This window comes from Flavobacterium sinopsychrotolerans (assembly GCF_900110375.1).
Lineage (GTDB): Bacteria > Bacteroidota > Bacteroidia > Flavobacteriales > Flavobacteriaceae > Flavobacterium > Flavobacterium sinopsychrotolerans.
In genome coordinates, this window is sequence record NZ_FODN01000003.1 from 57,672 (window position 1) to 115,342 (window position 57,671).

The window sequence follows — 57,671 nt, forward strand, 5'->3', positions numbered from 1 at the left end:
CTCCCCAAGCAACAGCAATTTGGATGAAACCAGAATTGGTTTGCGAAGTAAGCTTTACTGAAATGACAACTGACGGGATTATGCGGCATCCGTCTTTTCAAGCCATGCGAATTGATAAAAAAGCAAAAGATGTTATTAGAGAGGAAGCAGTTGACACAAATGAAATAATTATGGAGGAAAAAGCAGAATTGAAAAAAATAGTAAAACCTGTTGGATCCAAAGGCCGCAAAACATTTTTAAATCCCACAGATGAAACCCAACTACGTGAAATTAATGGTCATGAAATAAAATTTACCAACCTCAATAAAATTTATTGGCCTGACGAAAAAATCACCAAGCGTGACCTGCTCAATTATTATTATCAGGTTGCACCTTACATTTTGCCGTATTTAAAAGACAGGCCGCAATCCATGAATAGACATCCGGATGGCATTACGGGAGAGAGTTTTTATTTTAAAGATGTGACGGGAACTGCTCCCGACTGGATTGAAACTTTTGAGTATAAAAGCGAGGCTGATGAAAGGCTAAGAAATTATTTGATAGCAAAGGATGATGCGAGTTTACTGTACATGGCAAATTTAGGCTGCATTGAAATGAATCCTTGGCACAGTAAAGTGAAAACAGAAGATTATCCCGATTGGTGCATTATCGATTTGGACCCTGCCGAAAATACATTTCAACAGGTTATAGAAGCAGCAAATGTCACCAAAGATATTTTAGAAAGCATGGGAGTTACTGCTTATCCAAAAACTAGCGGCTCAACGGGCATACATATTTACATTCCATTTGGGGCAAAATACACTTATGACCAATCAAAAGAGTTTGCACGAATCATAGCCACACTAGTGCAACGAGAAATTCCAAAATATACTAGCACAGAACGTATTGTAAAAGCAAGAAAAGGAAAAATGTACATTGATTTTTTACAAAACAGACCACAAGCCACAGTAGCGGCACCCTACTCTTTGAGACCAAAACCCGGCGCAACGGTTTCGATGCCTTTGCATTGGGATGAAGTGAAGAAAGGATTGAAAATGAGTGATTTTACAATTTATAATGCTCTAGAAAGAATAAAAAGCGCAGGAGATATTTTTAAGCCCGTGCTTGGCAAAGGAATTAATCTGGAAAAAGTTATTAAAACATACACTAAAGAATAATATGGCATACAAAAGCGACGCACAAACGAAATTCTTTCACGTTAAGAAGAAGATTGGAGCGACAAAATGTGGATACCAAAGAATTGAATGAAAAAAGTAAAGGTTTAAAGTTTCCCAAAAAAATTAAGAAGAAAATTAACTGTTTCAAGTATGGCTGACAAAACAAAATATTCGTTTCTATATAATAACAGTTTAAGCATTGCTTTTCTATTACTGGCTGTTATTACTATCATAGCGCAGATATTTACAGGTTTATGCCAATACAATGATTTTCTAAATGAATACAGTCAAGATTCTGTGGGCATTTTGCACTATTTGACAAGCGGTCATTTTATAGAAGCAACATTTGAAAATTGGGAAAGCGAATTTTTTCAAATGGCATTATTTGTTTGGTTCACCGTTTTCCTGCGTCAGAAAGGTTCTTCTGAATCAAAAGCATTGCACGGTAAGGAGGAAGTTGTCAGAGAACCACAAAAGCATCCCGACGCTCCATGGGCTGTTCGTAAAGGAGGGATTATTCTTTCGCTTTATAAACATTCGCTCACGTTTTCGTTGTGGTTATTATTCATCATCTCCTTCGTTCTGCATTTGTATGGCAGTAATAAGGATTTTAATCAAACGCAAATACTGGAAGGAAAAAGCACGGAAACCATGTACGTGTATTTAAGCAACAGCAGATTTTGGTTTGAATCATTTCAGAATTGGCAGAGTGAATTTTTGTCCATATTTGCAATAATTTTTCTTTCAATTTATTTAAGGGAAGAGGGGTCACCGCAATCAAAACCTGTGGATGCTCCGCATTCAGAAACAGGGGAGTAGCTATTAGAAATATCAATGGCAACACAATAATAATAATATAAGTGCCAATGATTCCGAGTCAGATTAATTAAATAAAACCAATAAAATGTATACCGCAAAAATAATTCGCCATCGTCACAAATATCATCACTATATCAATAAAGATTTAAAATCAGTTAAAGAAGAAACGCATTTTAAAATTGTTTTTTCCCATCCGGATGAACTGCTTGCTTTTGAAAAATGGTGTAAACAAAACAATGGAAAATATTTGTATGATAAAGAAAATAGTTGTCAGAAAGGAAAACTTCCCGAAATAAAAATATTTAAAGAAGAAATATGTTGGTGCGATATCATGACATATTATCTGCTCCACATCACAAACTATCAATATCATTCTTCCATTCATCCCTATAAAGGAGAAGTATACATTAGAGATATAGAATTAAAATTATAATCATTAAAAAATAAAATGATATGAGACCAATCTGGACAGGAACTATCAGCTTCGGGTTAATAAATATTCCCGTAAAATTATTTTCTGCAGTGCAGGAAAGTTCCATCGACCTTGACATGCTTGACAGTAAAGACCACGCTAATATAAAATTCAAGCGAGTTAATGAAAACACGGGTAAGGAAGTTGCTTACGCAGATATTGTAAAGGGATTTAAATTAGAGACTGGCTATGTGATTTTGGAAGAGGAAGATTTTGAGGCAGCCGATGCCGTTAAAACCAAAATGATTGAGATAATAAATTTCGTTGACGAGCGGGAAATTGACAGCCTGTATTATGAACAACCCTATTATCTTGAGCCTGAAAAAACAGCAATGAATGCGTATGCCTTACTGCGCGATGCTTTACAATCATCAGGCAAGGTCGGAGTTACAACATTTGTATTGCGAAATAAGGAAGGCCTAGCGATACTGAAGCCTTATAAAAATGTGATTGTGCTCAATCGCATACGTTATAGCCAGGAGATAAATGAACCTTCTGATTTAAAGTTACCGCCGCTGTCAAAAACTAAATCCAAAGAAATGGATATGGCAAATAAATTAGTTGAGCAGCTCACCGAAAAATTTGACATTAAAAAATATAAAGATACTTACACTGATAAACTCTTAAAGCGGATAGAGGAAAAATCGAAAGGTAAAAAAATCACCGCGCCAAAAATAGAGATAGCACATAAACAAAGTGATAATTTAATGGATATGCTAAAAGCAAGTTTAGCAGTTAAGAAAACTAAATCAGCTTAAGGCCGTGCCAGAAGGATCAGCCATACTATTAGTCAAAGAAATGCCTGCAAAATTTACCGGAAAAAAATATCGCCGTTAATGGTAACAGTAAAATTGACCAGAGTCTTTTACTTGAGAGAAAGGTAATTGAGTTTAAAAGTTGGGGTCAACATTTTCTCATATGCATTTATGGTCTAGAAAGAATGCAAAAGTCAAATTAAAAGCAATATCTGAAAAGCTAATCTGTGATGCACTTTTAGAACAGGACATTTTTGCAGGAGTAGGTAACATTATAAAGAATGAATACTTTATCGTGTTCGTGTGCATTCCTAATCCATTGTAAGGAAAATACCAATTGCAAAACTCAATAAACTCATTGATGAAACTTGTATTTACAGTGTTCAGTTTTTAGAATGGAAAAGAGAATACGAGTTAAAAAAGCATTGGCTTGCGGCACCTTTTGAGATTCAATAGTTCCTCGGAAATTTCAATCAGATGTTTACCCAAGATAGGATGCTGTAAATATGTAGCAGCCTCGTTCAAATCTTTAATTCCGTAATACTGTGCCGTTTCACTGGAATTCAGGCCCTTAATTTGAGGGAAAATATACCACATCCAGTGGGTGTTCTTTTTATTATTTTTTATTTCTGAGAGGGCCTTTAGGTATACTTGGTTTTGAGCGTCTAAAAATCGGATTAGTTCGTTGGTTATCAGTCATTTTTCTATTTATAGGTACTTCCGATAAATGGGATCACTAAATTAATACTTTTATTCAATATCAGTAATTTATCACAACTCACGGTTAATCTGTCTAAAAGTAAGATTGATGCGGGGGAGGATATCTTTTGCTGTTTTTGGCACCTGATGCTGCCAAAAGCTTTGCGTTGTTCCTGCCATTAATAAAAGCGAACCGTGATGCAAGGGTATTTCTACCTGAGGAATCTCTTTCCTGAATTTATGTCGCAATTGGAACATACGGGTTTCGCCGAAACTTACTGATGCAATTATTGCATCCTTACCAAAATTCTGTTCGCGATCACTGTGCCATGATACAGCATCTTTGCCGTTGCGGTATAGGTTTAGTAAAACACTATTGAATTTAACTTGTGTTTCCTTTTCTACTCTTTCCCGTATCGATCGTAAGTCGGGTGTCCAGTCCGGTTTGGTGAGAACGGCACCGGGATTGTCTCTGTCTTCGTACCACGAAATCATTCTTGGGACAGTAACTGTTTTATCGTATATTTCCATAGCATATTTCTGCCATGGCGTGTTGTTAAGTAAGGTAGTGTAATAATGGTCGGATTCTTCTTTCGTGAAAAAATTGTCGTACAGCATGAGTTCCGTATCCGGAAGGTCAAAAACCTTTTTTCCGCCAGTGCCAGATGTAAATATTTCTATGTCATTGAAGAGTGTCATAATTCTTTATGCTTTTGTTTAAAAAGTACCTTACCCGGATATTTCTCAGCATACGCAAGGATTAAATCTACAGTGTATTGGTTGCTTTTATAAGGAGTGACATAATCTTTTATCTCAGAGGGATCCGTAAATCCTATATCCGAAGCAATATATCCCATGCCATAAAAGTGACCGTTTTCAACCCAAATACAACTGCGTTCTTCTGCAGACCTGCCTTTGTCTATAATGGCAAAGCTGGGCCTGTTTTTTACTAAAAAATCAATAGCGTTTTCGACTTGTTCGTTGTGTATTTCCACTTCAGGTAAATCGTTCCGGTCTGGTTTTGGAATGAATTCTCCGTGGTCCTCCATGCCGTAATTACAGAATCGATTATCAATGCCAAATTGTTCGGATAGGCTGCGCAATACATTGATGCCTTTGTACAAACTATTGAAAGACTCTATGCTAGCCTGAAATTTGCCCAGTTTTCCAATTGCCAGATATCGGTAACCGCTGCGGGCTTCATACTCATACAGTCCATATTTAGGGTCAAAGCGTTTTAGTGCCCTGTTGTAGGTGGGCCACAGTTTCTTAATTTCAGTACATTCCAGCAACAGTGCCATTAATTCGGTAGCACAGACTTCAAAGGAAATACCGTGTATGTCCCTCAGAAAGTTTTGCCTTTGTGGCGTGATATTATGGCCACTGAAATGGGAAGCGACCCGTTTTTTTAAGTTGATCGCCTTTCCTACGTAAATGACTTTTCTTGTCTGATCGTAAAAATAATACACCCCTGCTTTATCCGGTAACTGCTCAAAATCAGCAGGTGGCAGGTTAGGAGGTAAACGCTGGTCTTGAGAAGTTTTTTTTATCATTTTTTCGATTACTCCTTCAACATCCCATTCCAGCAAACGAGAAAATAGGATGGCTGTGGCATCTGCATCACCACCAGCACGATGTTGGTTTGTCAAAGGAATATCTAAGGATTGGCAAAGCCTTCCCAAGCTATATGAAGCCAGTCCCGATTTAATCTTTCTAGCGGCGCGAACGGTACACAATTTTGGTGCAGTCCACTTGAATCCGCTTGCTTCGAGTTGGTGGCGAACAAACGAATAATCAAAGTTCACATTATGGGCAACGAAAATACGTCCGGTAAGCATTTCTAAAACTTTTTCAGAAATGGCATCAAAAATGGGTGCGTCCCGTACCATTTCATTGTTAATTCCGGTTAGCGAAAAAATGGCAAGCGGTATTTCCTTTTCTGGGTTGACGAGCGTTTCCCAACGGTCTATTATGTTAGTTCCGTTATGGATAATAATGGCAATTTCTGTAATGCGGCTGCCACTGGCATTCCCGCCTGTGGTTTCTATATCTACTATTGCGTATTCCTGATTTTTCATGTGATTTATATAATTTATCTTCTTTTGTCTTGACACAAAAGAAGCAAAAAGTCAAGGCTGGCAAATCAAAAGCTTGAAAACTACCTTGAAGCGTCGTTCCGCGCCCCAAGCCGTTCGCCTTGCAGGCTCAACTCGTGGAGCGCTGCCACTATGCTTCTTCGTTGTTTTCTAACACTTTTGATTTAAGGCCTGAAAACATTCTAATACCATTTTGTTAGTCATTGATCATCTTATTTCTTGGTAAATTAATTTCATGCTCCTGAGGATACGGTGCTCGATGTGTCATGCTGACATCTTCCCGAATTTGTTGGTGTACTTTATATTGCCGGTCGCTGGTGTTGGAATATCTTGGATCGGGGAGGAACGGCATTTTAGCCATTTTGGAAATGGTAATAGTAGGAAAGTGGTAGTCCACTTCTACAGTTCCTAATAGCAAATAACAGCCACCGCCTTGGAACGGATATTTCTCCAAACTTTTAGTAAAATGTGCGGTGTCGAAATATTCGCCTTCGATGTCGACCCAAGTTCCAAAATACATGGCACCCATTTTGGTGGGCACGTGCTTTCTGGAAATAAGATAGGCCAGCATCTTTACCGTTTTTTTATGGTGACTCAATAAATCTTTCGCCATTACGTCCCCCCGATATTTGGTCTGCAATAAATCGAATGGGGTACAGGAGACCGGAAAACTCAGCAGCTCGATTTCATCAAACGCATCTTCAAAAGGGGAGCGTTCGAGTATAGGGAGTTCATATTCTTTGATTGGTTCCTGTAGCAACATCAGGTTTCTGTTTTCGGGTTTGAAGTTGACCAAAATCAGTCTGGCGATCACCAGCAATTGGTTTTTTGTTTTACCGGTATAGCGGAACGCTCCGATAAAAATTAAAATCTGTATGCCTTCAATCCCTATGGGAATCCGATTGATGAAATCTTCTAAAGATTTGAATTCACCCTGTTGCTCACGCTCTTTAACTATACCATGCGCTACTTTACTTTCCAAACCTTCCAGATGCATAAAACCAAGGTAGACGTCGATGCCGTACACCGTAGTTTCATAGTCACTCTTGTTTACACAGGGATTCTGAATGGTAGCCCCCGACATTTTAGCTTCATGAACATATACTTCGGTACGGTAAAATCCACCCTGGTTGTTGATTACCGCTACCATGAATTCAATAGGGTAGTAGACCTTAAGATAAAGACTTTGGTAACTCTCGACAGCGTAAGAAGCAGAGTGCGCTTTACAAAAGGAATAGCCAGCAAAAGATTCAATCTGACGGTATATTTCTTCGCTCAACTTTACCGGATGTCCTTTTTGTGCACAGCAGGCAAAGTAATTGTCTTTTACTTTTTGCAAAGCCGCTTTAGAGCGTCCTTTCCCACTCATGGCACGTCGCAGAATATCACCATCGGCAGCCGGAAGTCCTGCATAATGCAAAGCAATCTTGATTACGTCTTCCTGATAGACCATCACCCCATATGTTTCTCCGAGTTGTTCCTTAAAAACGTCATGAAAATATTCAAAACGATCCGGATGGTTGTGCCGGAAAATGTATTCTTTCATCATACCCGATTGAGCCACACCCGGACGGATGATTGAGGAAGCTGCAACAAGTATCTTGTAGTTATCGCATTTCAGTCGGCGCAACAAGCCCCGCATGGCAGGGCTTTCGATGTAAAAGCATCCAATGGTTTTTCCGTGGCTTAGAAAATGATTGGCCTTCGCCTCATTTTTTGATATAGCAGTATCTCGGATGTCGACTTTAATCCCCTGATTTTTTTCAATCAACTTCACACTGTCATCGATATGACCAATCCCGCGCTGGCTCAGAATATCAAACTTTTCAAAACCGATATCCTCTGCAATGTGCATATCGAACAGCACGATTGGAAATCCTTTCGGAGGCATTTCCAGAGGCGTATAATTGGTAATGGGTTCTTCTGAGATTAAGATACCGCAGGAATGCATGCTGCGTTGGTTGGGGTATTTTTCGAGTAGCATACCGTATTCCTGCACTAGCTTTACGATTTGATTTTTATCATGTAACGCCATTGGGTTTTTAGCCAAAGCATCTAATTCCTCTTTTGGCAATCCAAAAACTTTACCCACTTCCCTGAAAATGGAGCGGTACTTAAATTCCACATTTGTTCCACAGAAAGCAACATGATCGGCACCATAAGTGTCAAAAATGTATCGGAGAATGGTATCGCGTTCTTTCCAGGACCAGTCAATGTCAAAATCGGGCGGACTCTTGCGGTTCACATTCAGGAAGCGTTCAAAATACAAATCGAGTTCAATAGGGCAGATGTCCGTTATTCCTAGACAGTAACTCACTATACTGTTGGCACCGCTACCCCGACCGATATGCAAAAAGCCCTGACTCATGCTGTATTGGATGATGTCCCACGTAATCAGGAAATAGCCGCTGAATTCCAATTGGTCAATCACCTTTAATTCTTTTTCTACTCGTGCTAACGCTTGCGGATTATAGGCACCGTACTTTTTTAATACTCCTTCGTAAGCTAATTTCGTCAAAAGCTGCCTATCACTTTCCTGACTCCCAGAATAGTATTTTTTGTTTTTTGGTGTTTTGAAATCAAAATCAAAATGACATTGATCCATCAGCTTCTGTGTGTTTTCGATGATCTGTGGATATTCCTCAAATTTTGAAAGCAGTTCCTCCAAAGGAATCATTACCTCAGACGTCTTGCAATGATCAGCATCAGTCAATTTGGACAAAATCACATTAGTATCAATAGCTCTTAGGATTTTATGAAGATTGAATTCTCTTTTAGTTCTAAAGGTAACAGTTTGTAAAATCACCATTTTGGTAAGCCAAAAATTCCATTCGGGAAGAAATAATTTGGGAAGCTGATCGGGAGCAATGCCTATATATTCATGGTTTTTTAATTCCGTTGGCCTATTTTCGAAAGGGTAAATAATGCATACGTCATTAAATGAAGGAGCAGCCAATGGCAAAGGACTATTTTCAAAATTATGTTTGGTCAGAAAGCGGTTCATTTCGGCGAGCCCATCAGCATTTTTAGCCAAACCGATGTACCGCAATTGATGGTTGCAGCGAAATTCTATTCCGACGATTGGTTTAATCCCAACTTCGTTACAGGCTTTTGTAAAATCATAGATACCAGTAACCGTGTTGATGTCCGTTAATGCCATTGTCTTAACCCCACAAACAACAGCCTGCTGGATAAGATCCAACAGCGGTATGGTGCCGTAGCGCAGGGAATGAAAAGAATGACAGTTGAGGTACATAATTTAATATCTATTTAATCCGTGTGTAATTAAGTTTTTATGATGTTTAGTTTATTTATTCACTCTAAGCTTGTTGTGCGCTACTTTTTAGATGGTCTTCGACAAGCTACCAATAAGGTTTTTATTAAAAGTGAAAATTAGACTTATTAATTTTCTTTTTTGCTTGATCAAAAAAGAAACAAAAAAATCAAGTCTTGCGCTTCCTCGTCGGTCAAATTAAGTTTTCGAATTAGCTTTGCTCTGTTCGCCTTCGGCTCGAGTCTAAAAGAGGCAGCACTCGCTACGCTCAAACAGCTTTTCTTTTTACGTATTCTTCAAACATTTGACTCTCGACTGCGAAAGCTAAGGACAGTTGAATCTCGTAAGCGATTTAAACTTGATTTATAATTTAACCTAAGTATAAAACATCATTATTTATAGTTTTTTTTAAATAAACCTCAGGCTGACATTTCAATTATAATTAGTATTTTCTTTTAAATTAATGCTTTTTATCCGGATTTAAATAATTACAAGCAAGGGGTATATCTTTAGGTTTTTCGTTTTAAAATTTCCGATTTGTTGTTGGGTTTAAACGTTGCTCCTGCACACCGCATTACAGCATCAAAGCCATAACGTGTTTTCATTTTGTCCATGGCTTGGTATAGCGACAGCATTTCTTCGGTATCTTCAAACAAGTTGATTTGATACGTGCCACGAACCAACCCACTGAAACGAATTCCGATTAAACGGAGCCGCATCCGACGTTGGTAAACTTTATCAAATAAGTCGGTAACGGTTTTGGTCAGCGTATGATCGGCTGAGGTATAGGCTACTTTGCATTGTTTGGTTTCGGTGTCAAAATTGGAGTATCTAATTTTGATCACCACAGTGGAAGTCAGCCATTCTTCAGAACGTAATTGGAAGGCTAATTTCTCTACCATTCCAATCAGTATTGATTTTAATTTTGGAATATCAATGGTATCCTGACTAAAAGTATGTTCCGTTGAAATGGATTTCCGTTCCGTGTAGGGTTCCACTGGATTGTTATCGATGCCATTGGCTTTCTTCCAAATGTCGATACCATTCTTGCCAATCATCCGTTGCAATACTTCGGCAGGCATTTCTGAAAGGGTCTGAATGGTACGGATTCCAATTCGGGATAACAGTTGAAATGTCACATCGCCCACCATGGGTATTTTTTGAATCGAAAGCGGATTTAAGAAAGACCGCACCTTATTTTCTGGTATTTCTAAGTTTCCTTTGGGTTTGGCTTCGCCGGTACCAATTTTGGAAACCGTTTTGTTAACCGATAAAGCAAAGCTTATTGGTAGACCAGTTTCTTTAGTAACGGAATGTGCCAGTTCGTTAGTCCATTTGTAGCCCCCATAGAATTTATCCATACCCGTGATATCGAGGTAAAATTCATCGATGCTGGCTTTTTCTACAATTGGTGCTTTTTCTTGGATCACTTCGGTTACGTCATGCGATAATTTGGAATACAATTCCATATCGCCTTTCATCACTTTTGCCTGAGGGCAGAGGCGGAGTGCCATTTTAATAGGCATGGCGGAACGCACTCCGAAAGTCCGGGCCTCATAAGAACAAGAAGCCACGACACCACGATCTCCGCCACCAATAATCAAAGGGATTCCCTCCAGTTTTGAATTCCCCAGTCTTTCACAGGACACAAAAAAAGTATCTAAATCCATGTGTACAATTGCTCTTTCCATCTTCTTTTCTTTTTTATACGTTACAAAATTAGTACAGATACTAACAAATTTGATTATATTTGTTGTTACAAATTATAACAAAATACCTATGTCTTTATTTTCCGACAACATCAGGAACCTTAGGGTGCAACATAAAATTTCACAGGAAAAGCTGTCGGAATCGTTAGGGATAACCAGGGGCAGATATGTTAAATATGAAGACGGAACCTCGGAAGCACCGTATGAAATATTGAAGAAAATTGCTCATTATTACCACATCAGTATAGACTTGTTGCTATCTGTGGATGTGCGTAAAATTCCTTTGGACGATTTGTTGCAACTGGAAAATAACCGATTGGTGCTTCCAATCACAGTAGATAATAGGGGCGAAAATTTTATTGAAGTCGTTACACAAAAAGTAAAAGCCGGCTATCTGAATGGGTATGCCGATCCGGAATACATTGAAAGTCTGCAACAGATTTCATTGCCGTTTTTGGGATCGGGGAAGCACAGGGGTTTTCCGGTGGAAGGAGATTCGATGCCACCACATGTAGATGGTTCCATCATTGTGGGACGTTATGTAGAAAGGCTTGGAGATGTCAAGGATGGCAAAACCTATATATTGATCACCAAAAGTGAAGGTATGGTATACAAGCGATTGAATAAAAACAAAAAGAATGTACTGTTTGTGGAATCAGACAATAGTTTTTACCCGGTTTATGAAGTCAAGGTTTCTGACATTCTTGAGATTTGGGAATTCGTTTGCAACATTGGACTCACAGATGAAAAACAGCAAGTAACGGAAACGGCAAGTGTAAAAGATCTGTTTTTAGAGCTGAAAAGGGATATTAACAATTTGAAATTTAAGCTTTAAATTTAGGTTATTGTTAGAAAGGAATACCGAAGTCAGGAGGCTAGGGAGAGCTTGGTTATTTTTTTGTCAAATTATATTAAACCATTCTAAAATGGTGTTTCCTATTTCTTTGTCTAGGGTTTTTTTATCCGAAACGAAAATAGAAATTTTACCAATTCCGCATTCGTGATGTGCTGTTTCTGTTATTTTATTAAAAGGAATAAAATCCTCTTTTGTAAATGTTGTAGTATTGGAAGGATACAATAACATTGCTTTAGTAGATTTCCAATAGTCATTGTACACATACATTTGGCGTAAATCATCCGTTGAAGGTTTACTGCCATTTATGTTTTTCCATTTAGTATCAATAATAAAAGTTTCGTCTTCTTTTTCAATAACGATATCTGGACGAATGGTAATCCCATTCCAAAAAGGTTGTGATTTTTGACCATGAACAGCGACATTTAAATCGTTGTTTTTTGCTGCTTTTTTTAAGCAGACTAATACATATTCTTCCCATAAAGAATTCATATCAAAAAGTAAGGCCAACATATTTTCCTTACCACTGGACACATTGGGTGCAAAGTTTAAAATAATTAATCTTGCAATCTCCAAAGCCGTTTTATAAGGAGCCGTTTTTCGGGATTTAGGTATCTTAGCAAAAGTCGCTTCATTCGCCTTAATCGGTTGCACTTCAGTAAAATCCAGTTGAACGGACTTACATTTACTATACAAATAATTTCCTTTCGAAAATTGTTCGATAATATTTAATGCTTGTCCCAAAACCTGATGTACTAAATGATCTTTTTCATAGACTTGATGTGTGGTGTAAAACCGCTCTTTATGAATTAAATTTTTTTGAATATGCCCTGCGAACTCTAATTTTCCTTTTAATGCTTTAACATTATTCGTCTCTTTATAATATTGTTTAATCAAACCTTGGTGAATAAGTAATTGTATTTCATTAAGATACCATTCAAAATAAATATCCAGTAAATGAATGTTTTGCTTGTTGACATTGGCATGACCCACATTATCCACTTTTAGTTTTTTAGTAGCTCGCAACATTTCTATTAAAACACCTTGCCAAACTTTCTTGTCCTCAGATGAATGATCCGCTTTCGGAAGAATTTCAATACACAAACCATCAATTTGGACTACGCCAACATATTGAGCGAACTTAATGCCTTTATGGACAATCGTAAAATACTTGTTATCATGAAGCACATTCAGTTTAGCCAATGCATTAAAATGCTTTTCTTTAAACGAAACAGCATTGTACTCTCTGCCATAAGAGAGCGTTTGATGTTCAAAAACCTGTATTTTATTTATGGGTTTAGACATTGCGGTTTAATAACAAATGAACTGCTCCTTCTATATCTTCTATTTTGTCAATTAATTCAAATTGAGTTCCAATATCTGGAGTATTAATGTCATTGAAATTAGCAAACTTTACCGTTTGATTCTCTTTTACACGGACAAAACCTTCTCCTAATATCAAAGCAATTTTTTCATAATCATGATAAAAATATTCCTGCAATAATGGAAAGATATTGTTTTTGAAAACCGATTTTAAACTTACAACGTCTCCGTTTCTAATTTTTAAAAAATAAGAATGGCCAATAGTATGATCCCGATCTAGTAAAACTTCAATTCTTTCATTAATGGTTTTTAATACCTCAGCTAAATTAAAATCGTTGAATTGTATTTCTTCTAATAATGCTGGATTAGGCATAATTTCTGAAAAGGAAAAACGTCTGCGTAAAGCGGTATCCAAAGCTTCTACACTTCGATCTGCCGTATTCATGGTACCAATGATATAAAGATTAGAAGGAACTCCTAATTCTCTTTTAGAATAAGGCAATTTTACTTTAAGTTCGTTAGTAGAACCCAATCTTTTATCGTCTTCAATCAAAGTGATTAATTCCCCAAAAACAGCTGAAACATTTCCCCGATTTATCTCGTCAATAAAAATTGCATACTTGTTTTTCGGATCCGCTTCTGCTTTAATACAGAGTTTTTTAAATATACCGTCTTTGATTTCAAAAGCGACTTCGGTTTCTCCTTCATCTAATCTCGGTTTTATACCTTCTACAAAATCCTCATAACTGAATGACTGATGAAAAGTAACGAAGTCATAATTCTTAATTAAGGTATCATTACTAGGTTTGTAATTTTCACTAATCGCTAGAATTTTTTTTCCTTCAGGGTAATAATCTTCTAATAATTTTTCATCTATTGTCCATAGCGAATCTTCACTTTTTGAGAAGTATAATGGTTCCGATCTGTTACTCACATTCACAAAAGGGCATTCCATTACAGTATGACTTTGCAATTGTCCCCAAATGGTTGGTCGAACTGTTTTGGAAGAAGATAATTTTTCTTTTATTTTTATTAATTCATGATTTACGATATCATTTACCTTTGTCTTACCAAGATCAAGAACAGCAATACTTATTACTTGCCACCACGTTAAATCAGCAACAACTGATTCTAAATACTGTTCTTTTGTTAAGGCAGTTTCTCTTATTGTAAAATTATCAAAATGGGTGTTTTGCAATTCAAAGGTTTTTCCTGTTCCAGGAGGACCGTAAAGGATTTGGTTTAGAGGTTGAATGATTCTATTATTTATTGTTCCCATGTCGATTCCACTTTTTATACTATTGAGATCTAATAATGTTTCATATTGTTCTCTTATTGTAGTAAAATTAGTTCCCTGACTACCACCTTTGAAATCTTTAAAAACATCATCATTTTTGATGGTTTCCCAAAGAACAGGGTTGTTAAAATAGTTGTGCTCTATCTCAATTGACACACGATTATTATCAACTTGTTCTGTTGATTTTAGGTAAAAATCCATTTCTGAATTTTCTTCTTTCCTATAAGTGACAGCAGAAGTTACACGAGCCAGAGCATAACAACCTGAATTTTGCCCTGTTAACCACAAAATTATTTTATCCCCAATTTTGATTTTGTCTTTATGTGCACTAACAGTCCATGTTTTTATAGCATTAGCTTCCAATGCAGCAATCATGTTATATATTTTGGGATTACCTTGAAAAACCCAATAATTAATTGTCTTCTGTTGAATAAATCTCTCTTGCAAAAATTTCAGGTAATTATTATTACCTAAAATTGCTCTCGGTTGATCATTGGAACGCTCCTAACTATAAATAGCAAAATCGCTATTTTTATCATAAATATTTTCTTATATGCTTTCAAATTGAGTTTTAAAATTTATGGTATCAATAACGAAAAGTTCAGTATTGAAATTTTCTTTATACTTTGTTTCATTTAATTCCAATTCATTTAAAAGCCGCTCTTTTTTTGCACCAAATTGCTTCGAAAAATAATTACTTTTTTTACCATCATTAGAAATAATCCAGTCTGCAAATTTTTCCTTTACATTTATTAAGTCTGCCGTTTCCACTATCTTATTGACTATTTCAAATCCTTCTTTTTTTAATAATTGAAAAGCAGGAGTATCAATGCCACCTGAAAAAGTATTAGAATCAAGTTCTTCCCCTGTTGCAAATCGATTAGCAATGCTAATAACTAATTTTGGAGGATAGGGTTTGTCTTCATGGATTACATCATAGGTACTGGAATGTCTTCCGGATCTAATTCCCTGTTTGTCAATTTCTTTAATTGCAGCTAGTATGTGCTCTTTTTTGATTTCGTTCATTTGATGTTATTTACTACTAAAAGCTTGAAAAATTAATTATACCTGTAACAATTATAGCATTCAGGTTTAGACATCGTTGTATTCTCTTCTTTACCACACTTGTGGCAAACATTCTCAATGTAATCATAGTTCTCCCAAAAATTCCAATTTGAAAAACAATCAGTACAATAAGGTTTTTCAGGGTTGCACTTTATTTCATCTTCACAACGAATACAATAACCCTTATGTTTATTTTGTTCTTTTGACTTTGGTTTTGAATAATTATTTACTTCTTTAACATAAGTTTTTTTTGCTTTTATTTCATCAGCTGAGCCAATTATAGACATGGTTTCTTTTACTGCACTTTCATACAATTCTTTGTCATTTCTTCTTTCAATAAATATACCCATTTCTCTATTGTTTTGTTCCGAGAATTCATACATATTCATTGAGGTAATAACCATTTCACTTTCATTAAAATAGCATTTTGCATGCAGATTTTCAAAAAAATACAACTGCATGTTTTTCAATGTTTGTAAGTTATTTAATTGATCCTCTTTTAAATTATTTTTACCATAAACAATTTTAATGTTTACGCCCCTTTGTGAAGCGTCCTTCAATCTTTCTAAAAATGTTTTAGAGATTTGTAAATAAGGAGAAACCAAAAATAATTCTTTTGTTGCCCCAATAATTATATCTTCTAAATGATGGGATGTACCTTTTGTTGTTAAAAATTTAGCCATTTAATTTCTACCCTGTAATTAATATATTTTTTTATTTTTCTTCTTATAAAATCTTTATGTAACAAATAAAATAATCCAATTCTGAACTTTTTAAACCTTTTCTAATGAAAAAGTAAAGTTTGCATTAGCTTTATGTTTGGTCATTTACCCATGTACGCTTGTTTTTCGTAGCCTTTTTAGTCTAGCATAGTTATTCTTTTGAGTTACATAAAACTCTGTTCTAATCCCATTTGTCTAATTCTATCCAACCACTCAAAAATCATAGTTGAATTATATTTTCTATTACCAAATGCATCTTTCTCTTTCTCCATTGCTATTGCCATTAGCGCATATTCATTTTCTAATGAAGTTGAAAATATCCCTTGGTCATCTGTATTTATTGAAACAGACAGTTGGGGACAATCTTTTATTAAATCGGGAGACGTTTCTAATCCAAGATTGAAAAATTTACTAATTGGATGTTTTGCATATCTTTTGAACGTACCAATCAAATAATTAGAAGTTGGATTGCATTCAATTGCAATATTTTTAATTTTTATGTCATGCATCATTTTTTCTTGGACAGCCTCAACTAATAACATATAATCATGTGTGACCTCAAATTGCTTTATCAATTTACCGTCTTCCTTTATTTTTGGATTAAAATGATATTGTTGATTTAAAAACTTTACATCAATATTTTTTCTTGTATTTTTTGATTTAGGATATTCTTCATTTATGCGACATCTTTCCCAATAGGTTAAATTTATTTTTTCATATACATCTGTATCTAAAGTGTCTATATATAAATATGGATCATCACCTCTTAATTTCCAAGCGTCATGATATATTGTTTGATGAAAATATTTATTTTTAAATTCATTTTTTTTATCAAAATTATCTTTATACAATTCTGAAAATAGATTTTCATATAATTTTTCCAATCTATTCACTTCATTTCTACAAATACCTATTCCAAATTTTCTAATTTTAGCAAGTAACCAAACCGTATTGTCTAAAACGATTTGTTTTGGAAGCATTAATTTATGTTTCTTAAACTGATAATACTCTTTTGCATCTATTCCTAAAGCTAAAGCATGTCCAATACGGTCACCCTGCGTAAGATTTAGAAAAATAACACATTCATCAATGGCTCTTAATCCATCAACTAAATCATAGAAGTCTTCTCCAGCGTGATACGTTGCATATATTTTATGTTCACTCACCACTTGTTTTAAATGATTTAAAGTGCCTTTTAATTTGTGATTTTTTAAATATCTAAAGCCCTGTGCAAATACTTCAGGTGATGCTGCAAATTCACTTGAAGCTGCATCAATACCTCTTATAGATTCAGAGTATTTTATGTTTTTTTCTCGTAATGTACTTATAGCAATGGATTGGTTTTTAATTTCTTTCCTCAATTTAGAATGCCTGCAAGTGACATAACTTGAAATACTTGAAACTTTTAATTTATCTTCTTTTTTAATATAATGTATAGTATAAAAATGCTTTGGTTTTTGATTCAATTCGGAAGTAACTAATTCGGGTCTAAATTCCTTTTCTGATTGAATAGCATTTTTTTTTAGTGTTTTATTATAAGAGGCAATACTTTCACTTAATTTACTATATTCCTCTTTTGGTGTTATACGTACTTCAAAAGAACTTATTTTACTATGATTCAAAGTGTCGTTAACTGCAAGGTTCACAAATGCAGTATGGTAAATGGAATGGTCTGGAAGAAATAATTCCTTTCTGTCTTGATATTTTGAAAAATTTCCAAAACCTATTTTGTCATTCACTTGAATTAACTCAGCTCTAAATTGTGCTTTTATCAATAAATAAGTATGAAATAGATGATGGAACTTTTTGAAATCTTTATCTTGATTATATATTTTTTTGAAACAATCATACATTAATTTGCGTTCACCATAAAATATATACGAATGCGATAAGTTTTGAATATGAATGTTTTTGGGTATAGCATAATCAATTACTTCTGTATTTTTAAAATGCTTGAACCTGTGTCCACAATCTTTTTTATTTAAACCTATTTCTTGATTTAATTCATTCAGTTTAATTATTAAATCGTTTGAATTTATATTATTTGAATCTTGAGTTAAATCAATATCTAGTATTGGATTTAAATTGTTAATATGATTGAATAATTTTGATCTAATATATGCAGCTTTGTAAACTAATACTTTTAATGTTTTTTTTGAAGAATTGGAAGAATTGGAAGTCTTAGTAAGTAAAGTCATTTCTTTTTCTAAAGCAGTAAATTCCTTTTCAAAATGATTAACATTATTCATTAAGTTTATCCAACTCAAATCAAAAACAGGTCCTGAACCTTTCAAATGAAAATGATTTTCTGCTAATCCTTTTTTTAATAAAATTCGCAATCTTTTATTGTTGGAGAATGCTGTTGGTCGCCATGAGAAGAAATCTCTACCTCTTTGTGAAACACTATCTGTATAGGCAAAATGAGAGCAAGTCAATAAATCCTCTCCAACATAATAGGATAAATCACGCCATTTTAATAAATGTTGGTATTCTATAAAAGGCTCAAGATTTTCTTCGACTACTACTTTGGAATTAAAATGGGTCAGAATATTAAAAACCGATTTTTTTTTGACTTTATCATTTACCAAAAACCAATCAGTTTCTAACTTGATAAATACATTTTGAATTTCATCCAAAGAATAATTAGAAAATGAATGAAGTCCATTTTCTAAAAAACTTTGCTGACCAATATAGTCTTCTTCGTATTTTGCCCTTAATACTTTATCAGGACAATAATCAGCAAATAATAAGCGTATTGATTTACGAAGATTATCCATTTGCGATTTTCAATAATAAGCTGTAAATATTGTTAAATCCACTATTAAATTGTCTATCCATTAGATTTCTGTATTTTTTTAAATCTTTATAAACTTCAATATCTTTTTCAAACACTTTAATCAAATTATTTATTGCTTGTTTTGTTCCTTGTTGACTATTTTTAGAGTTTTTGTCAAAATACTTAGCGTACTTTTCTAATACAAGGTTAGCATTTTCTATAGTGTTTCTATTATAAGGCTGATTTTTATTTATTCTATTAAAAACATTTTCAATTATATTATTGCAATCAGTCTCATTTTCAAGCCAGAATTTAAATATAGGATTATTGATCATTACATCATTTTCAATATGATCCAAAAATTTATATTTCAATTTTAATTGGTCAAAACAAAAAACAAAACCTTTGAATAAATAATCATTAATAGTTTTTGAATAACTTATATGTGGTTCTCTATAATTTGTCGTAAAATCATCAAGTTTATCAAGAAATTCTTTTACAAATTCAATATTTGTAAACAATATTTTCAATTCATAATTATTTATGCTCCAATCCTTACATTCATTGATGAATTGAATAACATTATTATTATTATTATTATTATTATTTAGAAAATCATAATTATTTGCTTCAAGTATAAAAATACTTACAAAAGGGTATAGTGGCGAAAACATTGCATTATCATAGATAGAAAATTTTCTTATCCTTTCAAAAATTCTTTCATCGGTTAACCTGTATTTTGAATCATATTTACCTAAATATGGTAAAAAATTAATTAGCCAAATTTTTTGCAAATCATTTAGTTCATTATGAAAAGGCTTCAAATTAAACTCAAAAAAATCTCTTCTTCTTCTTCTTGAATCAGATTGGATTACAGGGAAAACTTCAAAGTTATCATTAACTAGACCACCTTTAAATAAATTTTCTTGAATTGAAGAATTTGCTTTTAAAAATCTTAATGATGTATATATTTTTAAATAATTTATAAATTTTCTACTAATATGGTCGTTTATATCAAAGCTTTCCTCTAGATATTGAAAACTTAAACAAATATCAGATATTGAAATGTTATTTGGATTTTTAGCTTTAAGTATATCTGTTTCAATTTCCGAAATACTATCATCACTCAATTTTAATAAACTATTTAATAATACAACATTAAAAATAAGATCGTTGCAGTCTTCAAGTCTTTTAAAAATACTTGTTTTTTCATTATTAAATTCTGATGTGACTCTATTTCCAAGATACCTAATGAATTTATTCAAATTATCATCTTCACTTTTAAAAGGACTCATTAGTTCATGATATCCTCTTAAAGTATTCGGAATTAAATCGTTGTAAAAAAAATCTGGTTTACTTATGAACAGACCTATTTTCTTATAGATAAAATCAAAAGTTAAGTCTTGTATGTCCTTCCCTTCTGAGAGTATTAAATCATTAAATTTTAAAATCATATTTAAAACATTTTTAAGTTAGGTAATTCTAGTCTTTTCTCAAATGGCAATATTTTTTCAATATATTTTTCTGTTTTATTAATTAACTCAATTTCTGTTAACTCATTTGATTTGTATTTGATTAAATTATCAAATTCTTTGTAATAATTATTTAAAACAGATTCTCTCAATTGTTCAACTTTACAAGCTATTAAAATAATAATTTTACTTTGAATTAATAACTGACGAATATCTTCTAACATTTCATATGTTTTCGAAATATTCAAATCAAAATCATCAATTGCAATTACTAAAAATTCTTTATCTTCAAAAGATTTTAAATATTCCGTAACTAAATCTTTAAAACAATCTCTTAAATTACTACTCGTTGCTAGCTTACTTAGAGCTTCAATAGTTTCAAGTTTATATAATTCTTTTCTATCAGAATTTATTATTTGAAGGTTTTCAAATACTTTTTGAAAACGAGAAATTAAATTTCTTCTTACATCTTCTGAAATGTCTGAATCCTTTTCTTTTAATTTATCTTGAAACTTGGAAAACATTTTAGCTAAAATAATTTCAAATAAACTTTCATTTCCCTTGAATAAAGAGGGATCAATAATATCAATTTCAGCAAATTTATTATTTCGTAAAATTTCAAAGGTTGACTTTAATGATTTATCGTCAAGTTTTTTCGCGTCAAAAAAAACTTTATGTTTATTTTCATCTTTATTATTTATCAATGCATTTCTAAAAGAAATCATTGATGAACTTTTTCCTTTACCTCTTTCTCCAGTAAAAGCTATTATATTATTAAAATCGTCATATTTGTTTTTACTATTAGATTGATTAATTATTTCAACAACATTTTCTGCAGCATTGATGTAAACATCTTTAAAAATAGAATTATGAAAATCTTTTCCCTCTTCAATTTTTATTCTGTATTCTTCGTTTAAATTAATTGTTAATGTTGACATATATTATTTTTTATTTTTTAAATTCAATTACTCTCCCACACTTACCTGACTATTCATCAACAAAGGCAACAATCGATCTAGTAGTTTTTTTTAAGATAATTGGTGGTTTACAGCACACACTCAAACACCCCAATTACTTTCAAATTACTCAACTCATCTTCTGCAAGTATAATATCTTGATATTCTATATTATCTGAAAGAGGTTTTAAAATAATTGACTCATGAGTCCATACTTCATTCTCCATGTTTTTTTTACTTCTATATTCTTTTACAGTATATCCAGAACCAAAATCAAGGTCTTGTATATTTGTATGTTCCGCCAATACTATTTTTCCATCTCTAGATCCACCTGAATATTTTCTAAACATACAAATTGAACCGTTTGGAATTATTTTATTCATAGATTCACCAATAACTTTGCAAGCAAATAAATCTTGTGAAGGTTTAGAAGTGTTAGGTAATGCAATCCATTGACAATCATTTACAGTTTGTAATTCACTGAAGTTTCCTGCAGCAACCTTTAAGTCATATAGGGGAATGCTATTTACATAAGGAATAACATCATGATCTTTTAAAAATACTGTTTCTTTTTCAGTCCTATATTTTGGAATAAATTGAGAAAAATAGTCTCTTAGGTTTTTATCGCAAACGTATACGTAAGTGCCTCTAATGCCTCTAAGCATTATGGTCTTGTAAATATTTAAGATGAAATTTTTTAACTCTTCTGGATCAACGATAGATTGTTTTCCATTTACATCATAATAGTTTTCTTTTAGAATTTTAATTTGATCTGTTGCCTTATCATAAGTAATTTCATTTCCAAAAATTATTCCTGTATAGTTTAAATCATAGCCTTGGGTAGTATGAATACAACCCACTTCATCTCTTGATTTTTCAGAATTAACCCAATCAATATTTGTACTGTTCCATTTTAGCCTAGTATTTTCGATTTCAATATCATAGTCTTGCTTAGCGTCTTTTTTATTAGACACCCATGGCCAAGAATATCCCGCTACTACTCTAGACAAGCCGTTTTCTATATCTCTAGATTTTATTTCGCTTACAATGTCTTCAATAGAATCAAAAAGGATAAGTTCATAATCTTTGGAGTTAAAAATAACATCAGAATTAGTCAATTTACATTTTAAAAGATTATCAATATAATTGACATAATCATTGCCTCCTCTTGCTCTAAACTGAGATTTTAAATATTCTGTTTTGGTTAAACAATTTACTTTTAGTTTATCGAAATCTTCTTTCTTTACATCTGATGGTTTTATTGATTGATTTTCATCATAAAAATAAATTGTACTTTCAGATTGTTTCATTATCCAATCTAATTCACTGCAAGTATGTTTGTTTAAATTTAATTTTTCACAAACAACATCAAATGCTCTAAAATAAGCACCCAAATTAACACGTCTCCTTAATCGGTGCGACTCGTCTACAATAACAATATCAAAAGTATCTTTTACGATTTCTGCGGGACCAATTACCATATTGGCATTTAATCCTTTAATATTTTTAAAAACTTTTTTTAAAGTAGTTCTAAAAGATGACATTGGAACAACTAATGCCATTTTGGGGTTTGGAAATTTTCTTTTCAATTCAAAGACAATTTCCATGAATTCAAATTCATCATTTCCGAATTCCTCAAAATTAAAATCCTCATTTGTAGTATTAAGTAACTTAAATAAGAAAATAGCTAAAATTGTTTTTCCAGTTCCTGCACCACCTTCAATAATAATATTTTTATACGTATTATCCAGAAGGTTTTTCATAATAACAAGTAGACCGCTCTTTTGTTCTGAGGTTAAAGTTTTGTATGGTGAATATTTAAATAAATCAGAATTATCAATATAATTAATAGGGTGTTTAGCTATGCCAGCTGCTCTTAAGTTATCCCAAATGGATTTGAAAATATCCCAATATACTTCTTTCTTTTGGTAGTAATTATGATTCGCTAATCCAACATTTCCATTAATTAATTTATATTGTCCATCTCCAGAAATATATTTAATGAGATTAGATTCTATATCTAATGTTGCAGATTTATTAAACTTTTCACTTGAAATTAAATGTACTGCGGAGAGTTTATTTTTTATGTTATTCTTTAAATGGCTGCTCATTCTAGCATATGCATCTGTAGTTTCACCAACATAAGCTTCATTTACATTTCCATCACTTATAATATAAACAACAGGCCACAAATCTTTGACATAATGTATATTATTAAAATCATTTATGAGGTTGAAATCAAAATTAAATTTTTTAATAGAGAAAGGGTTTTGACTCATAGTTCATTATATTTTGTCGAAGTGCCTTTTGCTTTATCAACTGGATATTTTAGAGCATTTTTTTTAATTTTTTCTGAAATGATATCAAAAATATCCAAGTCGTGCTTTTCTGCTAATAAAAAAGCAAAAGAGAGTACATCAGCAAGTTCTTCTTTTAACTTTTCGTGATTTACATTTTCAACTTCACTATCCTTTTTCCATAAAAAAAGTTCATTTAATTCCGAAGCTTCAAGTGAAATGGCAAGTGCTAAATTTTTTGAATCATGAAATTGTTCCCAATCTCTTTCGTTCCTAAATTGAATTAATTCATTTATTACTTTTTTGTACTTATCCATAACATTCAAATTGTTTTTATTAGATGTCCAAACTTAAGAATAATAAAAGTCTTACACAATTTCTATTAGACGAATACTATACTGAATTTGCTATATAATAAAAAAAATATTATCCATATTTCACAACATATTAGATACCGGTTGACTAATTCTTAATTCATTTATACAAATAAATGATGTTTTATGAGATTTTACTATACCTGTTTTTGATAACTTTACAAGAAAGCCGTAGATTACCGATTCAATTTTGTTTTAGAATGATTGATTATCGAAATAAGTAATCCTATTCCAACAATTAAATCCACGATATTCCAAATTGTTCTGCCCAAAGCTATTTTGATAAATTGCTGAAATAAAATGGATAAAGCAATATAGATTAGCATCTCATTTTTGTGGCCAGTTAGTCATATTATCTAAATGTTCTTGAAATGTAATAGCTTGAGGAATAATTACCACTTAGGTCTTCTGTAGATGAATAACTTTCACCACAAGCAGTTGCAGTGACCCTATAATCTCCACTTTTTATTGAGATACTTCTTAGTTGGTTTTGTGGAATTGATATCATTCTAGAATCGATTCCGCTATATCTAACAATCAATTCGCAAGAAGTATCATTTTTTATTGATACTTCAGAAATACCAGAATTTGATTCACCAACTTTGTCAGAATTTGGCATTTCCTGTATTCTCATCGCTAAAAATTTGATCTACTTCTAAGTCAATTACTCTTGCTTTTAATTTTTCAATATTTTCATGATCTGGGTTTTTTTCAATAAAATTTTCTAAGTCATGTATAGATGTGGTTTGTATAACTTCTTCAAAAGTCAATTCTTTAATTGGTTCTTCAATTATTTCTGACGACATTGTGACTGAATCAGCAACAAATTGATCCACAGCTGTAGCAGCAGAATCAACCGCAATTTCGTTATCATATTCATATTTGGTTTCTTTGCAAGAATAGCAACAAATAACTAAAAGTAGAATTATTATTTTCATTATGTTTAAAATTAAGATTAATATTTTTTGCTTTTTATGTTTTAATGGTAAAAAGGGGTTTCAACAGCAGGGGCAAACCATCTTAAAAAATGCTCGAAAATGGTTATTAATGAAAATACCAATGTTAATAAAACTAGTCCTTTAATTAAAAAATAACCCACATTGTCTTTTTCAATTTCGATACTATCATTACGATTACCAATTGAAAATTTTATGATAACATGAACAATGTAATAGGCTAAGAATGTAAATAAGAAGCTAAAACCAGTGAAGATCGCTATTTGCTCCATTACTGCTACAAATGTGTTATTAATTGATTTATCAGCAATTATTAATTCAATTGAATTTTCGACAAGTTCTAACGCTACTTTTAAAAACAGGATAAAAGATAGGAGTAATGACCCAAACCAAATGGAATAGGATGTATTAATTTTTTGTTCTGTGTTTGTTTGTATTTTTAATCTTTTTGCTAAAAATTGAATTGCTATCAGCATTAGTGCAATTGCAACAATTCCTACTATACTTGTAAAAAATAAACTTTGTTTGTCCATGTTATTTTGATTTTAAGGAGATTCTCCAGTTATTTAAATTTGAAATTTTATTTGATATTATTCCGGGTTTACAATTGGGTGTTGTTGTTTCCCACATCACATACCTATTCTCGTTATAATTGTAAGCAGTACCGTTTATGGGTAAATTTATTCCTAAAATGGAATGCCCATAAAATTCACTGCTTAAAACTGCCACATCATAATTGTAATGAGCGAATATAGTATATAATAATAGTGTTCTAGAATCACAATCTCCTTTTAGGCTTGCTAAAAATTCGACAGGTGTATTTATTCCAAATCTTTGATTGCCGTCGCAAGATGCGTTTGGGTCTAAAAGATATTGTCGAGTGAAAGTATCATTGTACAAACTGGCGTCACATCCTTTATCTAATATTAAAGCATATGGAATGTCCTGAATAAAGGAGACAACCATTTCTGCAAATTTAACTTTAGAAAGCTTGTTTGATTTATTGATACTATCAAATAATTTGTAAACGCCATTTAATTTATTTTTATCATTTTCTTTTAGGCTGTATATGATTTTATCATAGCTGTCGATATTATTTTGCGAAAGCGGTAAGTTGTTTTTATGGTATTCAGCATTTTTTAAATCACTTAATCGGAGTTGGTATTTGCCTTCATATTTTTTGCCTTCATAATCTTGCCAAATTCTATATCGTGTTATAAGAGTGTCATTTTTATTTAATTGATTACTTGTCGTATCGGTTATTGTAGATCTTTCCTCAACTACTTCTCTCGGTTTATCTACAACGACTGGAGTGGGGATATATCTCTGAGAGCCTTGATTGAATGTATTTATTAATGAACTGATAAATCCAATTAAAAGAAGCACACCAATAACTCTCAGAATCCATTTTAAATAAGGACCTAAAATACTAATTAGGAACATAATGATAAAGAAACCAATAAAATAAAGTATTCCAGGAAGTATTGTAATTAAAAACAGGAGCCCTAAAATCAAACCTATTATTCCAATAATAGATGAAAAGCAGCCTTGGTTAGTACCAACGTCATTATTTTTATATTCCCAATTCCCCCATGTTTTATCATTGTGATTTTTGCAATAATATTCACTTCTGGTATAGTTTCCTTTGGTTTGGGTTGCTCCTGTTTTAATATTTGATGCTCGGCAGGATGATGGCTTTTGAGATGGGATCTCTTCTGGAACTTCTAATGGATCTGTTTCAACTATTGGTCCGACAATTTCTTCTACAATTTTCTTTTCATAATCAAAAACGTAACCCGTAATGAAAGCATTAAAAGTACCAAATACATCATCGCCGTCCGTTTGATGAAATTTACGAACGATATCAAATTCAAACAACTGCGGTTCTAATACATTTACCCCAAATGATTTTTCATTTGCTATAATTGCGACTGGTAAAGTTGTTGGTAATTTCTCTTTTGGGAAAACAGTTCCTTTTATTTTCTCTTGATTACCTATGTTTTTAAAATCATTAGGAAAAACAAAAGCTTTATTCTCACTAAAATCAGCTTTTGAATTACATAATACTTCTGCTTCATAGATTTCAAAATCAAATAAATTAGATTCATTGTCTATTCTGTCCCCTCTATATTTACCAGTAATAGTTCCTTTTAAATATGTTTTTCGTGGAGTGGAAATTTCTTTCGTGACTTTGTTATAATCCAAACCATCCTCTCCGATGAAAGGTTCCACTTTTATTATTTTTTCAAGAATATCATGCATAGTAAAAAGTAGATTATAATTCTTGGTTATAAATAAAATCTAATAAACTTTCTTCGTTATTAGAAATAGATGTAGGTGTGTTTTTTCTTTTTGTTCTGAATGGGGAATCAAGCCAATACTCATACTTAATCATTAACTCATTTTTGTATTCATCTGAAATTCGTTGAGAGATAGTATTATATTTTAGCAGATTAATATTTTTAAGTTTTTCTTGTAAATGAAATAATCTATCGGATGATGTTTTATTATATTTTTTAATATTTGATGTCAATATTTCTGAAAATTTACTTTTTGTCTCATCATATTCCTCCAGAATTATTTTATGCTCTATAAGCATTCTCTGAAAATAATAATCGGAGGTATTTATACTACTAATATTGATTGATTTTATTTTATTTTCTAACCATTTATAATCTTTTGTATTAATTAGTTCTTCTCTTAATTGTTTAATATCAGATTGATTATTTGGATTTTTATAAAATAAGCTAGTAGATAAATCCCGAACTTTATATTTAAAATAAATGGGTAATAAAAAAGTTAAACAAACCAAGATAGTGATGAACCATGAAACAGGGTTTTCAATCAGTACTAACTGAATTGTTTTGATATAAAAATTACTTTTATTTAGTAAATCGTTTAATGCATTGTAGTTGTCTGTCTTCTCCGTAATTAGATTTATTAAATTGTTCTTATAAGTAATGTAGTCCTCTTTTAAACTACCGTCAATTGATGTTGAGTTGATAGTAGCAATAAAATCAGCATCTGAAGCTAATTCATCATTTAATAAATTATCAAGCTGGTTTAGAAGCTTCTTTTTTTCTAATTCAGCTTTATCGGTTAAAAATAAATCCGAATCAATTGTATTGAGATGCTTTAATTTCTTTGAAGTGATTATTATGAATTGATTGTCTCTTTCAATTTTATTATCAATAATAGCTATTTGAGCTTTTGTAGTATTTGCCAAATCTTCATTCAGCCGGTCTACTATTTTTTGGTTGAACTCCTTTTGATTGAGAAGTTCGTTTTTAATTAACTCTTTATTTGTTAATGCATATAGCTTAACTCTTTCAACTATTTTGTGTTTTTCAATACTACTTTCTACTGTTGTAGAAATCATAAAAACGTTTAATGGCTGTGCAATTATTATAGCTAACAGTGCCATAAAACCCAATCTTAAAAACATAGAAAAAGATGGGATATTAATTATTTTTTCACTTTTTTGAAAACTGTTTTTATTTTTGGTAGATAGCGGGATTATAGCAGGAGAAATAGTATGTAGTAATAGTAAATACATATTCACAACAACAGCTCCCCAGATTATTCCTATAGGAAGACTTACCCATTTTGCCCCTTCAAACAAAGAATAGGCAAAACAAGTAGCACTGAAAAGACATCCGGAAAAAATTAATAACACAAAAAAGCCAATGAGAGCAAATCTTGTTTGGATTTTAGCGCTACATTTTTTCAATATATAATTATCTTCTCCTGAACATGTAAAAAGAAAAAGCCGTATTTCATTAACTGCTTTGTTCATCTGTGTTGATAGTTTTTATGTATTCATCCAGGTTTTCATCAATTTTTTTCATCTCTCTTTCTTTGTATTTTTGAACTGCATACTCGGTAAGCTCCTTCTGAATTTTTGTGACTTCAATTTTTTCAAAAATTAATCTTTCTGCTTCATGGTTTACAGTGAGGTGCTTTTCTACTCCTTGTTTGTCCTTGTAATAATCATATTTTACTTCAATTCCATATTCTGCTTTAATGAGTTCGTCTCTGTTTTCTGCTAAATAGTCATAAGTAGTCTTTGTTAACATCAGTTTGAAAAAGATTGGTGTTAACTCAATTGCCATAAAAAGTAATGTGATAAACAAGGATATCCAAAAACCAGCAACTTCGTGTGCTATTTTTATTCGTTCTAATAAACCATCAAGACCGTTGGCAACTTTTTCAGTATCAGCCAATGCTTTCTCTCTTCGATCCTCAATTATTTTTTTTTCTTTTTTTATTCTACTGTATTCAGGATTATTTTTAATATCAGATATTTCTTTCCCTACAGCATCCATTTGTTCCTTAACTGCTAATGCTCTAGGGCCTACAGTAATAATTCGTGCTTCTTCAATATATTGCTTTTCCAATTCTGCATGACGTCCAATTTTCAAGCCTAAATCTTTATCGAATTTGATGAGTTCTTTATCTTTATTTTTAATTTCCTCATTAAAATTTGCATTTACTTTATCAATGTAGATTGTCTGCTGTTCAATTTGCTTTTCACGTAGTTTAATATCAATTTCAGTTTTAAACATCCTAATTTCAACCGGTTTTGATATGGTCATTGCTATAATCATTCCCATTAGGATACGTGGCAAAGCACTTTTTAATTCTCCCATCGTTATAGCTTCAGTGCCATCACCCTTCCCAGTACTGGTAACAATAAATCGGTCAATATTTAATATCATTAATCCCCAGATAATTCCAAAAAAGATTGCTGTAAAAACAGTTTGCGTATCAATTGGGTTTTCAATAGCAGAACCTCTTGGCTCGAAAATAGTATAGAAAGCATATCCACCTGCAATTCCTGCCAAAGCTCCGGTTGCAAATACTATTCCGCCTAAACACATATATTTAATCTGATCAGAATATGTTGCTCTTTCTAAAAGATAACGGTCTCCACCTGCACATTTCCATAGAAATCGCATCACTGAACTTGATTTTGGTAATTGATAGTAATCTCGTGTCATATAAATTCGTTTTGGTTATAGTTATTATTGTTAATCATAATTGGTTTGTTTGTTACTTTAATTTTTGAAGCTAATAGAGATGGTTTTCGTATGTTACTGTATAGATGTGGTTGTATTAGAGCAGGAATAGTTTTTTCTACTATTTCTAATGAAAGATTTGACAAACTAGTTTTGAAACTTTGTGTATTTATGGTCAGTTGCGGTTCAAATTTCAATTTGAAGGCTTTCCTTTGAAAAAAGCCATACACAACAAGATCAAATTCAGTATCAAAATTTTTGAGATTAAAAATCTTGATTTCCTTTTCTAATGTTTTGTGTTTTCCAAATCGATACCATAATCCATTTCTAAATCTATAGTTGATTATGATTAGGCTATTGTCAAAAATATATTCTGTGGAGTAGTTAAGGTATAGTAATTCTATTTCTTTTCTTTTACGAAAAAGAATTTTAAAAAAACGTCCTACAATTATTAAAATAAATTGCAGTCTTTTGAATACCAGTGTGAAATAGTGAGAAACCAAATCTTTAGCTTTATTAATTAATAATTTTATCTGGAAACTATATAAAACTGCCAAGAATATCCTTGATTACTATTTAGATTTTCCGTTCCTATGTATGGTATAACACCTGGGGCAGAAGCTCTAAAATCGTATTCGCCCGGATTTAATGTAATGTTCTTTGTTTCGTTAGGTTTGAAGTAATACAACATCATATTCATTTTCAATGTTAGTGTTTTACTAGTGCTATTGAATATTTTTACTTCGGGTTCATAATTTGATGTATCGCCATTAGGTGTAAAAACACTTTCGTTACTTTTATTAACTACTGTACCAACTTTTACATATGATTTATGTACATACCCTTCTCTGTCAGATGCTATATCTATGATATTATAGTAATCATTTTCTGTTTCAAGAGAAATAATAAAGATTTGTGTTTGGGGGTTTAATAAGCTAATTATATTATCAGCACTACTGGATCCTTCTCTGAAGTTTAACTGTTTTGTGATTTTTCCAAGGTAGGACTGGCTATAAATCACATTTGAAATTAAAATAAGAATTAGTAACAGTAATTTTTTTTTCATAATCAAATTTTAATATTCTAGTTAGATCTTAAACTTGCGTAAACTTATAATTATCAAAAGTTTTTCTATTACGGTTTTCCACAATTGAAGAAAATAAATATCTTATTTAAAGTTTCGTTACATTTATTTTAAATCAAAATAGAGTGCTTTGATTATTAAATGTAAATAAATGTTGTTCAGAATAATTTTACAATACCCACTTTTAGTGATATTTACCTTTTATCTTTTTAAGTTAAATTTTAATAATGTTAAATAGTGATAGTTATAGTTTTTGATTTTGTTTTAGACTGTATCCATGTAAGTAAACTTGAAGCTCGTACAAGTGTATTATCAGGATTTCTTGCTCAATACTTTCGGTCAGTTGAACAAAATGTATAGTTTCGTATAAAAAAATACCTCCTAAAATTTCTTCCAAAATGAAAAATATCGTCTGCTGGAGTGTTTTGTTGGAGCAATGGATCGTATAGTTTTTTAGATGAATGTGAATCGTTTGTTTTATAGCGTAGCTCTCCGGATTGATTGGAATGTGTTTTGATAAATCGTCTTTCATCTTGATGTCATGAATAATATAATGCTGATCGAGTATGTTCAGTCTTTTCTCAATGGTTTCATTTGTTGTGATAAAAGCGGTGAATTTCCATGTTTTTAATATTGGGGCGCTGTCCACTAGAGCTATTACCTGTTTGAAGTATTCCGGATTACCATTAGCTGTAATTATGAATTTGGAACTACTATTATTATTATTATTATTATTATTATTATTATTTGGGAAGACTAGAATGAAATCAATATCATTACAATAATAGCTTAGGTTCTGCTTTATCCAGTAAAGGATTGATTCTTGGTTTTTAAGGGATTCGTTTAGGATGTTTTTGATGGTAAGTTGGTTGTCTTGGAACCAGGTCCAGAAATTGTTGATTTTTTTCATGGTGGGAAAAGTTTAAGGTTTGAAAAGTTTAAAGTTGCTGCACGAAGTAATTATTAGTCAAAATGAAGGGGTCTTTTTGCCGCATACGTTGTTTCTTCTCGCAATGACATTATCGTTTATCGAGTATGGTTTTTTCGAAATCAATCAAATTCAAAAAATTACTCACACTTTGTTATTTTTTTTTGGTTTTCGTGATTGTTCAATTTATTTTCGCTTGTCTGTTGCATGTCTGTCATACGCTATCAAATTGCATAATTCTCTCAATCTGCTTCGAACCCGGTTTCCGTAGTGGGTTTCGATTTCACTTGCTGAGAGGTTTGTAGTGATGTGGGTTTGGATTTTTTTTGTTGTGAAAATGTCATACCGGCTTAATAGAATTTCTGCCATTACGTTGCATTCGTTTCCGAAATATTTTAGATTTTGCTCCACACCAAGATCATCGAAACAATACTTGAGAGCCGCGGGTTGTCCTCCTTTTAATCTCAAATCCTCGCTGTATTTGTGGATAACTTCGTAACCGTCCTGAATAAATTCAAAGCTGATGTCTCGGCACGGTTTTACGGAAAATTTATGCTCAGTTTTAGTGAGATGTTTCATAATAGTCATTAGTGATGTTTTGCCACAACCAACTGGGCCAGAAAGCAAAATTCCTTTCTTGAGGTTGATGCCATATTGAAAACACGTTTGTTCATCTTTTAGAAAATAGGCGATGAGTTTGTAGATTATTGGATAATCAGTTTCAAGGATTTTGAAGTGGTCGCCGTATAATTCCACTCCTTTTTTTTCGAGCCAAACAATTACCTCTGAATAATTGTAATGGGTTTTTATTTCTGTTTGCATAAGTTTTAAGATTTAACTGTAAAGAGTGTAAATGTTTGACCTGAGTTTAGCAAAGTGAGATTGCTTCGTTCCTCGCAATGACAGAGAACCTGAAATGAATTCAGGTTAAAGTGGTTCCGAGTAGTCTTTGTCTGTTCCTGTGTTGAGGTGTCTTGAACGGTTTACTGGAGCTGTTTCAGAATTGTATTTGAAATTAGGTGCGTTTAATATCCAGTTTTGTGCTGCAGCTTGCCAATCGATCATGGGTGTTTTTCCACCAACGAGCCAGCCGTTGCTGGAGAAATAATTGAAAAATTTATTGGCTTCTATTTCCGGAAAATTGTTTTCAAGGAAATAGCATTTTACTTTTTCAATTGTAGGCTTATCGACGTTCGTCTCTCGACTACGCTCGGGATGACACGCTCGGGATGACATGCTTGAAGTTACAAACTTTTCTTTTTTGGCGGAACTTTTTTCTTTTTGTCCTGTAGCAACATTTTTTAAAATATTATCTTCAATTTCAAAATTTTGTGCTTGCTCGTCTTTGTTTACACTCTTTAAATCGTTTGAAATGTTTGGTATGTTTGTATTGTTTATATAAGATACCAGTGCTTGTTCACCGCTTGTCTCATTAGTAGTGCAGGACTTGTTTAGAGCTTGTTCATTGACCAGTTCAAAAGCAGGTTCGTTTTTTGGTACTGTTATTTTTTCACTTTTTGGAATTGGTTTTAAATCGTCGGAAAAATTGAAGAGGTAGACGTGGCTTCCTTTGAATGGATTGTATGATGGTTCGTAGTTTATGTAGCCCAATGAATGCAAATTTTTAAGGCATTTATGATAGGTAGCTTTAGAACTGATTTTGCTAATTCGCATTAACTCGTCCCGAGAAATACTGATTGGATTTTTGAATCGGTTGCAATTCCAGAATTGAAACAACGACATATACAAACTTACGTGTGTTGGATTGAGCGCTTTGTCGATCGCTACCTTTTCAAAAAATCCTGTTAGGTGTTTTATGTAATTCATTTTGTTGGTGAATAGTGTCTCTCGACTGCGCTCGTGATGACGGTGAAAAGTGAAAAGGAATTAGATTAATTCGCTTCTCTTAATGGTTTTACTTGAAAAGGGTAGGGAGGGCGTTCACTTTATTTCCATTCAGAAGTTTATCGATGTCACTTTGGTCATAATACATAATACCGCCAATCTTGGTATATGTCAATGTTCCATTAATTCGGAGGTTTTGTAATGTACCCGGTGAAATGTTTAGCAGCTTTCGGACTTCATTGGATTTCAGCCATTGCTTTTGCTTGAGTGGTTTGGATTGAATGATTGTAAGTAAATCATTGAGAAGTAGACTTCGGAATTCATTTAAGTCTTCCATCGTAATTAATTGTTCGCGATACATTCTGTTTTTGTTGGAGGGCGAGGTGCTGGTGTTTTCAAGTGCCATAACGTATGTTTTAGTTTGTTATGGCACAAAAGTGTTGGTTTTGATTTGTTTTATATCACAAGTGGTTCACAAGTTGTGAGAGAAAAAATTGTTTTTTATTTTGAAGTGGTCGGGGTTATTGACTTCTTTTTAATAAAATAACTATTGAGGTCTTATTAAGTTTTTTCTTTTGCCTTGATGCAAAAGAAACAAAAGATCAAGCCTGAAAATTAAAAGCTTGAAAACTACCTCAAAGTTCCATTCCGCAGCCCGAGCCGTTCGTCCTTCGTCCTCAACTCGCGGACTGCTGCCATTTCACTTCTTCGTTGTTTTCTATACTTTTTATTTAAGGGCGGGGTGAGGAGGGATTATAAGAGCGTTTGCTGTTACCGATACTGCTAGGTGTCTTGAAGATTATCTTTTCTTTTAGCTCACTAAAATTTTATTTTAAGTGGTGTTTGCTGAATCTTCGATTTGCCTTGATGCAAAAGAAACAAAAGATCAAGCCTGAATATTTTTATCCCAAAAGCATCGGACAAATTTCCCTATCGCGACCCCAGCCGCTCGTGTTTCATACTCGACTCGGGGGTCACTCCCTGTGGCCAGCGCTGAAATCCTTACCGTGATTTTGCGGCATAAAAATATAAGGGCGATCCGAAGAGGGTTTATAAGAGTGTTTACTGTTGCCGGTACTATTTTATATTTTGAAAATGATTTTTTACTTTTTTCATCAAGGAAAAAAGTAAAAAAAATATTCATCGGTTATCGATGGGTAATTATTATGGATGATTATATTGATTTGTTTTAGTTCATAAGCGTTTCACAAGTTGTGATAGGGAAATGTTTGAGATATTTATCTTATTGAATTGGTTTTTGGAGTTGTTGAATGAAATAGGTTGGAGAAATTTTAGTTTGCTTTTTGAATGCTCTTGTGAAATTTTGAGTTGAGCTAAAACCGGCTTCTTCTCCTAATGCCTCATTGGTATATAAACGGTATTTATTCTCGTTTTTAAGTAAGGTTATGATGTGTTGTAATTTTAGATTGCTGATGTAATCTATGGTTTTTTGACCTCTGTATTTAGAAATAACTTTGCCAGCATATTTCGAATTGGTATTAAGTAATGCTGAAAGACGAGATAAATTCATGTCTTTCTCCAGGTATTTTTTATTTTTTTCAAACTTTTCCAGATTCTTTAGTATCATTGTAATCACTTCCGGATTGATGTCTAAATCATTATTCTCATTATTAATATTGAGTGTTGATGTCTTTTGCGAATCCGTATTCGATTCCATTAATTCTTCAAATTTTTGTCTGTAATACTTTTTGTTTTTATAATGGCGGAAAGACAAGAAAGCAATGGTGATGGTAAAAAATACAACTAGTATGTAGATTATTTGATTTTTAGATCCGGTAGATTTTTCCAGTTCCAGATTATCTGATTGTAGTTTTTTAGTGTCGTACACCTTGAATATTTTTCTTGAAAGGTATTTGTAATTTTTAGTGAGAATGCGATCCACTTCAAGTAATCTTCTTGCGTATACTAACTGTAAAGCAATATTGTTTTGATTTTTATAAAATTCAATCAATAACTCAAAGTTTTCTCGTAAATCGGGTCTGGTGTATTTTTCATCCACAAATATCTTGTCCACTTTCAAAAGGAATGGTAAAGCTAAATTTTGCTGTTTTAAAGCCCAATAGCTTTTACCGATGTAGAAATTTGCTACTGTCTCATTAGCAAAATCCTTTTTATTTTTGAGTTCCGGTATCACCCTTTTTAGATTAGCAATTGCTTCTGAATATTCTTTTTTATAATAGTGATTTATGCCCGCTGAATGATTAAAATAGACAAGCATTTCGGTGTTGTCTAGTTTTTTACTTTCTTCCAGTCCTAATTTATTGTAGTAGGAAGATAATTTATAGTTGCCGACCTTATTGTAACATAGTCCGAGGAAGTGGATGGAATTCAGGTACCCTCTATCATTTTCTGATTCGAAATATGCTGTGCATTCTTTGAGCAGTGCAATGGCTTCGTGATAAAATCCTAAGTAATATTTAGTTTGAGCAATCGCATATTTTACTTTATGGATGGCATAACTGTCGTCCGTCTGAGAAATGTATCGATCTGCAATTAAGTAGTTGTCTAACGCTTTGGTGAGTTCTTTTTTATTGTAATTAATAATCCCTTTTGTTAAATATGCTGCTCCGATCAAGGCTTTATCTTTTGATTTTTTTGCTGCGGTAAGTAAACTATCAGAATAAGGGGGTAACTGTGCTTTATCTGCATTGTACATTATTGCTTTGTATGCCAATGCCATTTGATTCCAATTTTGTTCCGACTTTGATTTTGACAGCCAGGACTTGGCGTATAGCGTTGCATTGAAGCTTTGTGCCTTGTTTTTTTGAACCTCATTACTAAAATACGCGTAGTCTTTGTTGTTGAGGCTGTCAGGAATTTTGAAGCCGTTCTGTTGAGCAACATTTATTTGGAACAGCATTACTAAAATGAGTATTAAATATATTTTTTTGTTGTTTTTCATATATGGGGCGCATATAAAAAGCACGTAGGCTGTGCTCATTTTTTTGGTATTAAATGTAGCTAAATTATATTAGTATTAAACAATTGTTAAATAATTATCAAATAAACTGGTTAAAATGAATCAAAAATGTATCAGACTGCTAGTGATTATTTACAAAAATTATAGTGTGTGTAATTCGGGAATTACACATCATCAATTCGGGAATTGCATAGATAATGGCTTGTTGGGCTTGAATTGGGCGTGTAGATTTGCTTCGAATTCATAACCGTTTGCTAGTTGTAAACACCGCATTGTTCAAATTACCCCGGGCGAAATGAACTGACGAAAAAAGTAATCAGTCCCATTTTAAAAATTAATCTTTATGAAATTTATTTATTTATGTTTAATCGTAATTCCATTTTTTATTTCTTGTAGTGAATCCACTGATGCAATAGCATCAGACACTAAAGCTCGTGTTTCTAAATCGTCCAATCGTCTAATTGCCGACAGCGGTAGTATTGTGTCCCCTGAAAATGATTTGAATCCGTATGATATTGCCGGACAATTGCATGCCGAGTTGTATGCTGTTTATTATGCTGAAGATAGTTTGAGTAGTAGTGTTGCCAGTATAGCGGATCGTGTCACTATGCTTGCCAATGAAAACGAGTCTTTTACGGCCTTAGCCGGTATTGATTATTCGTTTTTGTCTACTGATAGGGTAACTTATATTCTCTCTACTATTGATAGTTGTACTCCTGAAATTATTGATGCTTCACTAGTTGCACCTGAAGCTAAAAATAGTTTTACTACTTTTGTTAATTCCCTATTTGTACTTTGTGAAACGGAATCTAATTACGCTGTTATTCATGATTTTGTTGTCACTTATGAAAATGAAATTTCAGAAAATAGTAGCTTTTCTTTATCCGACAAGGAAGTTATTTTGACCACCACTTCGATAGCCAGGTATGCTGTTTATGAGAGAAAAAAACGACCAAAGAAAAATACTGATCCAGAATGGGATTTACTGGTTGCTAATATCGCAGGAGGAACAGAAGGTTCTGCCGAGAGTCTTGAAAAAGCAATTGTAATGTCATTGATTACCAGTATAGCTGAGAATGAGTAGTGTTTTTTGATGTTTAGAGTTACTGAGGAATTTAGGTTTAAAGGTTTGAACCAATCTAGACACTCTAACTGAAATTATTATTATTTAAATCCAAAAACTGTTTCCTTAAAGGCTACTCTTTTTATAAAGAGTGGCCTTTTATTTTTCATCCGCTTCATCCATGCGTTTTATTAGGTTGTCTTTTAGTGAATTTAGAAAGTTTGTTTTCTCCATTGTCTTTCTATTCCTAATTTCTAAATATATTCTATTGAATTGTCCGATGTCTAAATTGAAAGCTGATTCGATATTTTTAGCAATTTCATTCAAGCTTAGATTACCATTATTTAGGACTCCTTCCGCATGAAGTGCATACATTAATTCGACCAAAGCTACTTTAGAGCCTGTCCACCGGAGTCCTTTATGGTTTGCCTCGGTATGTTGGTTGACTTGGTTACCATTTTGATATTTTTTAAGATTGGTTTCCAAGTACACTTGAATATTATCATTGGCTATTATTTTTGCCACTTTAAAATCATGTGACGTTGTAAAATCATAATCTGATTGAAAGTAGGAGCTGTCCAATGTCATTCTGATGTCGTGTTTTCTTCTCAGGAAATATTTTTTGTCCAGACATGTATTTCCGGTGCGGTAGTATTTGTAAAATTCCAGATTTTCATCGAAGAAAATCTTTAGTTTGCTTAATTCTCTATTGTAATGTTTCCGAATGGTTTTATCTGATCCGGATGGCTTGCTTATCTCAATATTGTAGATTTCATTGTAGAAAATTAATTTACTTGCCAATTGTGGCTTAATATCCTTGAAAAATTCTATCTCTTCTGATTTGCTGGTAAAATTATGTTTTTTGAAAAACGATTTCAATTGCTCTAGGCTTGCTATTGTTGCTTTAATAGCTTGTTGCGAACTTTGTATAGGGTAATTCTCATTGGAATGCATTGTTTTTAATTGACCTTCTAATTCTGCCATTACCGAATTTGAGTAGTTTTTCATTTTATTGACTGCTAATTAAGGATGTAAGACCTGTCGATTTTACTATTTGTGGTCAGCAAATCTATTTGGACCCCTGCATTTTAGCAAATGTTTACTTGTGTAATTCCCGAATTGCATAGTAGAATTCCCGAATTGCATACTTTGTTTTTGATATTCATGCGATACATAGGCTTTGTATTTACCGCAAAAATGCGGTGATTAATAAAAGTAATCACTGCATTTTTTAATTTTCAGTATTTCGGATAAAAGGGAGTTGTTCGAGGGTGGGAGGCATCAGGTAGCAGGGTCACGGAATGCAGTTGCGCGCCATCGGGGTTAAATGACAATTATTTTTCTTTTTAAATTACCTTAGGTTCCGTTCAAAAAAACTCTTATTGTTCGTGCTACGCGCGCAATAAAAATTTAGCTGTTATAGGCAGTGCTTTTTTTTAATTTTTACACTTCTTAATGCTCAACGCTTTCTGTTTTATCCATTGTATTGAAATGTCAACAGGTTCTCTATCATTGTCAGAAGATGTATTGTGTCCTAATTTAGAAAACAATGTATATTCGAAAGGATTGCCTTGCGCTTTCAATGTATTTAATTGCTCTATACACAACTTTACCGGAATTTGTATGTCTTTCTCACCAAAAAGCCAAAGTCCAGGAATCAAAAGATTATTTAAGGAAATTTTAGGGTCAGTAGCTTTAAATTGATACCTATCAGTGTCATTTTTTATATGCTCACGAGCATCTGATTCTGTATGATTTTTCCAAAAAGTATTGTTTCCATTAGTGTAAAATTGAAATCGAAGTTGTTCTAAGGTAGTAATGGTAGGGCAACTAAATAAAACCATAAATTCTATCTGTGGATTTTTGCTTGCAGCAATTGGAATTATCCATCCTGCTTGACTGAAGCCAACTAATCCAATTGGTGTTTTTTTATCTTTCAAATAGGTTCGAAATGTATTTACTGCTACGCTTGCATCGTGAGATAATAAATTAAGATTACCAGTGTCAATATTATTCGTACCAACAGATGGTCCTACGTATACACCACCAGATTCTCCAACTCCACGTTTATCATATGTCAATACAGCAATACCTTCATTGGCTAGACGTTTAGCGAACTCCATTTCTCTTTTTACAGGATCAGACCCATGAACAATTACAACAGCAGCAATTGGATTTTCAGGCTTTAATATTGAGCCTGCAAGAGTGATTCCCTGACTTTCAAACTTTACATCTTGAATGACAAAGTCGTTCGATTGTGAAAATACAGTTACTGGTAATGTTATTAATAATAACCAAAGAAATACGTTGGGAAAAAAGTTGATTTTCATTTTTGATTACTATAAAAATTTATTTTGAACGGTCTTGATTAGCATTGCCTACAACTTTTTTGCTGCTTTGAGATGGCTGGAAGTTCGTAACCTTTCGGTTTTGTGCTTTGCAGAAAATATGATACGAAGCGGGAATAACACTACTCTTCAGCTCGCTAAAATGTCTGTTGGCAGCTGTATTTATTGTTTTGTCCATTTTATAAATTCGTCCATAACTTCTGTCCAATGTTCTTTTTCGTAATTCGTTGTTCCATCACTTTCAACTTCAAAAAAGTTATGTTCTAAATTTAAGTATCTTTTATATGTTAAATTATCTTTTGAGTTTTGGATATAGAATAAAGGAACTAAATCACATAAATCAGAAGCAATATCATTTGTTCCATATGCTAAATAAGTAGGTATTTTAATTCGTAACCAATCATTTAATAATGGTCTTGAAAATGATTTCCAAGCTAATAAGTGCGGTTTTTGAATTAAAGTATCTTTATTAAAAGCGTCTTTATACATTTGGTACGTATTTTCAATTTTGTCATTAGCTTCGACCCAAGTAATTTCTTTTCTTTCAGCTTCCTTTCTATAATTTCTAATATTTTGGTCTATTCTTCCAAATGGATTTGCTGCAAATAATCCTAAATGTGTAACTTTTTTGTTATTCAAGGCAATGAGTGTTGCCACTTTAGAACCTTGAGAATGTCCAGCAACTATTAACTTTGAATTATCTACCCATTTTTGTTTTCGTAAAAATTTTAAAACTTTTTCTGCTCTGTATTCATAGTTCTCTAAAAAATCTGCTTTTACATATTCTTTATCAAATCCATCAGGTTCTTTTTCATTTGGAATGTAACAGTAAGATTTATTTAGGTATTTTTCGGCAACAATTACTGGAGTTTTGGGCATTGAAATGACAATTAAATGATAGTTCTTTTTTATCTCATTTAGGTCAAAATTTGTAATACCACCGCCTATCATCCACATATTTTCTTTTTCTGGTTTTACGAATAATGGCATTGGCAAAGAACCTTGACAAAATAAAAAAACGGGTTTTATTTCATCTAATTTAGTGTCAATTACTACAAAATTAATGGTATCCTTTTCCTGTTTAATACTGAATTGAATTGCTTGATTATTTATTATATCAAGTTTTTGCCCAAAACTTATTTGGATGAAAAGAAATAAGAATAATGTCGCTTGTAGTTTTTTCATACTATATCTGTCAACTTTTATGTAGGTCTTACAATATTCAGACTTTATGATAGATCAAATATATTGTTTTATTCTTACAAATTATTAGAGGCTCTTTTATTAGTTTCGGGTATTAGAACATATATTATAGTGTATAATTAGAGAATTGAATATTTAAGTTCAGTTCCAGAAGGTATTTATCCGATCGCATAAAAGTTTGATGTAATCTGTTTTATAATGAGTAATGATCAGACTTTTTAAATAAGATATTAATTGATTTTGATCGTGTGCACGAGAGAGAAACTCGCGCCAAGGGGGAGTTCATAAATCTCAGATTTCAAAATAAACAAAAAATATTCATGGCCTGTTACTGTTATGGGGTATTAATGAATCTTCTATTTCAAGTCTGAATATTCCTATTCCAAAAATCCTCGCTAGTATTTTCCTATTACCTCTTACATGTAGAGGAAATATTAACCATTGGCTTTACTTAATATATTTATCAATCATATACTGCGTAATTGGTTTTAAAGGCTTTTCATTTTCAGGGTTAAAACCTGGTCCATTAAAAAAATCCAGATGATCTCCAGTTTTACAATACCACAATATTGGTTTATTATGTTTAAAAAAGGTTGTGGTATCACAAATTTCAATTTTTCTAAAATTCAGCATATTTTTATTTAGAGGCATCGTTGAATACAAGTTTACAAGACCCACTGCTTGGGTTTCACAAACAACTGCTTCAAAATGGTCTTTTTGCCATTGCATGCACTCTTTTTTGGGTAAAAAAACATACCCAAAACCACACAACATTGTAAACACTATTAGTCCAGGAATAAATAGCCTTTGTTGAAAAATACGTAAATCTTTCTTTTCCAAGGATAATGGTTGCATTGATTTGTCAGGACTAATGCTATTTTTTTTAATAATTGTAGTTACTCCAGAAACATCGCCTTTGTCGCTACTTTCAATACTAGCAATGGAGGTATTCTCTTTTTTAAAAGTCTCCTGTCTTGAGAATTTCAGGTAAGGCCGCGGATTAAAATCGACTAATATTGCTGCAATATTTACTGCTTCAATATCAGTTAAATCCGTCTCTCCTTTAAAAAATGTCTCAATAGGTCTGAATTTATCTGTTTGGTCTTTTAATTTATTGGAGCAATTTAAAACATAGTCAAATTGAAAAAAAGCGGTAAAGCTTCTTAAATCATCAGTGTTAGCGTTATTCTTAAATAACTCACCACATAATTTCCTCAATTTGGCGCGAGAAGGATTTAGCAAAAAACTGGAATGGATACCAACCTTTTCAATCTCATACTTCAATTTAACCTCTGCCTTATAATCTTCTAAAGTATTTTTCACCATAAGCTTAAAGGAATTTTTAGGAATTTTCAGGAATGCCCGGTATTGCTGGGAATCATAGGAATTCCGCATCAATTTTACTGCTGAAGCGTCATTACTTTGCTTCAGAATTAGTTCTTGTTCTATTTCGCGATACGGACAAATGTACAAAACTACTTCTATAAAAGTGAGGCTATACTGAAGAGAATTTTTATTCCGGGAAGTATAATTAAACGATTCCGTACTAGCCCACTTTACTTCCCGCAACCAAAAAAACTGTTCTCATTTTAATGGTTTGGCCTTTACTAATTATTCGATAAAAGATATCGAACGGCCAAACCTATGTCAAATTTTTAACAATTAAAGTAATGAAAAAAATATTTTTTACAGCTGCTATGGCAGTATCGGGCTTAGTTATGGTTTCGTGTGATGTGGATGCGATTGACAGTGCCACTAATCAAGCGAAAGATTTTGGAGTTCATAAAAAAGGTCTGGAGTTCAACGAAAGCCATGTTAGTCCATTGAACAATACAAGTACTCTTATGGCTACTGAGGGACCCGGTGACGACGTAATTATTATTACACCACCGAAAAAACCTTAATTATAAGTATTTGTTTATAATAAATTGCTAATTTCGGGGAAAGTAACATTTTATGGTGCGTTCCTCGATTTTAGTTTTATTGTTGTTAGTTGCAATTGTATCTTGCCAAAAAGGGTCAGAAACAACTTTTGTGAATCTTAAAAATAGAGAAACTACTAAAAGTGTCCTAGCTAAGAAATTCTCCAATTTAGGAGATTCTTATTACACTGCAAAAAGATTTGATAGTGCCTATTATTATTACAATAAATCAAAAGAGATATTTGAAACTGAAAAAGACAGCACATATTCTGCTTACACTTTAATTCAGTTGGCACGAATCCAGCTCACATTTGGTGATTATAGTAACAGCGAAGAAACGTTGACCGAGGCATTACCTTATATGCATGATAATTTACAATATCAGGTAGCTGCAAATAATTTATTTGGCATCGCGGCAAAAGAGCTAAAGAATTATGGTGATGCCGTTTTTTATTACAATAAAATCTTAAAAACTGCGAGCGATTCACTATTGAGGGTTACGCCCCTCAATAACATAGCAAACGTATATATAGAACAAAAAAAATATAAGGATGCAATCATTCTTTTAGACCCCCTTCTAAAATCGAATCTTTTAGATACGCTGCCATATAAAAAAGCCATCATTACTGATAATTTGGGGTTTGCTTATTATAAATACGGTAGTATTAAAAAAGGTGAAGAATTAATGAATCAGGCTTTAGCAATCAGAACTAGCATTAACGATTCTTATGGAAGTATTGAAAGTTATTTGCATTTAGCCGATTATTATCAAAATAAAGATTACCAAAAATCAAAAGAGAATGCACTACATGCTTATGATGAAGCAACAAAGCATCAAAGTATTGACGAACGACTAGAAGCCTTGGGATTTTTAATGTCACATAATCAAGAAAAAGGAGTAAATGCATATGCCAAATTGTATGTTAACCTAGACGATAGTATTAAAAAAGTCAGGAATAATGCTAAAAATCAATTTGCTAAAATTAGGTATGATTCTAGAAAAGCCATACTAGAAAGTATCAAATATAAGGGACAAAGGGCAGAAATCCTTTTGCAGCTTGAAACACAAAAGAGCCAAAAGTACTTGTTCTTTTTTGGATTTGTTGCATTACTTGGAGGGATAGGATTTATAGTCAATTATTACAAAAGTAAAACCAAACGAGAACGCTTAGAGGCCAATTATACTACTGAAACCCGAATTTCCAAAGAACTCCATGATGAATTGGCTAATGATGTTTTTTATGCGATGACTTTTGCTGGAACTCAAGATTTGCAGAATCCAATAAAAAAAGAAACTCTTTTAGATCATCTTGATAAAATATATGTTAGAACACGAAATTTTTCTAAAGAGAATAGTCCTGTAGAAACTGGAGAACATTTTGAACAGAATTTAAAACAAATGCTTCATAGCTATAAAAGCAGTAGTACCGAAGTTATTATTAAAAATGGTAACGCAATAGATTGGTCCAAAGTCCAAACAGAAAAAAAGATAGCCATACAAAGAGTATTGCAAGAACTTATGGTTAATATGAAAAAACACAGTCAAGCCAGTTTTGTTATCATTGGTTTTGATTTGGAGCAAAATACTCTCAGAATTGACTATTCAGATAATGGAGTTGGATTTTCACAGCAACTAATTTTAAAAAATGGTCTTCAGAATGCGGAAAACCGTATTGAGACTTTAAAAGGAATACTTACTTTTGATTCTGAAACCAATAAAGGTTTCAAGGCTAAGATTTTAGTTCCAAAATAATATACCAATATGTTTACAAAAGTTTTAATTGCGGATGATATTGATTTTAATGATTTGGGTGCTGCCCAGATACTAAATGAGCTTGATGTTCTCGAAATTCAATATGCAAAATATTGTGATGAAGCTTTGTTAAAGATAAAAAAAGCACATTTAGATGGTGCTCCTTTTCAACTGCTTATTTCTGATTTGTCCTTTAAAGCGGATCACCAGCTGAATAAACTCAATTCGGGCGAGGAATTGATAGCTGCGGTTAAAAAGCAGTGTCCTAACATTAAAATAATTGTTTTTTCGATTGAAGACAGAGCACATCGTATCAAATTGCTATTTGATGAGCTGCATATAGATGGCTATGTAATAAAAGGCAGAAACACAATATACGACCTAAAGAGAGCCATTCAAAAAGCCTACAATAATGAACCAGAAAACGTTTCTCCTGAATTGTTGTATCTGCTTCAAGATAAAACTACAAGAGAAATAGATAATTATGATGTGCGATTAATCAAGTATCTCTCCATAGGAATATCCCAAGAAAATATGGAAACGGTATTTAAACAAGAAGGCATTAGCCCTAATAGTAAAAGTTCTATTGAAAAACAGGTCAGTAAACTCAAAATTTATTTCAAAGCAAATAATACGGTACATCTGGTAGCAATAGCCAAGGATTTGGGCATTATTTAAAGTTTTTCCTAGTAAACACTCATTTAAATTTCACATTCAAGCTCCTTCAGGGGCTTTTTTTATTGCTTAAAGAAAATAAAGAGTCAGATTGTGGTTTACCGTAAGGTGTTGAATTTTAATGGTTTTATTTTTGAAATAAATTATTAAATTAAAAAGTATGATAAAGTTTTATGTGAACAAAAATGCACAACCAAACGGTGACCATGAAGTGCATACTGAAGATTGTAGCTATCTTCCAAACTCTGACAATAGAAAATATTTGGGAGAATATTCAAATTGTAAACCGGCAGTTGCAGAAGCGAAGAAAACGTATCCTAAATCAAATGGATGCAGAAAATGCTCTAATCAATGTCATACCACTTAGGATTCAAGTGATGGGCTTTCGATTTCAAAAAAGAATTAAACTTGGAGGAGGACTTGGCTTAAATATAAGTAAGTCTGGGATTTCTCCAAGCTTAAGAACAAAGGCTGGAACTATTAGTAATAAGGGTTTCTCGGTAAGGACTGGAGTACCGGGTGCTTCTTATAGAAAATCATTTAATACATCAAAATCCAGTGGATGTCTATTTGCATTTATCATGTATTTGGGTTTAGGTGTCGTATTTTATCAACTCTTTAATTAAGAAAAATCTATTATGAAACTATTTTTATACTCCTTTTTATTTTTCCTTTTTACTTGGACTGCTTCAAGTCAAACAAATTCAAAAAAATTAATTGCTTCAACCTGTGAGAGCAGGGGATGTTCCGGTTCTGAATATTGCGCCGCCTGTAAAAATTGTTCGGGTTGTAAGCACTGTGCTAAAGAAGGAGGAACCTGCGGTGTTTGTGCGCCTACTCTAAAAAAGGAACCTGTTTCAAAAAACATTAAAAGTAGAAAAAATTCAAAAAAAGCAAGAAAATCTTAGTTTGAATAAAGTAAATAAGACATTTTTAATAATCTAATTTTCAAAATATGAATTCAAATCCTAGTATGACTATTCAATTGAAAAGTCATTTCCTTCGACTTTATCAAATGGCTTTAACAGATGATCAATTTGACGTATTAGAACTTCAAATGCTATATCATTTTGCGGATGAACGTGGGATTCCAAAAGAAGAACTCGATAAACTTTTTCTTAATCCAATCAATACCGAGTTGAGTATTCCAGAAAATTTAGATACAAGGATTGAATACTTATACGATTTTGCCAGAATTATTTGGGCTGATGAGAAGGTAACAGATGATGAATTAAATATGCTCAAAAAATACTGTCGTAAATTTAATTTTTTAGATGAAAACATAAACGAGTTAACTGGTTATCTAATTGATTGTGTTAAGAAAGGCATTAGCAAAGAAGAAATTATTAATCAACTAAACTCTTAAGTTATGAAATCACTAACACAGTTATTCAGTCTAAAAAAAGTTGATGAAGCTCCAAAAAATAGTATTGATGAAAATGAAAATGACAGGGAACAAATAAGAATAACCTATTATCAGAGTGGCTTTGCCGCATCAATAAAAGCGACTGGAAAACCAATCGTTTTAAAAGCTTGCCTTCAAAATTTATACATGAGTTTTGAAGATCAATGTCGAAAACAAAAATTAGAGCAAGACCGTTTGAAACAACCTTACAGGGAAGAACAAGAAAAAAATAGGACAGAACTAAAAAAGTGTGAGGCGGCAATTGGAATTTATGAAAAAAAAGAACAAGATCTGAATGAAGATGTTGGTCAGATAAAAAGTGAAATCGTTGAAGTAAAACGCAATCCTGACAAATTTGGAATTGAAGACGGCAAAGGTCTAAAAGCACATTTTTATATCGGATTGGTCTTATTACTCCCCATAACACTTTATTTAGTGGTATTTTATATTTCAGCCTCTTATTCTGCATTTTTCAAAGAGTTTTCAAATGATAGTTTAACAGCTGCCATTTTTGATGCAGATGCATTGACAAACTCATTTAAAGCAAGTTGGTTAGAAGGGGTTTTAGTAATTACTATTCCTTTTGTCTTCATGGGATTAGGCTATGTAATTCATATGGTACAAAAAGTAAAGGGTATCAAAAATATCATTAGAATCATTGGTTTATTTATTACGACATTTTTGTTTGACGCACTTCTGGCTTATCAAATTGAGAAAAAAATATATGAATTTAATAAAACTACTGATTCCTCTCCTTATAATTTAGATATAGCATTAGGCGAAGCTGAGTTTTGGATGATCATATTTGCTGGATTTGTAGTGTATATTATTTGGGGACTTGTTTTTGATTTTGTGATGAAAGAATTCGAAAATATCGATAAAATCAGAGCATACATTAGAGGACAAAAAGGAAAACTTATTGATTTAGAAAAACTAGCAACGGAATATAGTAATAAAGTCAATGATTTTAAACAACAGATAGTTACTATTAATGGTAAGATTTCAGAACTCCAATCAAAAATAGATGGTTTTGTATTTCCAGTGAAAGAATATCTTCATTATCATCATCAATATAAAGAAGGCTGGTTTCAGGCGATTAATACTGAAATAGCTTTGCCTCATAAGGAGAAAACAGAATTATTGGTAAACTGTGATATTTTATCAATAGAGCATTTGGACAAGCTAAATCTAATTGATCCTGATTTTCAACATTTAGTATATTCTAAAAACTAATCTTATGAAAGCTATTTTAAAAACTATTTTAGTGTCATTTTTTATCGTTTCTGTATATTCTTGTAAACAAGATGTCGAAAATAAGAATATAACGAAAATTGGTCACCCAATTCAGGAAAATTATAACATTAGTATACTTCTGGATTTATCGGACAGGATTAGTGTCAAAAAAAATCCCAACCCAACAATGGAATATTTTCAAAGAGATTTAGGGTATATAAAATCCATTTCTGAAGCCTTTACTCAACATTTGAGATCAAAAAGAATAAGACAGATGGATGATAAAATGCAATTATTTTTCAATCCGGAACCATTGGATCCCGAAATTAATTCTATTTCTAAAAAATTAAGAATTGCTATTGATAAAAATAATGCGTCCAAAGAGTATCTGAATTCAATAAATTCAAATTATGCCGCTCAGACTTTAAAAATATACGAGTCTGCAATAAAAGATGATAATTTTATAGGCTCAGATATATGGAGTTTTTTTGAAAATAAAGTGAAAGATCAGTGTATAGATTATAAACACAGAAATATACTTGTAGTCTTAACTGATGGATATATTTTTTATGAAGATACCAAAATAATAGAAGGAAATTTAACTACTTATATCACTCCGGAACTAGTTAGAAAAAACGGATTGAATAATAAAGATTGGAATGAAAAATTTCAAAACAAGCATTATGGTTTTATAAAAGCAAACGATGACTTATCAAATCTTGAAGTTCTAGTTTTAGGAATAAACCCAAATAAAAATAATCCTTATGAAGAAAAAGTAATCCGTGCCTATTGGAGTAAATGGTTTACAGAAATGAAAATAAAACATTTTGAAATTAAAACTGCAGACCTACCCTCCAATATGGATGCAATCATTAAGAACTTTATATTAGATAAAAATCATCAATAAATAAGTAATCCTATGGCATGGAGTTATCATAAAAGAGTAAAAATTATACCTGGAATTCATTTGAATTTTAGCAAGAAAGGTATTAGTACTTCAATTGGAGTGCGTGGGGCAAATATTAATTTTGGTAAAACGGGGACTTATTTAAATACATCTATTCTTGGGTTAGGATTACATAATAGACAAAAATTAAGTCATAATTCTATTCCGAATTTACCTGAAAATTTAAATCCGATACTTTGTGAAACTGAAGACAACATTTTTAGTTCCGATGTAGAAGAAATAACCAGTCAGGATATGCAAGGTATAAAAGAAGTAATCTTAACTGTACAGAAACAAGCTTTAGATTTAAAGAATGATTTATTAAAAATAAAGAAAGCTTTAGGAAATTCTAAACTCAGACGAATTGCAAGTTATTTTTTGCTCTATGGAATAATTAAAAAAGATATCTCCGAAAAAATTAAGGAAGATATTCGCTTGCAAAAAGAAGTGATTATAAAAATTCAAAATAAAATTGAAAAATCCTATGTTGAACTTGATGTAGAATTTGAAGACGAAATACAAGCTGAATATGAAAATATGGTTTTAGCTTTTAAGAATTTGACAAAATCTCAAAAAATTTGGGATGTTACCAGTTCTCATTCTCAAGACACAAAAATCACACGTTCAGCTGCCAGTGCATTAATCGATAAGAGAGAGGTACAATTTGGCATAAAGTCACTCCCGTATATAAAAACTAGATTCGAAGTATTATGGCTTAAAAATGCTAATGGAGCAGATTTATATATTTACCCAAATTTTATCATAATGCATTCTTCAGCTTTGCAATTTGCGATTATAGGTTTAAATGAAATAAACTTTTTTCATAGTTATTCAAGATTTTTAGAAACAGGAACTATTCCCAGTGACACCAAAATAATAGATAAAACTTGGGCAAAAGTAAATAAGAATGGTTCCCCTGATAAAAGATTTAAAGGGAATTATCAAATACCGATTGTTCAATACGGAGAAATCTCTTTGAGTACAAATACGGGGCTTAATGAAAAATATCACTTTAGTAATTATGAATTTACACAAAAATTCGGAAGTACTTTTGGAGGATATAAAACCTTAATAAATGGACTTACTCAAATCAATGCCTAATCCAGACTGATCAATAAAAAAGTAACTATTTTATATCAATATTTATTTTAATTCCATAAACGAAAATGCTTAGCAATTTTAGAATAGTATTTATAATAGTAGCTTTTGGAATCATTGGCTGTAAAAAGGAAGAGCCTCCCCAAAACATCAATTCTTTTTTTAAGGAAGTTATCGAACCAGATGATCGAAAAACTATTACTCCTGAAGAAGCTAAAACATATCATAATGACACCCATCGCCATTATGAATATCGCACGGGCAAATCAGGACATTATGAGTATAATTATGATGTAAGTGGATGTAATGATTTAGGAGATTCAATATCTGGAAACATTAATATCCAAGGAAAATACGGCGCTGGTGTATTAATTACGACTGATGGAGAAATTGAGATCACAGCAGAATGGATTGATTATGGCAAGCTAAAAGCGGTTGACAAGGACGGAAATGAATATCACTTAAAAGTGAATTAACACTATTAGCCTCAAAATAATTAAAATGAAATCTATTGTAATCGTTCTTCTTATTTCTCTAACTTCTTTTCACCCAATAGAGACTAAAGTATACATCTGCGGGTCAAGAGGAGCAAAGAAATTCCATTATACTGAAAATTGTCGAGGGTTGACAGCCTGTAAACATGAAATAGTAAAAAACATCACTTTTTATATTACTTACTAATTTATTAACCTAACCAAAATAACACTATGGTAACAATTAAAGCAGACATTAAACCGGGTCCCAAAAGAAAGACTGAAGAAGGAAAAGAAGACAGAAGACAACGAGTTACTCCTGAAAATCAGCCTAAGCATCCAACTTTAAAACCTCACGATCACGATAAGAAGAATTAATTTAAAAAAGCCTACCATTAATTAGTAGGCTTTTTTGCTTTCTGTCTCGTCCAGAAAATAGTTAACCATAAATTTAAATAAATTTCAACTATTTACCATATATAAAGCAAGTTGTAGAATTATATTATCACGAGTAAATCTTGTAAATTAGGAGTTTATGATTCTGGAATTGAGTGTATAAATTTTAGTTACAAAAGATATTTATTCTATGAGTTGAAAATTTATTTCAATTAGATTTATATAAAAGAAACACTTCTATATTTTAAGGGGTTGTAGGTTACTGATTCATAGTCAGACAATATAGTTCTGCCTTCAGGAATAATGATCAAACGGTTTTAGAAATAGCTATTTATTGATTTTGATTATGGGCACGAGCGAGACGCAAGCGCAAGCGGGTAGTGTTTTTTATAACTGGTTAAATGAAAAGAAACAGCCTTTGGAACGGGCACAGGAACTGGCGGGTCACAAATGGCCAGGTATTACTGAAAAATATATCAAAGTGAACAGCCAACAACAATGGGAATTGATAAACAAATTCTTTCCAATTTAATAATTCTCTATATTTGGTAATAATCGACCAAAATATAATAATAACCATTTAAGTCTAACAAACCATGTCATTACCAATAGTATTAGATAAATCAACTTTTCAAGGATTAAATTATGAGAATATTATTGAGTTACATAGATACTATGATGTAAGCATAGCACCTCTTTTGATAAATGAGATTTTAGGTGACTTATCAAAAGAAGAAAAAGAAGGAAGAAGAACACCGAAGTTATTAATTTGTCTAAAAAAATGTTTCCATATAACGCTTATGTCAACATGAGACATGGAATAGTTATTGAAAAATCATTATTAGGAGAATTTATTGATGCCGATAACAGACCTTTTTTAATTGCTGATAGGTCAATAAGTACTCAAGGGAAAAATGGACTAAAATTTAAAGAAACAGAAGAGGAAAAATCTATAAAACGATGGAAAGAAGGTAGGTTTGATACGCTAGATGAAATCATTTCAGATTTATGGAGGAGTGAATCTAAGGATGATACTGTCATATCTGATTTTAAAAAATGTTTTGGACACTTGACAGATATTAAGAGACGCTTGGGAGATAATAAAGAAATAAATAAAAAACTTTCAGATGAAGAACAATTAAAAGAATTAAAAGAACTAAAAGTACGTTTTCTCGAGAGAATGAATGTTGAGCTTGAACCCGGAGAAGCGTTATTGAAAATGTTAGAATACTTTAAAACTGATTCTGAAACAACAGAAGCAATATTTCATAGATGGAGTAGTAAACCCTTTCCCGATTTAGAAACTTTTGCAGAATATGCATTCTATTGCTATTCAATAGTATCAATGTATTATATTGGGATTAATAATAATCTTCTGGGAGAGAGAAAAACAAACTTACTGGATTTAGAATATTTGTTTTATGCGCCTTTTGCAAAAGTATTCAGTACAAATGATAAATTTCTTATGGCATTATATAATGTTATTGAACCAAAAGGAGTGACTTTTATATCTCTTCTATCATTAAAGGAAGATTTAGCAAAATTTCAAAAGTTAAATACTCCTGATAATTGGTCCCAACATCCCCCAGACAAAGACACCGAAACTTTTAAGATTTGGGATGAAACTTTCAACTTAAAATTATCAGAAAGATTAAAACCTACTGAAAAAGATATGGAAAGGGCTAAAAAAGAATTTGATGAAATATTAAAATTAGCTGAATCAGGAGAGTCTGGAATTTTTAATGGCGAACCTGATTTTATAGTTAAAGAAAGTTATTACTCACCAAATGACCCCTGTCCTTGTAAAAGTGGTAAACCTTTAAAAGATTGCCATTTGAAAAATAATGACTCAATAGTATAGCAGGAATAACTGAAAAATATATTAAAATGAATACATCGGAGCAATGGAAATGATAAATCGTTATTTTCCAAGTATTTAAATTAATCAATTTGAATTATACTAATTGTTAAAGTTTGTTCAAAGTGTATTTACATGTAACTTTTTTGTACCTTTGAACGTACAATATAAAGTACACTTAAATATAATATTATGAAAGCGGTAACAATATCAACATTAAGAAAAAATATCAAAGGTTATTTTGATGAAGTTTCTGAATCATCTGAGGTTATCATTGTTCCAAGAAATGATGAAGAGGATGCAGTTGTAATAATTTCAATTAAAGAATACAATTCAATTATGGAAACGCAACACTTACTTTCAACCAAAGCAAATAGAAAAAGACTTACTGAGTCTATTGAACAAATGGAGAAAGGTAAACTGACTACTTACAATTTTGATGAATTAGAAACGGCTTAAAATGGATATAGTCTTTACAAAGAATGGTTGGGAAGAGTTTGAATACTGGATTGAAAACGACTCAGATACTGTTATAAAAATTAAAGAATTAATAAAATCCATTAGGGAAAATCCATTCAAAGGAATTGGAAAACCGGAGCCTTTACGACATGATTTGAAAAGTTTTTGGTCACGAAGAATTACTGGTGAACATAGATTAGTTTATAAAGTATCAGGGACTAAAGGCATTGACCAAAGGTGCGTTATAATACAATGTAGATTTCATTACGATGATTAAAATAAATCAAAGCTCTCAAAAATGAGGGCTTTTTTATTGGTTGTAAGTAAAAATTTATTAGGAAAATAATTAAACTACATCTACTTTCGTGTTATTTAAAAATGTAATTGGGGACGTTCTTTATTTTGAGATTTTTTACAAGGGGTTGTTTTTATATAAAAAGGTTTAAAGAACCCAATAAGTTTTAGTTTAAGAGTTATAGTAAGGATTATTTACAAAAAAAAAGAAGAACGTCTATGGAATTAGGTAATAATATAGTTCATTTAAAATATATTGGTGAGTTAAACGAAACAGATTTAAATGAATTATCAAACCAATTATTAACTGCTAATTTAGAATTAAATTTATTTAATTCTAGCGGAAAAGCTATAGCTAGTCTTGATGATTTTGATTTTGTCACATACTTAGCTTTAAGTTCTCCTTTCGTAATCGAGTTTATTAAAGGTGTTGGTACGAATGCAGGTTGGGATGTTATAAAACAAGCAATAATTTTTGTTAGAAATAAAACATTAGGAAAGAAATATTATAAACTCACCTCCAAAACACAAGAAGAAAAAGAAATTACATTTGGAGTCAAAATTAAACATGACAAAAATACCGGTTTTGATTTTGAATTAAAAGGTGACCTTAGCGATGAAATAATTCAAGAATCCTTAGATAAAATTTTAGATTTTGTAAAAGCTCAGAAAGCAAATGATGAATATCAACATCCTGTATATTTAAAATATAGTAAGAAAGAAGATCTCTGGATTCCTATCAATGTTTTAGAGGAAATGCGAAAAAAAAAAAATGACAAATAAAGTAAAGTTCTGTAGGCTTTTAAGAGAAAGATCAAATGAACATAGGAAAGCAATTAATTTAATGTTGTTGAATGAATTATATGGACAAACGATTTCATTTTTGAGGCAAGAACTTGACTCTATGGTTAGAGTTATTTTTCTTATAGAGCAATCTGATTTTTCTATAGGAGAACATTTTGTTGAACAGACTTTAAGTAATGCAAAATGGACTTTGCCAAATTCCAGAACTATAGTAACTGATAGACAAATGGTAGAGTTATCGAATACTTGATTTTTCTACTCATAAAAATGCCCCCAATAAGTGTCTAACTTTTTGGGGGCAGTCTATTATAGCACCTTACTTATTTATAATCCAATTATTCCTTTTCTAAATCTACTTTAAAATCAAAAAACTCTTTAGGTTGTATTTTAAGTCCATACGATAAATTAAGTATTGTTTCTAAAGTTATATTTTCAGTGCCTTTTTCAATTTTACTTATAAAACTTGCGTCGAGATCACAATTTTCAGCAATCTTCCTATAACTTAAACCTTTCTGTTTTTTTATTTCTCCGAGTCTTTTACCAAATTGCAGTAAAAATTCACTTTTTGTAGTTTCATTAATCATAGCCTATGTTTTAGGCAATTTCTTTAAATTCAAAGAAATTAATGTGGCAATATATTACCACGTAGATGTTTTTTAGTATATTTGTTTTATCATTACATTAAAATAGTGTATTTTTGCGATTCTTCATATAAAATATTTGAAGCATTCGCTTTGAATCTCGCATCGTAAAACTGGTAATTTTAGCAACGAGATGATAAGTACGATGCTCACGTCCCATGGCGTGGGCTCACTTATTGTTGCAAGGTATACCAGTACCCACGGTGCAGTAAGCTGAGTTCCATGCCATTTTTTATTTCTAATAGGCACAATACTTTCCTTAGATTCTTAGCAACTCTTCATCCTTTTTCATTGTCTCGCAGCAGTTTAACCCGCTAAAGCCCGTATGCCTATGACATAAAAAAAATACTATCTACATAATGCCTGTACTGTTTCTTTATTTTGAGTTAGTGTTTCAGTGCAGGCTCTTTTTTTAATTGTGAATTGTGAGAAAAAAAGAAGCAAAGGGGCAAAGAAGCAAAGGAGCAAAGGAACAAAGAGGCAAAGACGCCGATCCTCAAAATCAATCTTACTTTTTTATATCACACTCACGCCACATTACCTTAGGAATACAATTGAGTTTATAACATCTGAATTATTATAATGAAATTACTACAAACAAATACAAATAGGAATAATTTTACTTTTTATAGCAACGATGTGCATGTGGCTTTATGGTTGAGATAGTTTTATGAGAAGGTAATACATGTTGAATTTTAAATGTTGCATACAGAATCCGAAAAGAAGTATATAAATCTAATTAAATAATGCCTATGATAGAATAATAATAGAGAGATTGCTTTGTTTTCCACCACGGCGGACAAGCTGTGCTTCGCAATAACATAACAAAAAAAGGCCCTCCAACCGTCTGGACAACTGCATAGAGGACCAATGCTAACAAAACTAACGTTTCATTTAACTATACCAATATTATGAAAAAAATTTCATTTTACAAGGGTGGCTTGGCTTTTTTGTACCTGATTATTATCGGGTTCTCACTAAGCTACACCCCAGCTTCAGCTAACAAGGTACTGAGGCCAATGCAGTCCCTACGGCAACAAAGTCAAATAAGTGGTATCATCACTGATGGTACAAACCCTTTGCCTGGTGTGACTATTTCCATAAAAGGAAAAGCTACAGCCGGAACTATTTCGGACTTTAACGGGCAATATCAAATTACAGCAGCCCCCACCGATATTTTAGTCTTTAGTTTTATGGGATTTGTAACGGTTACACAACCGATTGACGGACGTAAAATACTAAACGTACAATTGCAAGAAGATGCTACCCAACTGCAGGAAGTGAAAATTAATGTAGGTTATTATAGCGTTAAAGAAAGCGAGCGCACTGGAAGTATTGCGAAAATCACCTCAAAAGACATTGAAAACCAACCTGTAACCAATGTACTTGCTACTATGCAGGGGAAGATGGCAGGAGTGGATATTGTGCAAGATAGTGGTTCTCCGGGAGGTTCTTTTACCATCAAAATACGAGGACAAAACAGTTTGCGTGCGGATGGAAACCAGCCACTGTATATTATAGATGGTGTGCCTTATTCCTCTGAAACCATTGGTTCTACAGCTACCTCTGGTACTGCGCCCACCTTAACTAGTCCATTGAATTCGATCAATCCCTCTGATGTTGAAAGTATAGAGGTTTTAAAAGATGCTGATGCCACGGCTATTTACGGTTCACGCGGTGCTAATGGTGTGGTTTTGATTACTACTAAAAAAGGAAAGGCAGGAGTCACTCGCTTTAGTATTAATTCCTCCAGCAGTTTTGGTACTGTGACCGATACTCCAAAACTTATGAATACCCAGCAATATCTTGCTATGCGAAAACAGGCATTCGTTAATGATGGTGTAACTGTATATCCAAGTTCAGCTTATGATGTTAATGGTACTTGGAGTCCGAATCGTTATACGGATTGGCAAGATAAGTTGATAGGGGGCACGGCAAAAATTTATACTTTACAAGGTTCGGTATCAGGCGGCAGCGACAGAACACACTATTTGTTGAGCGGTAATTACCGAACTGAAACCACTGTTTTTCCGGGGGATTTTAAATATACTAAGGGGTCAGGACATTTTAGTATGCACCATACTTCAGATGATGAACGTTTTAAAATTACTTTTTCAGCCAATTATACTTCGCAAAATAATAACCAGCCTGCTGTAGATCTCACGGCAGTATCACGAACCTTAGCTCCTAATGCTCCCGACTTGCATGATGC

At 32.2% G+C, this 57,671-nt stretch carries 56 protein-coding genes and 1 pseudogene (2 of these 57 cut by a window edge); 25 read left to right on the forward strand and 32 right to left on the reverse strand.

Annotation, left to right across the window (positions count from 1 at the left end; genetic code table 11):
* The 4 genes from ligD to ku all read left to right on the forward strand — a co-directional run.
* Positions 1 to 1,157, forward strand: partial view of a DNA ligase D gene (gene ligD / locus BMX64_RS07125; protein ID WP_091169239.1) — the 3' portion only. 1,546 nt of this gene lie to the left of the window's left edge; only the last 1,157 of its 2,703 coding nucleotides appear in the window; its start codon lies beyond the left edge, outside the window; its stop codon occupies positions 1,155 to 1,157.
* A gap of 150 nt (positions 1,158 to 1,307) precedes the next feature.
* Positions 1,308 to 1,976, forward strand: a complete 669-nt coding sequence (locus BMX64_RS07130; RefSeq protein WP_091169243.1) for a DUF6766 family protein — start codon at positions 1,308 to 1,310, stop codon at positions 1,974 to 1,976.
* An 85-nt stretch (positions 1,977 to 2,061) separates the two neighbouring features.
* Positions 2,062 to 2,409 carry a hypothetical protein gene (locus BMX64_RS07135; protein ID WP_091169247.1) on the forward strand — a complete coding sequence of 116 codons (348 nt, stop codon included), beginning with the start codon at positions 2,062 to 2,064 and terminating at the stop codon, positions 2,407 to 2,409.
* Positions 2,410 to 2,429: 20 nt separating this feature from the next.
* Positions 2,430 to 3,206: a non-homologous end joining protein Ku gene (ku, locus tag BMX64_RS07140; RefSeq protein ID WP_091169250.1), complete on the forward strand. Its 777-nt coding sequence runs from the start codon at positions 2,430 to 2,432 to the stop codon at positions 3,204 to 3,206.
* A 438-nt stretch (positions 3,207 to 3,644) separates the two neighbouring features.
* Here ku and BMX64_RS07150 read toward each other — a convergent pair.
* The 5 genes and pseudogenes from BMX64_RS07150 to dinB all read right to left on the reverse strand — a co-directional run.
* Positions 3,645 to 3,899 (reverse strand): annotated as a pseudogene (locus BMX64_RS07150) (DUF1810 family protein); the annotation flags it as partial.
* A 75-nt stretch (positions 3,900 to 3,974) separates the two neighbouring features.
* Positions 3,975 to 4,601 carry an alpha-ketoglutarate-dependent dioxygenase AlkB family protein gene (locus BMX64_RS07155; protein WP_091169257.1) on the reverse strand — a complete coding sequence of 209 codons (627 nt, stop codon included), beginning with the start codon at positions 4,599 to 4,601 and terminating at the stop codon, positions 3,975 to 3,977.
* Positions 4,598 to 5,980 carry an exonuclease domain-containing protein gene (locus tag BMX64_RS07160; RefSeq protein WP_091169260.1) on the reverse strand — a complete coding sequence of 461 codons (1,383 nt, stop codon included), beginning with the start codon at positions 5,978 to 5,980 and terminating at the stop codon, positions 4,598 to 4,600. Before BMX64_RS07160 ends, BMX64_RS07155 begins: the two co-directional genes overlap by 4 nt.
* A gap of 214 nt (positions 5,981 to 6,194) precedes the next feature.
* Positions 6,195 to 9,254, reverse strand: a complete 3,060-nt coding sequence (locus BMX64_RS07165; RefSeq protein WP_091169265.1) for a DNA polymerase III subunit alpha — start codon at positions 9,252 to 9,254, stop codon at positions 6,195 to 6,197.
* Positions 9,255 to 9,781: 527 nt separating this feature from the next.
* Positions 9,782 to 10,963 (reverse strand): DNA polymerase IV, encoded by a 1,182-nt coding sequence (gene dinB, locus BMX64_RS07170; RefSeq protein WP_091169269.1) that lies wholly within the window; start codon positions 10,961 to 10,963, stop codon positions 9,782 to 9,784.
* Positions 10,964 to 11,051: 88 nt separating this feature from the next.
* On the opposite strand from dinB, the gene BMX64_RS07175 reads away from it, so the two are divergent.
* A complete protein-coding gene (locus tag BMX64_RS07175; protein WP_091169272.1) occupies positions 11,052 to 11,816 on the forward strand; it encodes an XRE family transcriptional regulator in 765 nt (254 codons plus the stop codon).
* 66 nt (positions 11,817 to 11,882) lie between these two features.
* Here BMX64_RS07175 and BMX64_RS07180 read toward each other — a convergent pair whose 3' ends face one another.
* From BMX64_RS07180 to BMX64_RS07290, 22 genes are all read right to left on the reverse strand, one after another.
* Positions 11,883 to 13,139 (reverse strand): McrC family protein, encoded by a 1,257-nt coding sequence (locus BMX64_RS07180; RefSeq protein WP_091169276.1) that lies wholly within the window; start codon positions 13,137 to 13,139, stop codon positions 11,883 to 11,885.
* Complete coding sequence (locus BMX64_RS07185) at positions 13,132 to 14,901, reverse strand: AAA family ATPase (RefSeq protein WP_262987362.1); 1,770 nt, start codon at positions 14,899 to 14,901, stop codon at positions 13,132 to 13,134. The genes BMX64_RS07180 and BMX64_RS07185 overlap by 8 nt, the downstream gene beginning before the upstream one ends.
* A 102-nt stretch (positions 14,902 to 15,003) precedes the next feature.
* Complete coding sequence (locus BMX64_RS07190) at positions 15,004 to 15,480, reverse strand: ScoMcrA-related endonuclease (protein ID WP_091169283.1); 477 nt, start codon at positions 15,478 to 15,480, stop codon at positions 15,004 to 15,006.
* A 32-nt stretch (positions 15,481 to 15,512) separates the two neighbouring features.
* Complete coding sequence (locus BMX64_RS07195; RefSeq protein WP_091169286.1) at positions 15,513 to 16,202, reverse strand: phospholipase D-like domain-containing protein; 690 nt, start codon at positions 16,200 to 16,202, stop codon at positions 15,513 to 15,515.
* Positions 16,203 to 16,405: 203 nt separating this feature from the next.
* Positions 16,406 to 19,018: a hypothetical protein gene (locus BMX64_RS07200; RefSeq protein ID WP_091169290.1), complete on the reverse strand. Its 2,613-nt coding sequence runs from the start codon at positions 19,016 to 19,018 to the stop codon at positions 16,406 to 16,408.
* The gene (locus BMX64_RS07205) at positions 19,011 to 20,471 is read right to left on the reverse strand and encodes a hypothetical protein (protein WP_091169293.1); all 1,461 of its coding nucleotides are present in this window, start codon (positions 20,469 to 20,471) and stop codon (positions 19,011 to 19,013) included. The genes BMX64_RS07200 and BMX64_RS07205 overlap by 8 nt, the downstream gene beginning before the upstream one ends.
* A 2-nt stretch (positions 20,472 to 20,473) precedes the next feature.
* Positions 20,474 to 21,427 carry a hypothetical protein gene (locus tag BMX64_RS07210; RefSeq protein WP_091169295.1) on the reverse strand — a complete coding sequence of 318 codons (954 nt, stop codon included), beginning with the start codon at positions 21,425 to 21,427 and terminating at the stop codon, positions 20,474 to 20,476.
* Positions 21,428 to 21,534: 107 nt separating this feature from the next.
* Positions 21,535 to 23,724 carry a DNA/RNA helicase domain-containing protein gene (locus BMX64_RS07215; protein ID WP_091169298.1) on the reverse strand — a complete coding sequence of 730 codons (2,190 nt, stop codon included), beginning with the start codon at positions 23,722 to 23,724 and terminating at the stop codon, positions 21,535 to 21,537.
* Positions 23,721 to 24,059, reverse strand: a complete 339-nt coding sequence (locus BMX64_RS07220; RefSeq protein WP_091169302.1) for a nucleotide pyrophosphohydrolase — start codon at positions 24,057 to 24,059, stop codon at positions 23,721 to 23,723. The genes BMX64_RS07215 and BMX64_RS07220 overlap by 4 nt, the downstream gene beginning before the upstream one ends.
* Positions 24,060 to 24,292: 233 nt before the next feature.
* The gene (locus BMX64_RS15960) at positions 24,293 to 24,442 is read right to left on the reverse strand and encodes a DUF6804 family protein (RefSeq protein WP_317614713.1); all 150 of its coding nucleotides are present in this window, start codon (positions 24,440 to 24,442) and stop codon (positions 24,293 to 24,295) included.
* 26 nt (positions 24,443 to 24,468) lie between these two features.
* Positions 24,469 to 24,750: a DUF6759 domain-containing protein gene (locus BMX64_RS07225; protein ID WP_143056064.1), complete on the reverse strand. Its 282-nt coding sequence runs from the start codon at positions 24,748 to 24,750 to the stop codon at positions 24,469 to 24,471.
* Complete coding sequence (locus BMX64_RS07230; RefSeq protein ID WP_091169311.1) at positions 24,722 to 25,054, reverse strand: hypothetical protein; 333 nt, start codon at positions 25,052 to 25,054, stop codon at positions 24,722 to 24,724. The genes BMX64_RS07225 and BMX64_RS07230 overlap by 29 nt, the downstream gene beginning before the upstream one ends.
* A gap of 41 nt (positions 25,055 to 25,095) precedes the next feature.
* Positions 25,096 to 25,605, reverse strand: coding sequence for a hypothetical protein (locus BMX64_RS07235; protein ID WP_091169315.1), 510 nt, complete (start codon positions 25,603 to 25,605; stop codon positions 25,096 to 25,098).
* 1 nt (position 25,606) lies between these two features.
* Positions 25,607 to 27,334, reverse strand: coding sequence for a hypothetical protein (locus BMX64_RS07240; RefSeq protein WP_091169319.1), 1,728 nt, complete (start codon positions 27,332 to 27,334; stop codon positions 25,607 to 25,609).
* 13 nt (positions 27,335 to 27,347) lie between these two features.
* Positions 27,348 to 28,868, reverse strand: a complete 1,521-nt coding sequence (locus tag BMX64_RS07245) for a DUF4407 domain-containing protein (RefSeq protein ID WP_091169323.1) — start codon at positions 28,866 to 28,868, stop codon at positions 27,348 to 27,350.
* Positions 28,852 to 30,072: a DUF4407 domain-containing protein gene (locus BMX64_RS07250; RefSeq protein WP_091169328.1), complete on the reverse strand. Its 1,221-nt coding sequence runs from the start codon at positions 30,070 to 30,072 to the stop codon at positions 28,852 to 28,854. The genes BMX64_RS07245 and BMX64_RS07250 overlap by 17 nt, the downstream gene beginning before the upstream one ends.
* A gap of 547 nt (positions 30,073 to 30,619) precedes the next feature.
* Complete coding sequence (locus BMX64_RS07260) at positions 30,620 to 31,156, reverse strand: SH3 domain-containing protein (protein WP_091169339.1); 537 nt, start codon at positions 31,154 to 31,156, stop codon at positions 30,620 to 30,622.
* Positions 31,157 to 31,418: 262 nt separating this feature from the next.
* A complete protein-coding gene (locus BMX64_RS07265) occupies positions 31,419 to 32,084 on the reverse strand; it encodes a hypothetical protein (protein WP_091169345.1) in 666 nt (221 codons plus the stop codon).
* 204 nt (positions 32,085 to 32,288) lie between these two features.
* A complete protein-coding gene (locus tag BMX64_RS07270; RefSeq protein WP_091169348.1) occupies positions 32,289 to 32,924 on the reverse strand; it encodes a P-loop NTPase family protein in 636 nt (211 codons plus the stop codon).
* 105 nt (positions 32,925 to 33,029) lie between these two features.
* Positions 33,030 to 33,929, reverse strand: a complete 900-nt coding sequence (locus tag BMX64_RS07275; RefSeq protein WP_091169350.1) for a transcriptional regulator — start codon at positions 33,927 to 33,929, stop codon at positions 33,030 to 33,032.
* 88 nt (positions 33,930 to 34,017) lie between these two features.
* Entirely contained in the window at positions 34,018 to 34,353 is a 336-nt protein-coding gene (locus BMX64_RS07280; protein WP_167543038.1) for a helix-turn-helix domain-containing protein, read from the reverse strand.
* Between the two features lie 837 nt (positions 34,354 to 35,190).
* Positions 35,191 to 36,909: a helix-turn-helix transcriptional regulator gene (locus BMX64_RS07290; RefSeq protein WP_143056065.1), complete on the reverse strand. Its 1,719-nt coding sequence runs from the start codon at positions 36,907 to 36,909 to the stop codon at positions 35,191 to 35,193.
* Positions 36,910 to 37,231: 322 nt separating this feature from the next.
* Here BMX64_RS07290 and BMX64_RS07295 point away from each other — a divergent pair, with 322 nt between their 5' ends.
* Positions 37,232 to 37,972 (forward strand): hypothetical protein, encoded by a 741-nt coding sequence (locus tag BMX64_RS07295; protein ID WP_091169363.1) that lies wholly within the window; start codon positions 37,232 to 37,234, stop codon positions 37,970 to 37,972.
* A 138-nt stretch (positions 37,973 to 38,110) separates the two neighbouring features.
* Here the strand turns inward: BMX64_RS07295 and BMX64_RS07300 are convergent, their stop codons facing one another.
* The 4 genes from BMX64_RS07300 to BMX64_RS07315 all read right to left on the reverse strand — a co-directional run bounded on the left by BMX64_RS07300 (position 38,111) and on the right by BMX64_RS07315 (position 42,828).
* The gene (locus tag BMX64_RS07300; RefSeq protein WP_091169368.1) at positions 38,111 to 38,959 is read right to left on the reverse strand and encodes an RteC domain-containing protein; all 849 of its coding nucleotides are present in this window, start codon (positions 38,957 to 38,959) and stop codon (positions 38,111 to 38,113) included.
* Between the two features lie 428 nt (positions 38,960 to 39,387).
* The gene (locus tag BMX64_RS07305; protein ID WP_091169373.1) at positions 39,388 to 40,281 is read right to left on the reverse strand and encodes an alpha/beta hydrolase family protein; all 894 of its coding nucleotides are present in this window, start codon (positions 40,279 to 40,281) and stop codon (positions 39,388 to 39,390) included.
* Between the two features lie 180 nt (positions 40,282 to 40,461).
* Positions 40,462 to 41,484 carry an alpha/beta hydrolase family protein gene (locus BMX64_RS07310; protein WP_091169375.1) on the reverse strand — a complete coding sequence of 341 codons (1,023 nt, stop codon included), beginning with the start codon at positions 41,482 to 41,484 and terminating at the stop codon, positions 40,462 to 40,464.
* A 465-nt stretch (positions 41,485 to 41,949) separates the two neighbouring features.
* Entirely contained in the window at positions 41,950 to 42,828 is an 879-nt protein-coding gene (locus tag BMX64_RS07315) for a hypothetical protein (RefSeq protein ID WP_143056066.1), read from the reverse strand.
* Between the two features lie 371 nt (positions 42,829 to 43,199).
* Between BMX64_RS07315 and BMX64_RS07320 the strand changes: the two genes are divergently transcribed.
* The 18 genes from BMX64_RS07320 to BMX64_RS07400 all read left to right on the forward strand — a co-directional run bounded on the left by BMX64_RS07320 (position 43,200) and on the right by BMX64_RS07400 (position 55,068).
* On the forward strand, positions 43,200 to 43,406 hold the full coding sequence (locus tag BMX64_RS07320) for a hypothetical protein (RefSeq protein WP_143056067.1): 207 nt from the start codon (positions 43,200 to 43,202) through the stop codon (positions 43,404 to 43,406).
* Between the two features lie 130 nt (positions 43,407 to 43,536).
* Positions 43,537 to 45,177, forward strand: coding sequence for a tetratricopeptide repeat-containing sensor histidine kinase (locus tag BMX64_RS07325; protein WP_244273266.1), 1,641 nt, complete (start codon positions 43,537 to 43,539; stop codon positions 45,175 to 45,177).
* 9 nt (positions 45,178 to 45,186) lie between these two features.
* Positions 45,187 to 45,855: a response regulator transcription factor gene (locus BMX64_RS07330; protein ID WP_091169386.1), complete on the forward strand. Its 669-nt coding sequence runs from the start codon at positions 45,187 to 45,189 to the stop codon at positions 45,853 to 45,855.
* A 157-nt stretch (positions 45,856 to 46,012) separates the two neighbouring features.
* Positions 46,013 to 46,219: a hypothetical protein gene (locus BMX64_RS07335; RefSeq protein ID WP_091169389.1), complete on the forward strand. Its 207-nt coding sequence runs from the start codon at positions 46,013 to 46,015 to the stop codon at positions 46,217 to 46,219.
* A complete protein-coding gene (locus BMX64_RS07340) occupies positions 46,179 to 46,478 on the forward strand; it encodes a DUF4236 domain-containing protein (RefSeq protein WP_208858964.1) in 300 nt (99 codons plus the stop codon). Before BMX64_RS07335 ends, BMX64_RS07340 begins: the two co-directional genes overlap by 41 nt.
* A gap of 329 nt (positions 46,479 to 46,807) precedes the next feature.
* On the forward strand, positions 46,808 to 47,218 hold the full coding sequence (locus BMX64_RS07345; protein ID WP_167543039.1) for a hypothetical protein: 411 nt from the start codon (positions 46,808 to 46,810) through the stop codon (positions 47,216 to 47,218).
* A gap of 3 nt (positions 47,219 to 47,221) precedes the next feature.
* Positions 47,222 to 48,490, forward strand: a complete 1,269-nt coding sequence (locus BMX64_RS07350) for an ABC transporter permease (RefSeq protein WP_091169396.1) — start codon at positions 47,222 to 47,224, stop codon at positions 48,488 to 48,490.
* A gap of 4 nt (positions 48,491 to 48,494) precedes the next feature.
* A complete protein-coding gene (locus tag BMX64_RS07355) occupies positions 48,495 to 49,397 on the forward strand; it encodes a hypothetical protein (protein ID WP_091169399.1) in 903 nt (300 codons plus the stop codon).
* Between the two features lie 12 nt (positions 49,398 to 49,409).
* Positions 49,410 to 50,537, forward strand: coding sequence for a DUF4236 domain-containing protein (locus BMX64_RS07360; RefSeq protein ID WP_091169402.1), 1,128 nt, complete (start codon positions 49,410 to 49,412; stop codon positions 50,535 to 50,537).
* Between the two features lie 65 nt (positions 50,538 to 50,602).
* Complete coding sequence (locus BMX64_RS07365; protein ID WP_091169406.1) at positions 50,603 to 51,010, forward strand: hypothetical protein; 408 nt, start codon at positions 50,603 to 50,605, stop codon at positions 51,008 to 51,010.
* A gap of 25 nt (positions 51,011 to 51,035) precedes the next feature.
* Positions 51,036 to 51,215, forward strand: coding sequence for a hypothetical protein (locus BMX64_RS07370; RefSeq protein ID WP_091169410.1), 180 nt, complete (start codon positions 51,036 to 51,038; stop codon positions 51,213 to 51,215).
* Positions 51,216 to 51,241: 26 nt separating this feature from the next.
* Complete coding sequence (locus BMX64_RS15690; protein ID WP_167543040.1) at positions 51,242 to 51,385, forward strand: hypothetical protein; 144 nt, start codon at positions 51,242 to 51,244, stop codon at positions 51,383 to 51,385.
* Positions 51,386 to 51,749: 364 nt separating this feature from the next.
* Entirely contained in the window at positions 51,750 to 51,935 is a 186-nt protein-coding gene (locus tag BMX64_RS07375; RefSeq protein ID WP_091169413.1) for a hypothetical protein, read from the forward strand.
* A 249-nt stretch (positions 51,936 to 52,184) separates the two neighbouring features.
* The gene (locus tag BMX64_RS07380; RefSeq protein ID WP_091169416.1) at positions 52,185 to 53,264 is read left to right on the forward strand and encodes a YecA family protein; all 1,080 of its coding nucleotides are present in this window, start codon (positions 52,185 to 52,187) and stop codon (positions 53,262 to 53,264) included.
* A gap of 189 nt (positions 53,265 to 53,453) precedes the next feature.
* Complete coding sequence (locus BMX64_RS07385; RefSeq protein WP_091169420.1) at positions 53,454 to 53,720, forward strand: type II toxin-antitoxin system Phd/YefM family antitoxin; 267 nt, start codon at positions 53,454 to 53,456, stop codon at positions 53,718 to 53,720.
* Position 53,721: 1 nt separating this feature from the next.
* Complete coding sequence (locus BMX64_RS07390; RefSeq protein WP_091169423.1) at positions 53,722 to 53,997, forward strand: Txe/YoeB family addiction module toxin; 276 nt, start codon at positions 53,722 to 53,724, stop codon at positions 53,995 to 53,997.
* A gap of 236 nt (positions 53,998 to 54,233) precedes the next feature.
* Entirely contained in the window at positions 54,234 to 54,797 is a 564-nt protein-coding gene (locus BMX64_RS07395; RefSeq protein WP_091169426.1) for a hypothetical protein, read from the forward strand.
* Positions 54,787 to 55,068, forward strand: coding sequence for a hypothetical protein (locus BMX64_RS07400; RefSeq protein WP_091169430.1), 282 nt, complete (start codon positions 54,787 to 54,789; stop codon positions 55,066 to 55,068). The genes BMX64_RS07395 and BMX64_RS07400 overlap by 11 nt, the downstream gene beginning before the upstream one ends.
* Before the next feature lie 85 nt (positions 55,069 to 55,153).
* On the opposite strand, the gene BMX64_RS07405 is transcribed toward BMX64_RS07400, so the two are convergent.
* Positions 55,154 to 55,402: a helix-turn-helix domain-containing protein gene (locus tag BMX64_RS07405; RefSeq protein ID WP_091169434.1), complete on the reverse strand. Its 249-nt coding sequence runs from the start codon at positions 55,400 to 55,402 to the stop codon at positions 55,154 to 55,156.
* 1,076 nt (positions 55,403 to 56,478) lie between these two features.
* Between BMX64_RS07405 and BMX64_RS07410 the strand changes: the two genes are divergently transcribed.
* Positions 56,479 to 57,671, forward strand: the 5' end (the start) of a protein-coding gene (locus BMX64_RS07410) for a SusC/RagA family TonB-linked outer membrane protein (RefSeq protein ID WP_317614714.1). Its footprint extends 1,705 nt past the window's final position; the window shows 1,193 of its 2,898 coding nt (coding positions 1–1,193); it begins with the start codon at positions 56,479 to 56,481; its stop codon lies off the right edge, out of view.

What these genes read in the sequence shown, in the direction of transcription:
- BMX64_RS07130 (WP_091169243.1), top strand. Translation starts at nt 1,308, where the DNA reads ATGGCTGACAAAACAAAATATTCGTTTCTATATAATAACAGTTTAAGC.
- BMX64_RS07135 (WP_091169247.1), top strand. Translation starts at nt 2,062, where the DNA reads ATGTATACCGCAAAAATAATTCGCCATCGTCACAAATATCATCACTAT.
- ku (WP_091169250.1), top strand. Translation starts at nt 2,430, where the DNA reads ATGAGACCAATCTGGACAGGAACTATCAGCTTCGGGTTAATAAATATT.
- BMX64_RS07155 (WP_091169257.1), bottom strand. Translation starts at nt 4,601, where the DNA reads ATGACACTCTTCAATGACATAGAAATATTTACATCTGGCACTGGCGGA.
- BMX64_RS07160 (WP_091169260.1), bottom strand. Translation starts at nt 5,980, where the DNA reads ATGAAAAATCAGGAATACGCAATAGTAGATATAGAAACCACAGGCGGG.
- BMX64_RS07165 (WP_091169265.1), bottom strand. Translation starts at nt 9,254, where the DNA reads ATGTACCTCAACTGTCATTCTTTTCATTCCCTGCGCTACGGCACCATA.
- dinB (WP_091169269.1), bottom strand. Translation starts at nt 10,963, where the DNA reads ATGGAAAGAGCAATTGTACACATGGATTTAGATACTTTTTTTGTGTCC.
- BMX64_RS07175 (WP_091169272.1), top strand. Translation starts at nt 11,052, where the DNA reads ATGTCTTTATTTTCCGACAACATCAGGAACCTTAGGGTGCAACATAAA.
- BMX64_RS07180 (WP_091169276.1), bottom strand. Translation starts at nt 13,139, where the DNA reads ATGTCTAAACCCATAAATAAAATACAGGTTTTTGAACATCAAACGCTC.
- BMX64_RS07190 (WP_091169283.1), bottom strand. Translation starts at nt 15,480, where the DNA reads ATGAACGAAATCAAAAAAGAGCACATACTAGCTGCAATTAAAGAAATT.
- BMX64_RS07195 (WP_091169286.1), bottom strand. Translation starts at nt 16,202, where the DNA reads ATGGCTAAATTTTTAACAACAAAAGGTACATCCCATCATTTAGAAGAT.
- BMX64_RS07200 (WP_091169290.1), bottom strand. Translation starts at nt 19,018, where the DNA reads ATGGATAATCTTCGTAAATCAATACGCTTATTATTTGCTGATTATTGT.
- BMX64_RS07205 (WP_091169293.1), bottom strand. Translation starts at nt 20,471, where the DNA reads ATGATTTTAAAATTTAATGATTTAATACTCTCAGAAGGGAAGGACATA.
- BMX64_RS07210 (WP_091169295.1), bottom strand. Translation starts at nt 21,427, where the DNA reads ATGTCAACATTAACAATTAATTTAAACGAAGAATACAGAATAAAAATT.
- BMX64_RS07215 (WP_091169298.1), bottom strand. Translation starts at nt 23,724, where the DNA reads ATGAGTCAAAACCCTTTCTCTATTAAAAAATTTAATTTTGATTTCAAC.
- BMX64_RS07220 (WP_091169302.1), bottom strand. Translation starts at nt 24,059, where the DNA reads ATGGATAAGTACAAAAAAGTAATAAATGAATTAATTCAATTTAGGAAC.
- BMX64_RS15960 (WP_317614713.1), bottom strand. Translation starts at nt 24,442, where the DNA reads ATGCTAATCTATATTGCTTTATCCATTTTATTTCAGCAATTTATCAAA.
- BMX64_RS07225 (WP_143056064.1), bottom strand. Translation starts at nt 24,750, where the DNA reads ATGAGAATACAGGAAATGCCAAATTCTGACAAAGTTGGTGAATCAAAT.
- BMX64_RS07230 (WP_091169311.1), bottom strand. Translation starts at nt 25,054, where the DNA reads ATGAAAATAATAATTCTACTTTTAGTTATTTGTTGCTATTCTTGCAAA.
- BMX64_RS07235 (WP_091169315.1), bottom strand. Translation starts at nt 25,605, where the DNA reads ATGGACAAACAAAGTTTATTTTTTACAAGTATAGTAGGAATTGTTGCA.
- BMX64_RS07240 (WP_091169319.1), bottom strand. Translation starts at nt 27,334, where the DNA reads ATGCATGATATTCTTGAAAAAATAATAAAAGTGGAACCTTTCATCGGA.
- BMX64_RS07245 (WP_091169323.1), bottom strand. Translation starts at nt 28,868, where the DNA reads ATGAACAAAGCAGTTAATGAAATACGGCTTTTTCTTTTTACATGTTCA.
- BMX64_RS07250 (WP_091169328.1), bottom strand. Translation starts at nt 30,072, where the DNA reads ATGACACGAGATTACTATCAATTACCAAAATCAAGTTCAGTGATGCGA.
- BMX64_RS07260 (WP_091169339.1), bottom strand. Translation starts at nt 31,156, where the DNA reads ATGAAAAAAAAATTACTGTTACTAATTCTTATTTTAATTTCAAATGTG.
- BMX64_RS07265 (WP_091169345.1), bottom strand. Translation starts at nt 32,084, where the DNA reads ATGAAAAAAATCAACAATTTCTGGACCTGGTTCCAAGACAACCAACTT.
- BMX64_RS07270 (WP_091169348.1), bottom strand. Translation starts at nt 32,924, where the DNA reads ATGCAAACAGAAATAAAAACCCATTACAATTATTCAGAGGTAATTGTT.
- BMX64_RS07275 (WP_091169350.1), bottom strand. Translation starts at nt 33,929, where the DNA reads ATGAATTACATAAAACACCTAACAGGATTTTTTGAAAAGGTAGCGATC.
- BMX64_RS07280 (WP_167543038.1), bottom strand. Translation starts at nt 34,353, where the DNA reads ATGGCACTTGAAAACACCAGCACCTCGCCCTCCAACAAAAACAGAATG.
- BMX64_RS07290 (WP_143056065.1), bottom strand. Translation starts at nt 36,909, where the DNA reads ATGAGCACAGCCTACGTGCTTTTTATATGCGCCCCATATATGAAAAAC.
- BMX64_RS07295 (WP_091169363.1), top strand. Translation starts at nt 37,232, where the DNA reads ATGAAATTTATTTATTTATGTTTAATCGTAATTCCATTTTTTATTTCT.
- BMX64_RS07300 (WP_091169368.1), bottom strand. Translation starts at nt 38,959, where the DNA reads ATGAAAAACTACTCAAATTCGGTAATGGCAGAATTAGAAGGTCAATTA.
- BMX64_RS07305 (WP_091169373.1), bottom strand. Translation starts at nt 40,281, where the DNA reads ATGAAAATCAACTTTTTTCCCAACGTATTTCTTTGGTTATTATTAATA.
- BMX64_RS07310 (WP_091169375.1), bottom strand. Translation starts at nt 41,484, where the DNA reads ATGAAAAAACTACAAGCGACATTATTCTTATTTCTTTTCATCCAAATA.
- BMX64_RS07315 (WP_143056066.1), bottom strand. Translation starts at nt 42,828, where the DNA reads ATGGTGAAAAATACTTTAGAAGATTATAAGGCAGAGGTTAAATTGAAG.
- BMX64_RS07320 (WP_143056067.1), top strand. Translation starts at nt 43,200, where the DNA reads ATGGCAGTATCGGGCTTAGTTATGGTTTCGTGTGATGTGGATGCGATT.
- BMX64_RS07330 (WP_091169386.1), top strand. Translation starts at nt 45,187, where the DNA reads ATGTTTACAAAAGTTTTAATTGCGGATGATATTGATTTTAATGATTTG.
- BMX64_RS07335 (WP_091169389.1), top strand. Translation starts at nt 46,013, where the DNA reads ATGATAAAGTTTTATGTGAACAAAAATGCACAACCAAACGGTGACCAT.
- BMX64_RS07340 (WP_208858964.1), top strand. Translation starts at nt 46,179, where the DNA reads ATGGATGCAGAAAATGCTCTAATCAATGTCATACCACTTAGGATTCAA.
- BMX64_RS07345 (WP_167543039.1), top strand. Translation starts at nt 46,808, where the DNA reads ATGAATTCAAATCCTAGTATGACTATTCAATTGAAAAGTCATTTCCTT.
- BMX64_RS07350 (WP_091169396.1), top strand. Translation starts at nt 47,222, where the DNA reads ATGAAATCACTAACACAGTTATTCAGTCTAAAAAAAGTTGATGAAGCT.
- BMX64_RS07355 (WP_091169399.1), top strand. Translation starts at nt 48,495, where the DNA reads ATGAAAGCTATTTTAAAAACTATTTTAGTGTCATTTTTTATCGTTTCT.
- BMX64_RS07360 (WP_091169402.1), top strand. Translation starts at nt 49,410, where the DNA reads ATGGCATGGAGTTATCATAAAAGAGTAAAAATTATACCTGGAATTCAT.
- BMX64_RS07365 (WP_091169406.1), top strand. Translation starts at nt 50,603, where the DNA reads ATGCTTAGCAATTTTAGAATAGTATTTATAATAGTAGCTTTTGGAATC.
- BMX64_RS07370 (WP_091169410.1), top strand. Translation starts at nt 51,036, where the DNA reads ATGAAATCTATTGTAATCGTTCTTCTTATTTCTCTAACTTCTTTTCAC.
- BMX64_RS15690 (WP_167543040.1), top strand. Translation starts at nt 51,242, where the DNA reads ATGGTAACAATTAAAGCAGACATTAAACCGGGTCCCAAAAGAAAGACT.
- BMX64_RS07375 (WP_091169413.1), top strand. Translation starts at nt 51,750, where the DNA reads ATGGGCACGAGCGAGACGCAAGCGCAAGCGGGTAGTGTTTTTTATAAC.
- BMX64_RS07380 (WP_091169416.1), top strand. Translation starts at nt 52,185, where the DNA reads ATGTTTCCATATAACGCTTATGTCAACATGAGACATGGAATAGTTATT.
- BMX64_RS07385 (WP_091169420.1), top strand. Translation starts at nt 53,454, where the DNA reads ATGAAAGCGGTAACAATATCAACATTAAGAAAAAATATCAAAGGTTAT.
- BMX64_RS07390 (WP_091169423.1), top strand. Translation starts at nt 53,722, where the DNA reads ATGGATATAGTCTTTACAAAGAATGGTTGGGAAGAGTTTGAATACTGG.
- BMX64_RS07395 (WP_091169426.1), top strand. Translation starts at nt 54,234, where the DNA reads ATGGAATTAGGTAATAATATAGTTCATTTAAAATATATTGGTGAGTTA.
- BMX64_RS07400 (WP_091169430.1), top strand. Translation starts at nt 54,787, where the DNA reads ATGACAAATAAAGTAAAGTTCTGTAGGCTTTTAAGAGAAAGATCAAAT.
- BMX64_RS07405 (WP_091169434.1), bottom strand. Translation starts at nt 55,402, where the DNA reads ATGATTAATGAAACTACAAAAAGTGAATTTTTACTGCAATTTGGTAAA.